General features: G+C 30.6%; 53 protein-coding genes, 2 tRNA genes and 1 pseudogene. 18 read left to right on the top strand and 38 right to left on the bottom strand.

Annotated elements, in window-relative coordinates; genetic code table 11:
* Positions 1-121: 121 nt before the first annotated feature.
* From hypA to AJ887_RS01375, 13 genes are all read right to left on the bottom strand, one after another.
* The gene (hypA, locus tag AJ887_RS01435) at positions 122-466 is read right to left on the bottom strand and encodes a hydrogenase maturation nickel metallochaperone HypA (protein ID WP_070239688.1); all 345 of its coding nucleotides are present in this window, start codon (positions 464-466) and stop codon (positions 122-124) included.
* Positions 466-1440: a hydrogenase expression/formation protein HypE gene (gene hypE / locus AJ887_RS01430; protein ID WP_070239690.1), complete on the bottom strand. Its 975-nt coding sequence runs from the start codon at positions 1438-1440 to the stop codon at positions 466-468. Before hypE ends, hypA begins: the two co-directional genes overlap by 1 nt.
* Positions 1437-2528, bottom strand: coding sequence for a hydrogenase formation protein HypD (gene hypD, locus AJ887_RS01425; RefSeq protein ID WP_070239692.1), 1092 nt, complete (start codon positions 2526-2528; stop codon positions 1437-1439). Before hypD ends, hypE begins: the two co-directional genes overlap by 4 nt.
* The gene (locus AJ887_RS01420) at positions 2512-2793 is read right to left on the bottom strand and encodes a HypC/HybG/HupF family hydrogenase formation chaperone (protein WP_002776342.1); all 282 of its coding nucleotides are present in this window, start codon (positions 2791-2793) and stop codon (positions 2512-2514) included. Before AJ887_RS01420 ends, hypD begins: the two co-directional genes overlap by 17 nt.
* Complete coding sequence (gene hypB, locus AJ887_RS01415; RefSeq protein ID WP_070239694.1) at positions 2793-3536, bottom strand: hydrogenase nickel incorporation protein HypB; 744 nt, start codon at positions 3534-3536, stop codon at positions 2793-2795. The genes AJ887_RS01420 and hypB overlap by 1 nt, the downstream gene beginning before the upstream one ends.
* A 77-nt stretch (positions 3537-3613) precedes the next feature.
* Positions 3614-5803, bottom strand: coding sequence for a carbamoyltransferase HypF (hypF, locus tag AJ887_RS01410; protein WP_070239696.1), 2190 nt, complete (start codon positions 5801-5803; stop codon positions 3614-3616).
* Complete coding sequence (locus tag AJ887_RS01405; protein WP_070239697.1) at positions 5784-7304, bottom strand: hypothetical protein; 1521 nt, start codon at positions 7302-7304, stop codon at positions 5784-5786. Before AJ887_RS01405 ends, hypF begins: the two co-directional genes overlap by 20 nt.
* A gap of 41 nt (positions 7305-7345) precedes the next feature.
* On the bottom strand, positions 7346-7993 hold the full coding sequence (locus AJ887_RS01400) for a M48 family metallopeptidase (RefSeq protein ID WP_070210813.1): 648 nt from the start codon (positions 7991-7993) through the stop codon (positions 7346-7348).
* Positions 7969-9285, bottom strand: coding sequence for an MATE family efflux transporter (locus AJ887_RS01395; RefSeq protein ID WP_070284714.1), 1317 nt, complete (start codon positions 9283-9285; stop codon positions 7969-7971). The genes AJ887_RS01400 and AJ887_RS01395 overlap by 25 nt, the downstream gene beginning before the upstream one ends.
* Positions 9286-9362: 77 nt before the next feature.
* A complete protein-coding gene (pstB, locus tag AJ887_RS01390; RefSeq protein ID WP_044779313.1) occupies positions 9363-10103 on the bottom strand; it encodes a phosphate ABC transporter ATP-binding protein PstB in 741 nt (246 codons plus the stop codon).
* Complete coding sequence (gene pstA / locus AJ887_RS01385; protein ID WP_070239699.1) at positions 10100-11188, bottom strand: phosphate ABC transporter permease PstA; 1089 nt, start codon at positions 11186-11188, stop codon at positions 10100-10102. Before pstA ends, pstB begins: the two co-directional genes overlap by 4 nt.
* On the bottom strand, positions 11185-12099 hold the full coding sequence (gene pstC, locus AJ887_RS01380; RefSeq protein ID WP_002784291.1) for a phosphate ABC transporter permease subunit PstC: 915 nt from the start codon (positions 12097-12099) through the stop codon (positions 11185-11187). The genes pstA and pstC overlap by 4 nt, the downstream gene beginning before the upstream one ends.
* Before the next feature lie 9 nt (positions 12100-12108).
* On the bottom strand, positions 12109-13104 hold the full coding sequence (locus tag AJ887_RS01375; RefSeq protein ID WP_070239701.1) for a substrate-binding domain-containing protein: 996 nt from the start codon (positions 13102-13104) through the stop codon (positions 12109-12111).
* Positions 13105-13284: 180 nt separating this feature from the next.
* On the opposite strand from AJ887_RS01375, the gene ctf reads away from it, so the two are divergent.
* The 4 genes from ctf to AJ887_RS01355 are packed head-to-tail and all read left to right on the top strand — an operon-like array spanning position 13285 to position 17384.
* Positions 13285-13788: a non-heme ferritin gene (gene ctf, locus AJ887_RS01370; RefSeq protein ID WP_002852256.1), complete on the top strand. Its 504-nt coding sequence runs from the start codon at positions 13285-13287 to the stop codon at positions 13786-13788.
* 43 nt (positions 13789-13831) lie between these two features.
* Complete coding sequence (locus AJ887_RS01365) at positions 13832-15208, top strand: MBOAT family O-acyltransferase (protein ID WP_070239703.1); 1377 nt, start codon at positions 13832-13834, stop codon at positions 15206-15208.
* Positions 15209-16219: a DUF459 domain-containing protein gene (locus tag AJ887_RS01360; protein ID WP_070239705.1), complete on the top strand. Its 1011-nt coding sequence runs from the start codon at positions 15209-15211 to the stop codon at positions 16217-16219.
* Positions 16206-17384, top strand: coding sequence for an SGNH/GDSL hydrolase family protein (locus AJ887_RS01355; protein WP_070239707.1), 1179 nt, complete (start codon positions 16206-16208; stop codon positions 17382-17384). The genes AJ887_RS01360 and AJ887_RS01355 overlap by 14 nt, the downstream gene beginning before the upstream one ends.
* 2 nt (positions 17385-17386) lie before the next feature.
* Here the strand turns inward: AJ887_RS01355 and AJ887_RS01350 are convergent, their stop codons facing one another.
* The 5 genes from AJ887_RS01350 to ppk2 all read right to left on the bottom strand — a co-directional run bounded on the left by AJ887_RS01350 (position 17387) and on the right by ppk2 (position 24015).
* On the bottom strand, positions 17387-18757 hold the full coding sequence (locus AJ887_RS01350) for a TolC family protein (RefSeq protein WP_070284713.1): 1371 nt from the start codon (positions 18755-18757) through the stop codon (positions 17387-17389).
* Position 18758: 1 nt separating this feature from the next.
* On the bottom strand, positions 18759-20684 hold the full coding sequence (locus AJ887_RS01345; RefSeq protein ID WP_070284712.1) for an ABC transporter permease: 1926 nt from the start codon (positions 20682-20684) through the stop codon (positions 18759-18761).
* On the bottom strand, positions 20684-21856 hold the full coding sequence (locus AJ887_RS01340) for an efflux RND transporter periplasmic adaptor subunit (protein ID WP_070284711.1): 1173 nt from the start codon (positions 21854-21856) through the stop codon (positions 20684-20686). The genes AJ887_RS01345 and AJ887_RS01340 overlap by 1 nt, the downstream gene beginning before the upstream one ends.
* Before the next feature lie 78 nt (positions 21857-21934).
* Positions 21935-23125, bottom strand: coding sequence for a M20 family metallopeptidase (locus AJ887_RS01335; protein WP_070284710.1), 1191 nt, complete (start codon positions 23123-23125; stop codon positions 21935-21937).
* Between the two features lie 8 nt (positions 23126-23133).
* Positions 23134-24015, bottom strand: a complete 882-nt coding sequence (gene ppk2, locus AJ887_RS01330) for a polyphosphate kinase 2 (RefSeq protein WP_070284707.1) — start codon at positions 24013-24015, stop codon at positions 23134-23136.
* A gap of 93 nt (positions 24016-24108) precedes the next feature.
* Between ppk2 and dsbD the strand changes: the two genes are divergently transcribed.
* The 3 genes and pseudogenes from dsbD (at position 24109) to AJ887_RS01315 (ending at position 27873) form a co-directional block, all read left to right on the top strand.
* Positions 24109-25812 (top strand): protein-disulfide reductase DsbD, encoded by a 1704-nt coding sequence (gene dsbD / locus AJ887_RS01325; RefSeq protein WP_070233267.1) that lies wholly within the window; start codon positions 24109-24111, stop codon positions 25810-25812.
* Positions 25809-26479, top strand: a pseudogene (locus AJ887_RS01320) (MOSC domain-containing protein). Before dsbD ends, AJ887_RS01320 begins: the two are co-directional and overlap by 4 nt.
* 50 nt (positions 26480-26529) lie before the next feature.
* Positions 26530-27873 carry a sodium-dependent transporter gene (locus AJ887_RS01315; RefSeq protein WP_070274919.1) on the top strand — a complete coding sequence of 448 codons (1344 nt, stop codon included), beginning with the start codon at positions 26530-26532 and terminating at the stop codon, positions 27871-27873.
* Here AJ887_RS01315 and AJ887_RS01310 read toward each other — a convergent pair.
* From AJ887_RS01310 to peb4, 5 genes are all read right to left on the bottom strand, one after another.
* Positions 27865-28743, bottom strand: a complete 879-nt coding sequence (locus AJ887_RS01310; protein ID WP_070274918.1) for a 1-aminocyclopropane-1-carboxylate deaminase/D-cysteine desulfhydrase — start codon at positions 28741-28743, stop codon at positions 27865-27867. The genes AJ887_RS01315 and AJ887_RS01310 overlap by 9 nt on opposite strands.
* Positions 28730-29683 (bottom strand): OmpA family protein, encoded by a 954-nt coding sequence (locus AJ887_RS01305; protein ID WP_070284705.1) that lies wholly within the window; start codon positions 29681-29683, stop codon positions 28730-28732. The genes AJ887_RS01310 and AJ887_RS01305 overlap by 14 nt, the downstream gene beginning before the upstream one ends.
* Positions 29680-31122, bottom strand: coding sequence for a MotA/TolQ/ExbB proton channel family protein (locus tag AJ887_RS01300; RefSeq protein ID WP_070284703.1), 1443 nt, complete (start codon positions 31120-31122; stop codon positions 29680-29682). Before AJ887_RS01300 ends, AJ887_RS01305 begins: the two co-directional genes overlap by 4 nt.
* Before the next feature lie 94 nt (positions 31123-31216).
* Positions 31217-32281 (bottom strand): class II fructose-bisphosphate aldolase, encoded by a 1065-nt coding sequence (gene fbaA / locus AJ887_RS01295; RefSeq protein ID WP_070284701.1) that lies wholly within the window; start codon positions 32279-32281, stop codon positions 31217-31219.
* Positions 32281-33102 (bottom strand): peptidylprolyl isomerase PEB4, encoded by an 822-nt coding sequence (gene peb4 / locus AJ887_RS01290; protein ID WP_070284699.1) that lies wholly within the window; start codon positions 33100-33102, stop codon positions 32281-32283. Before peb4 ends, fbaA begins: the two co-directional genes overlap by 1 nt.
* A gap of 80 nt (positions 33103-33182) precedes the next feature.
* On the opposite strand from peb4, the gene nth reads away from it, so the two are divergent.
* From nth to AJ887_RS01265, 5 genes are read left to right on the top strand one after another with little or no spacing between them, the layout of a single operon-like run.
* Positions 33183-33809, top strand: a complete 627-nt coding sequence (gene nth / locus AJ887_RS01285) for an endonuclease III (protein WP_052949600.1) — start codon at positions 33183-33185, stop codon at positions 33807-33809.
* Positions 33806-34456, top strand: coding sequence for a DNA/RNA non-specific endonuclease (locus AJ887_RS01280; RefSeq protein WP_070284698.1), 651 nt, complete (start codon positions 33806-33808; stop codon positions 34454-34456). The genes nth and AJ887_RS01280 overlap by 4 nt, the downstream gene beginning before the upstream one ends.
* A gap of 10 nt (positions 34457-34466) precedes the next feature.
* Positions 34467-35099: a trimeric intracellular cation channel family protein gene (locus AJ887_RS01275; RefSeq protein WP_044261250.1), complete on the top strand. Its 633-nt coding sequence runs from the start codon at positions 34467-34469 to the stop codon at positions 35097-35099.
* 57 nt (positions 35100-35156) lie between these two features.
* A complete protein-coding gene (locus AJ887_RS01270; protein WP_070284696.1) occupies positions 35157-35597 on the top strand; it encodes an EexN family lipoprotein in 441 nt (146 codons plus the stop codon).
* Positions 35588-35809 carry an EexN family lipoprotein gene (locus AJ887_RS01265; RefSeq protein WP_079860866.1) on the top strand — a complete coding sequence of 74 codons (222 nt, stop codon included), beginning with the start codon at positions 35588-35590 and terminating at the stop codon, positions 35807-35809. The genes AJ887_RS01270 and AJ887_RS01265 overlap by 10 nt, the downstream gene beginning before the upstream one ends.
* Here the strand turns inward: AJ887_RS01265 and cmoA are convergent.
* Genes cmoA through AJ887_RS01215 form a run of 10 tightly spaced genes read right to left on the bottom strand, consistent with a single transcriptional unit; the run spans position 35799 to position 44963 of the window.
* Positions 35799-36509, bottom strand: coding sequence for a carboxy-S-adenosyl-L-methionine synthase CmoA (gene cmoA, locus AJ887_RS01260; RefSeq protein ID WP_083262100.1), 711 nt, complete (start codon positions 36507-36509; stop codon positions 35799-35801). The two genes, AJ887_RS01265 and cmoA, sit on opposite strands and share 11 nt — an antisense overlap.
* Positions 36496-37350, bottom strand: coding sequence for a bifunctional riboflavin kinase/FAD synthetase (locus AJ887_RS01255; protein WP_070284691.1), 855 nt, complete (start codon positions 37348-37350; stop codon positions 36496-36498). The genes cmoA and AJ887_RS01255 overlap by 14 nt, the downstream gene beginning before the upstream one ends.
* A complete protein-coding gene (locus AJ887_RS01250; RefSeq protein WP_070284690.1) occupies positions 37316-38077 on the bottom strand; it encodes a TlyA family RNA methyltransferase in 762 nt (253 codons plus the stop codon). The genes AJ887_RS01255 and AJ887_RS01250 overlap by 35 nt, the downstream gene beginning before the upstream one ends.
* A complete protein-coding gene (locus AJ887_RS01245; RefSeq protein WP_079860372.1) occupies positions 38074-39078 on the bottom strand; it encodes a hypothetical protein in 1005 nt (334 codons plus the stop codon). Before AJ887_RS01245 ends, AJ887_RS01250 begins: the two co-directional genes overlap by 4 nt.
* On the bottom strand, positions 39059-41002 hold the full coding sequence (gene ligA, locus AJ887_RS01240; protein WP_070284688.1) for an NAD-dependent DNA ligase LigA: 1944 nt from the start codon (positions 41000-41002) through the stop codon (positions 39059-39061). Before ligA ends, AJ887_RS01245 begins: the two co-directional genes overlap by 20 nt.
* On the bottom strand, positions 41003-42145 hold the full coding sequence (gene folP, locus AJ887_RS01235) for a dihydropteroate synthase (protein ID WP_070239727.1): 1143 nt from the start codon (positions 42143-42145) through the stop codon (positions 41003-41005).
* Position 42146: 1 nt separating this feature from the next.
* On the bottom strand, positions 42147-42746 hold the full coding sequence (locus AJ887_RS01230) for a DNA polymerase III subunit delta' (RefSeq protein ID WP_070239728.1): 600 nt from the start codon (positions 42744-42746) through the stop codon (positions 42147-42149).
* Positions 42747-42751: 5 nt separating this feature from the next.
* Positions 42752-43288, bottom strand: coding sequence for a HobA family DNA replication regulator (locus AJ887_RS01225; protein ID WP_002861289.1), 537 nt, complete (start codon positions 43286-43288; stop codon positions 42752-42754).
* Positions 43289-44491 (bottom strand): aspartate kinase, encoded by a 1203-nt coding sequence (locus AJ887_RS01220; protein ID WP_044779997.1) that lies wholly within the window; start codon positions 44489-44491, stop codon positions 43289-43291.
* A 1-nt stretch (position 44492) separates the two neighbouring features.
* Complete coding sequence (locus AJ887_RS01215; protein WP_002861288.1) at positions 44493-44963, bottom strand: RNA pyrophosphohydrolase; 471 nt, start codon at positions 44961-44963, stop codon at positions 44493-44495.
* A gap of 100 nt (positions 44964-45063) precedes the next feature.
* Here AJ887_RS01215 and hemW point away from each other — a divergent pair, with 100 nt between their 5' ends.
* The 4 genes from hemW to queA are packed head-to-tail and all read left to right on the top strand — an operon-like array spanning position 45064 to position 48357.
* Entirely contained in the window at positions 45064-46131 is a 1068-nt protein-coding gene (gene hemW / locus AJ887_RS01210) for a radical SAM family heme chaperone HemW (protein WP_070239730.1), read from the top strand.
* Positions 46132-46189: 58 nt separating this feature from the next.
* Positions 46190-46606, top strand: a complete 417-nt coding sequence (gene tatB, locus AJ887_RS01205; protein WP_053872438.1) for a Sec-independent protein translocase protein TatB — start codon at positions 46190-46192, stop codon at positions 46604-46606.
* Positions 46599-47336 carry a twin-arginine translocase subunit TatC gene (tatC, locus tag AJ887_RS01200; RefSeq protein WP_002872023.1) on the top strand — a complete coding sequence of 246 codons (738 nt, stop codon included), beginning with the start codon at positions 46599-46601 and terminating at the stop codon, positions 47334-47336. The genes tatB and tatC overlap by 8 nt, the downstream gene beginning before the upstream one ends.
* On the top strand, positions 47329-48357 hold the full coding sequence (queA, locus tag AJ887_RS01195) for a tRNA preQ1(34) S-adenosylmethionine ribosyltransferase-isomerase QueA (protein WP_044794066.1): 1029 nt from the start codon (positions 47329-47331) through the stop codon (positions 48355-48357). The genes tatC and queA overlap by 8 nt, the downstream gene beginning before the upstream one ends.
* Here the strand turns inward: queA and lpxD are convergent.
* Genes lpxD through AJ887_RS01170 form a run of 5 tightly spaced genes read right to left on the bottom strand, consistent with a single transcriptional unit; the run spans position 48346 to position 52961 of the window.
* The gene (gene lpxD / locus AJ887_RS01190; protein WP_002861284.1) at positions 48346-49311 is read right to left on the bottom strand and encodes a UDP-3-O-(3-hydroxymyristoyl)glucosamine N-acyltransferase; all 966 of its coding nucleotides are present in this window, start codon (positions 49309-49311) and stop codon (positions 48346-48348) included. The two genes, queA and lpxD, sit on opposite strands and share 12 nt — an antisense overlap.
* On the bottom strand, positions 49308-49772 hold the full coding sequence (gene ilvN, locus AJ887_RS01185; protein ID WP_002852211.1) for an acetolactate synthase small subunit: 465 nt from the start codon (positions 49770-49772) through the stop codon (positions 49308-49310). Before ilvN ends, lpxD begins: the two co-directional genes overlap by 4 nt.
* A complete protein-coding gene (locus tag AJ887_RS01180; protein WP_070283611.1) occupies positions 49769-51469 on the bottom strand; it encodes an acetolactate synthase large subunit in 1701 nt (566 codons plus the stop codon). Before AJ887_RS01180 ends, ilvN begins: the two co-directional genes overlap by 4 nt.
* Before the next feature lie 17 nt (positions 51470-51486).
* Positions 51487-51930, bottom strand: a complete 444-nt coding sequence (locus AJ887_RS01175; RefSeq protein ID WP_002881863.1) for a GatB/YqeY domain-containing protein — start codon at positions 51928-51930, stop codon at positions 51487-51489.
* Between the two features lie 11 nt (positions 51931-51941).
* Entirely contained in the window at positions 51942-52961 is a 1020-nt protein-coding gene (locus AJ887_RS01170) for a bifunctional 3,4-dihydroxy-2-butanone 4-phosphate synthase/GTP cyclohydrolase II (RefSeq protein ID WP_070233245.1), read from the bottom strand.
* Between the two features lie 92 nt (positions 52962-53053).
* On the opposite strand from AJ887_RS01170, the gene AJ887_RS01165 reads away from it, so the two are divergent.
* Both AJ887_RS01165 and AJ887_RS01160 read left to right on the top strand, forming a co-directional pair.
* Positions 53054-53128, top strand: a tRNA-Gln gene (locus AJ887_RS01165).
* 34 nt (positions 53129-53162) lie between these two features.
* A tRNA-Met gene (locus tag AJ887_RS01160) sits at positions 53163-53238 on the top strand.
* Positions 53239-53456: the final 218 nt, after the last annotated feature.

The following is a 53456-nucleotide window of genomic DNA, read 5'->3' as shown; positions in this document are numbered from 1 at the left end:
TTTTATTTAAAATTATCATCTTTAGTTTTTATATTCTAGATAAAATTTAAAATTTTTGATTTTATATTTTTTAGATATTTTATCTATAAATTAGCTATACTTAACCAAGTATCACAATGTATTATTTCATCACAAGTCGCATAAGATGCAAGTCCTCACCTTGTGTGATTTTATATTCTATACTTTCACATTTAGGACACTTAAAAACATTTTCTTCTAAAATGCTTATTTGATCGCATTTTAAGCATAAAATTTCAAGCGGAGCAAGCTCTATAAAAAGTTTAGCATTTTTGCAAATATTTGAGTTTTCTTTAAAAGTTTCAAAACAACGCTTAAAAAGATCCACTTCTATACCGCTTAAACGTCCGATTTTTACATAAATTTCTTGCACATTACAAGCCTTATTGTTTAAGGCATTTTCTTCGCAAAGTTCGATTAAAGATTCTACTATACTTAATTCGTGCATTAGCAAATTCTTGGTAAAAGTTCGCCTTTAGGGCTTTCTAAAAAGCGTTTTGCCCCATAAGCGTTTTGTAAAATCACGCGTGCTTTTTTCTCTTCTAAAACTTCTCCTATAATACTCGCATTTACATTGTATTTTTTTAGAATTTCCAAGGCTTTTAATTCATCTTCTTTTTCCACGCAAAGTATGAAAGTGCCCTCATTTGCAAGCTCATAAGCTTCATAACCAAAAAGCTCACAAAGTCCTAAAACCTCATCTTGAACGATGATTTTTTCTTCAAAGATTAAAAGATCATTTCCGCTTTGCTTTGCCCACTCATTTAAAACCGCACTAAGCCCTCCGCGAGTAGCATCTCTCATAGCTACAACCTTTATATCTTTTTCTAAAAGCTCTAAAACCTCTTTATCCAAAGCCTTACAATCACTTTTAATATCAGCTTCTAACTCATTTCTTTTGATTAAAACACTAGCCCCATGCCTTCCTATATCGCCTGAAAGAAGTATGCTAAACCCTGCTTTGATATTTTTACTTTCTTTTTTGGAAATAATTTCACCTAAGGCTGTAGTGTTGATATAAATTTCATCTGCTTTACCCTTAGGAACGACTTTAGTATCGCCACAAACTAACATAACTCCACATTTTTCACATTCTTCTTTAATGCTTTTTAAAATACGTTCTAGTTTCTCTAACTCAAAACCTTCTTCTAGGATAAGTCCTAAGCTTAGATATTTTGGCTTAGCACCCACCATCAAAACATCGTTAATAGAACCACAAACACAAAGTTTGCCTATATTAACCTCTTCATCTAAAAAAATCGGACTTAAAACAAAAGAATCCGTGCTTAAAGCCAAATTTCCCAAAATCGCCGCATCATTATTTGCGTTTAAAATTTCATTATCAAAGATCTTAAAAAGCTTAGTTAAAAGCTCATTCATCTCTTCTCCACCACCTCCGTGAGCTAAGGAAATATTTTTCATACATTCACCTTTGAGTATTTATAATACGCCGCACAAGCACCCTCGCCAGAAACCATGCAACTTCCTATAGGACTTCTTGGCGTACAAGCCTTACCAAAAACTTTACAATCATAAGGCTTAGCCAAACCTCTTAAAATTTGTCCGCAAATACAGGCTTTGCTTTCATTTTTACTTTGCACCGTGCAATCAAATTTTTTACTTGCATCATAGGCGCTAAATTCTTCTTTTAGCTCCAAACCTCCATCTTTAATAAGTCCTAAGCCACGAAATTCAAAATCACACACTCTAAAGTATTTTTTTACCAAATTTTGCGCTTTAATATTGCCTTCTTTGCTTACGGCTCTTTTGTATTGATTATACACTTTAAAAGTGCCTTCATTGCTTTGTTTTATGATATTTAATACACTTTCTAAAATATCAACTGGCTCAAAACCACTCACTGCTATAGGGGTTTTAAACTTTGCTGCTAAAGGCTCATAAATACCATAACCTGTAATCACACTCACATGAGAAGGACCTAAAAAAGCATTGATTTTTACATTTTCATCATTCATAATCGCTTCTATAGGTGCTGGAACTGTGATATGATTGATATGAAAAAAGACATTATTTATTTTCTCTTCTATAACCTTTTGAAGAAGTAAAGCACTCATAGGCGTAGTGGTTTCAAAGCCTATAGCAAAAAAGATGATATTTTTATTTAAATTTTGCTTAGCGATTTCTAAAACCTCAAGCGGAGAATAAAGTGCTCTAACATCAGCCCCTTTAGCTCTTAAATCCAGTAAAGAAATTTCACTTCCAGGCACTCTTAAAAGATCTCCTAAAGTACAAAAAATCGTATCTTTCATAGAGGCTAGTTTAATGGCTGTATCAATGCGAACTCTTGGCATAACACAAACAGGACATCCTGGCCCATGGATGAAGTTAATTTCCTTTGGCAAAATAGAAGGCAGGGCATATTTCATAATACTATGCGTATGCCCACCGCAAATTTCCATGATGTTAATAGGATTTTTAAGTTCTTGTTCTATGAGTTTTTTTAAAGCTAAAATACTTTCTTTATCTCTAAATTCATCGATGAAATTCATTTAAACCCAAATCTCCCTCATCGCTTTTTATCTCTCCGCTATTCATTTTTTCTACTATTTCTTGATAGGTTTTAATGCTTTCTAGTGCAGCTTCTTTGTCGATTTTTTCCATAGCAACGCCTACATGGATTAAGACATAATCGCCTTGTTTTAAAGGCTCATCAATCAAATCCAAATTAACTTTTCTTTTCACACCTAAAGTTTGCACTAAAGCATTGTTTAACTCATCGATTTCTAAAATTTCAGAAGGTATGGATAAACACATTAAAAAAGCTCCTTTTTAAGTTTAAGCACCTTATACCAAAGCTCCATATTGGTGCCATTTTTTGCATCAAGAGTGATAATATCTGCTCTAGGATTTAATTCTTTAATCAACCTAGTCGCCTCTTTAACATCAAAATCAAAATGATGAGCCAAATCTGCCTTTGTGATTAAAACTATATCAGCCTTTTTGAACATCACAGGATATTTTTGCGGTTTATCACTTCCTTCGGTTACCGAAAGCAAAACCACATTTAAATGCTCTCCTAAATCATAGCTTGCAGGACAAACTAAATTTCCAACATTTTCTATAAAAAGCAAATCCACATCATCAATTGCCAAATGATGCAAAGCCTCATGCACCATAAAAGCATCCAAATGGCAGCTTTGCCCTGTAGTGATTTGATATGCCAAAGCTCCGGCATTTTTTACTCTTAGAGCGTCATTATTGGTTTCTAAATCCCCTTCAATCACAGCGATTTTAAGCTCATTTTTCAAAGCCTTGATCGTACTTTCTAAAAGCGTGGTTTTTCCACTACCTGGAGAACTCATTAAATTAATACAAAGCGTGTTAGCTTCATTAAAATGCGCTCTATTGTGCTTAGCTTCTTCGTCGTTTTTGCTTAAAATTTTAGAAATCACTTCTATGGTTTTACTCTCTTTTAAGCTTGGATTTTCATGATGGTGATCGCGATGATGATCGTGCGTATGGCTTGAATTTATAGAACAGCCGCAATCTTTACACATTTTCTTTCCTTTTATAATTTTTGCTTCATTTTAACCTTAAAAGCATTAAAAAATTATGAGTTTTTAGAATATTTGCTTTATTTTTCTAAATTTAAAAAATGTACCATTTGTCCTAAGGCTATGGAGCTATCATTGCAAGGGTATTTTAAAGGTACAAAAAAATCAAAATTTTTAGCTTTTAAAATTTCAAGCAAGGTTTTGTTTTGAAAAACTCCTCCACTTAAAAGCACTTTTAAATCATAATCTTTGCTAAAATCTATGATAAAATTTGCCAAGGCATTAAACATACCTGTAATTGCTTTAGTTTTTTCATCTTGCAAAGCCCCTAAAATTAAATTTTTAAAATTAACCTGCCCTTTTTCTACAAAAAGCTTATAAGAAAAATCAAGATTTTTATCATAAAAAGCTTCACACATCAAGCCAACTTGAGCCTCATAAGAGCTTTTTTCTAAGTTAAAAACAATACTTCCAAAAGCATCGATAATGCGTCCTAAGGAACTTGTTTGTAAGTTAGAATGTGAATAAATTTTTTTAAGATTTTCAAGTTTGATTTTTGGAATTTTTGCTAAAAAATCCTTAGCCTTATCTTCTAAATCATAATGAAAAATAAGACTTAGAGCCAAATTTTGTATATTTTTAATATCGCTATTTATAAGAGTGAAATTTTCAAAATGTGTAATTCTTTCATATTCTTTTAAATTTCCTATAAAAACTTCTCCGCCCCAAATTTTGCCATCTTCGCCATAACCTGTTCCATCACAAATAAAAGCTAAAGCCTTTTCATCTTTTGCAAAATTTTCTTCGTATTCAAAATAAACCGCACAAAAATGCGCATAATGATGAGAAATTTTAATCCTTTCTTCAAATTCTTTTGCATAGCTAAAATGCGGGTGTTTATCGCACAAAATCGCATCAAATTTCAAATCATAATTTTTTTTAAAAAATTCTAAAAGTTTAAAAAATCTCTCATGCACATCAAGACTTTTCAAATCCCCTATATAAGGAGAAATTAAAAGTTTATTTTCATAAAAAATCACAAATTCATTTTTAAGCTCCGCGCCCAAAGCTAAAAAAGTGCCTTTTTTATTAAAATTTCTTTCCAAATAAAAAGGATTTAAACCCCTTGAAGTACGCAAAAACATAGTTTTACCATTTACCACTTGAGCTATGCTATCATCGCTTGCGTTGATAATTTCTCTATCATAATCCAAATAAAAATCAAAAACTTTATCAAGTTTTTGACACAAATTAAACTCATCTTTAATGATACTTTCTCCGCTTAAATTCGCACTTGTTGCCACAAGACTTCCTTTAAAATACTCAAAAAGCAAAAGATGTAAAGGCGTATAAGCTAGCATAATACCGATTTTATCAACATCAGGTGCGATTAAAGAAAAGGCTTTTTTTGCCTTTAAAATCACAATAGGAGCTAAAACCCCGCCAAGCAAAGCTTCTTCTTTTTCATCTATAAAGGCAAGTTCTTTAGCACTTTGTAAATCTTTACACATCAAAGCAAAGGGTTTTTTGGGGCGATTTTTTCTAAGTCTTAGAGTTTTTAAAGCTTCTTCATTAAAAGCATCGCACATGAGATGAAAACCGCCCATGCCTTTTATGGCTAAAATTTTACCTTCCTTTAAAAACTTCGAACTTTGCATAAAAGCTTCTTGATCTTTGGCTAAAATTTCACCCTTTGGATTTTTAAGAAAAACATTGATTTTACACTTAGGACAACTAATAGGCTGGGCATGAAAACGCCTATTTTTAGGATCTTCGTATTCGCTTTTGCAAAACTCACACATCAATAATTCTTGCATGGAAGTATTAATCCTATCATAAGGAAGACTTTTTATAATACTAAAGCGTGGCCCACAATGTGTGCAAGTGATAAAAGGGTATAAAAAGCGTGGATTTTTTTCATCAAAAAATTCTTTTTTACATTCCTTACAAAGCGCAAAATCACTTAACATAGGTGTGCTTTTTGTGTTCTTTAAAGAAGGAGTGATACTAAAATTTTCATAGTTTGAAATAGAAATTTGCGTGATTATAAGCCTGTCTATTCTTGCTAAAGGTGGGGGATGATTTTTTAAATTTTCTATGAAATTTTCACATTCTTTTTGAGTACAAGCAAGGATGATTTCTACCCCAAAACCATCATTTCTTACCTCTCCAAAAAGCTTTGATTTCAAAGCTAGTTCATAAACTAAAGGGCGAAAACCCACCCCTTGAACTAGACCTGAAATTTTGATCTTATATCCTAAACGGCACATCGCTTAACTGACAATTTTTAAGATGTTTTAAAGTATTTTTAAGTAAAGATTTATGTTCAAACAAAGATCCACTTATAAGTGCTAAATCACTTTGCTTTTTCTCTCTTAATTCATCATAAGTATCACGCAAGAAATAAGCCAAACTCTCAACCGCTCCATAAGCGATATTAGTATTATCTACACCTGCTAACATAAAACTCATAGTAGATCTTAAGGTTCTTGTATAATCAAAACTTTTATCTTCTTTCAAGCGATAATCAATCTTTACTCCGCGAGGCATTTTTGACTCATCAGCAATTTTTAAAAGCTCACTAGCACTCTCTTGTAAATTTTTACCCAAATTTAGCACTCTACCTACCAAGCCAAGCAAGGAATAAAAATTGTTTTGAAGCTCAAAATTTTCATCTAAAAGAGGAAATTCCTTGCTAAAATTTTCTAAAAGCCTTGCACCAATTTCATCTTTTTTAATCTCTTCATAAAGTTCTTTGCTGTGCTTTGGTAAAGAAAGTTTAAGCAAATTAAGCTCTTTGTTGATAAGCAAAATATCTTCATCATCTTTGCTAAGCTCTAAAATAAAAGCTTTTTCTTTATAACGGCTTACAAGATAAGAAATTCTTGCCATATTTTTATCTTCTTTAGAAAAAATAAGCTCTCTTGCCTTAGCATTGATAAATTCAAAACCCTCTAAAACTACTACTTGCTCATCTAAAGCACTGATATAAAAATCTTTTTGGTATTCTTCTATTTTTTTTACGCTTAAAAATTTATATTCATTTTCAAAAAGTTTTAAACCTAAAGCAAAGCAAAACAAATCTCTAGCAAGTCTGATTTTAAAATCATTAAAATCAAGATTGTGATTTTTTCTAAACATGGCATTAAGTCTTAACTTCATCAAAGGTTTTTCTAAACTTGCAAGAAGTTTTAAATTTTCATTTGAACAAACAAAAACTGAATTTATAGCCTTAATATCACAAGGAAGTAAAAAATCTCCTATAAATTCGTTCTTAAATAAAGAAAATTCATAAATGCCATTTTTATCTTTTAAATAAATCTTTTTTTCTTGACTTAACAAATCAAAGGCAAGATTTAAAAAAGTATTGAAATTTTCTTCATTGATTTTTTCAAATTCTGATAAATTGCTTGAAAATTCACACTCACAAAACACGCCCCATTCGTTTTTTTTTAAAAGTTTTTTTTCTTGATAGGCATTAGAATTTAAATGAGTAATATAAGAAAATTTTGAAAATTCTTTATCTTCTGGCATACAAGGGCTAAAATCCTGCCCCACTTTTACATCAAATTTTTTCAAAAAAACACTATGACTCATAAAATTTAAAGAATCACAAAAAGTCTTTAAATTTTCTTCATCTGCATTAATAGAAAAATGATAAATATTTTCTTCTTTACTAAGGGTGTAGTTATAATTTTTCGCATAAAAACGCAATAAATATTCAAAAATATCATTATCCGCATTATAAATAAAATCAAAATCCAAAGTCATATTATGCCTTTTTTGAAAAATAAACTATAAATATAACATTTTTAACTTAAAAATTCTTTCTCTCTTTGTCTAAAATCGCTCATAAAATGCTCCATAAAAGCGTAAAATTCTTTGCTGTGATTAGGGAATTTTAAGTGGCTGATTTCATGCAAAATCACATATTCAATAGCCTTTAAACTCTTTTGAATGAGTTTTAAATTTAAATTAATATAAGCTTTATTATGATTACATGAACCCCAACGCGTTTTCATATTTTTAATGCTTAAATGCGTATAAAATAAACCTGTTTTTTGGCTCCATTTTTTAAGATAAAAAGCAAAAATCTTTTTGGCATTTTGTCTTAAAAATAAATCTAATTTTGCTTCATTTTGACAAAGAATTTTATCTTTATCAAAATAAGTTTTTTTGGCATTTTCATCAAATATAATTTTATATTTTTTAGCTAAAAAGATTAATTCATCATCTTTTAAAACTTTTTTTTCAAATCTTTTTTTTGCCTCATTTATCCAAGAACTTGATTTATCTAAAAACTCATAAACGCTTTTAAAGGTGCAAAAATAAGGAATGCTAAGAACAAATTCACCCCTTTCATTGAGCCTTAATCTTAAAGTTTTTATGCGTTTTTTAGAATAAAAATAGCACTCATCTTTATAAATAAATGATTTTAAACTAGAGCTTTGCCTTGCCATTTTTTGCTTTTCCATCTGTATGAATTTACCATTCCACGTAAAAATTCATCCGCACAAAATCCTATCCAAATCCCTAAAATTCCAAGATTAAAATGAAAACAAAACACATAACCCACAGGCAAAGATACTCCCATCATAAAAACAAGTCCGCTAAAAAATGGAAACTTAGCATCGCCACTTGCACGCAAGGAATTAACCATGACTATATTGAAAGTTCGCGAAATTTCAAGAAAGATTGAAAGGGCAAATAAAGGTATCATTAAATTTTTTAACTCTTCTTTAAGTCCTAAAATTTGCATTGTAAAATCTTGACAAAGATAATTCAAAAGTGCCACTAAAGCACTTGCCACCACACTAAAATATAAAGCACGCCAAGCATGTTTATAAGCGATATTTTCATATCTAGCACCGACTAATTTACCTACTATGATTTCATTAGCTATGCTTGTAGCTTGTCCTATAAGCATAATAAGCATTGAAATTTGAAAATAAATCGTTTGCACACTCAAACTTGCTTCGCCTAAGCTTGCTACAAAAGCAAAAGCTATAGTGTATTGGACTATCCACAAAAGATTTTCCCCTGCTGAAAACCCACCTATATTTAAAACCTTTTTTAAAACTTCTTTTTCAAGTTTTATCATTTCTTTGATTTTAAGATGAATTTTAAGTTTATAAAAAAGTATCACAAGTAAAGCCACTATAGCAACAATACGGGCAAAAATATTACTAAGCCCTACTCCAAAAAGTTCTGATTTTGTATAATGCAAAACATAATAATTTCCACAAATCACCACTATATCCATCAAAAAGCCTATAAGCATAACCCAATAAGCCATATTATAAACCCTTACAATAGCCGCTAAAACAATACCTATGGCATCAAAAAACAAACAAATTGCAAGCATATGCAAGTAAATTTCGCTGTCTTTAAGCAATTCTTGTGGGATTTTTAAAAGATAAAGCAAATACTCCCCATGCCATAAAATAAGCGCACCACATACAAAGCCTAAAAGTGCATTTAAAAACAAACTTTGATGGATTACTTTTCTTGCTAAAACATGATCTTTTGCACCAATAGCCTGAGCTATCACCACACTACAACCCACACTTAAAAATGAAAAAATAGTGATAAAAAGATCTAAAATTTGATTTCCAGCCCCCATAGCACCGACAAGAAAATTAGAATAATGCGACACCATAGCGGTATTGATAATCACAGTTAAATACTTAGAAAGCAAGTCCCAAAATATAGGAAAACTAAGTCTTGTTAAAGAGAGTTGTTTTTTTGCCATAATTAATACCTTACAAAGATAAAAGGCAAATTTTAACAAATTTTTCTTAAAATAAAAACCGCTAAAAAGCGGCTTTATTATCCAAAAGTACCGCTTAGATAAGCCTTGGTTTTTTCTTGTTTTGGATTTTCAAAAAATTCTTTACTTTCACCAAATTCTATAAGCTCTCCAAGGTGAAAAAATGCTGTATAATCAGCCACGCGTTTGCCTTGTTGCATGTTGTGCGTTACCATAATCATAGAAAGATTATGACTTAATTCTTTTAAAAGCTCTTCTATAACACCTGAGCTAATAGGATCAAGTGCGGAAGTTGGCTCATCTAAAAGCAAGAGCTTAGGTTTTATTGCTAAAGCTCTTGCGATACAAAGGCGTTGTTGTTGTCCGCCTGAAAGAGCTAGGGCATTTTGCTTTAGTTTGTCTTTAACTTCTTCAAAAAGCCCTACTTTTTGCAAACAATCCACCACCAAAGCTTCTTCTTCATCTTTATTTTTAATCATACCGTGAAGTTTTGGTGCATAGGAGATGTTTTCATAAATGCTTTTTACAAAAACATTAGGTTGTTGAAAAACCATGCCTACATTTTTACGCAAGACTACTACATCTTGATTTTTAACATCCTTTCCTTCAATTTCTACTAAACCATCGATTTTTGCAATTTTATCATTCATTCTATTAAAACAACGCAAAAAAGTGGATTTACCGCATCCTGAAGCACCAATGAGTGCGGTAATTTTGTTTTGTTCTATTTGCATATTGATATCAAATAAAGCTTGTTTTTTTCCATAAAATAAATTTAAATTTGTTGTTTTTGCTATCACTTTAATTTTCCTTGAAAATATTTTCTTAATAATATCGCACTAAGATTTAACACGACCAAAAGTCCTAAAAGCACAATAATACCCGCTGCTGTTCTTTCTAAAAATGCACGCTCTGGCATAGCGGACCATGAGTAAATTTGAGCAGGCAAAACGCTAGTTGGATCAAAAATCGAACTAGCTACATCAGGGATAAATGCTATCATACCGATAATCATCAAAGGCGCAGTCTCGCCTATAGCCCCAGCTAAAGTCAAAATAGAACCTGTTAAAATCATAGGCATAGCCAAAGGCAACATAATACCTTTTACCATTTGAACCTTTGTCATGCCTAAGGCATAAGCGGCATTTTTCATGTTAATGTCCACACTTTTTAAAGCCGCTTTGGTTGAAACAATGATAATAGGTAAACTCATGATCGCCAAAGTAAGCCCACCCACTAAAGCACTTGATCGAGGCATTCCAAAAAGATTGATAAACACTCCAAGTCCTAAAAGTCCAAACAAGATGCTAGGAATACTTGCAAGGTTGTTAATACACACTTCTATAAAATGTGTAAATAAATTTTGCGGTGCAAATTCTTCTAAATAAATTGCTGCTGCAACGCCTATAGGAACACTCACAACCATACAAACAAGCATAACAAGCAAAGTCCCTACAACTGAAGATAAAATTCCTGAATTTTCAGGAGATTTTGAGTCCCCATTTAAAAAGAAATTGCTATTAAATTTAAGCTCTATCTCGCCTTTTTGCACAAGATCATCGACTAAAGCTCTTTGCTTTTCACTAAGACGATTATATTTTTGTTTCATGTATTGATCTACTTCTGAATTTGCTAAAAGCCAAGATTTTTCAGTAATTTGCCCTGTTCTTATCTTTCTTTGCTCAGCACGAGATAAAAGATCATAAACAGGAGAATTTCTATTAGCCTCTACAAAAATATAAGTTTGTTTAAAAGCTCCAATTCCAAGATAACCCACACTTCCTAAAAAGATACAAAGAAAAATTAAATTAATATAAAGCCCCATTTTACAAAGTCTTTTAAAAGACTTTGAAGCTTTTTGTCTTTTTTTAAAAAGTTTTTTCATAAATTTTTCCTTTTGTGAAAGCGATTGATAAGATAAACACTAAACATATTGATGATTAAAGTGATGATAAAAAGCACTAAACCTAAAGAAAAAGCACTTAAAGCCAAAGAGCTATCAAAAGCTTGATCTCCACTTAAAGCTTCTACAATTTTTACCGTTACTGTTGTCATATCTTCTAAAAAATTCATCGTTAAATTTGGACGCAAAGAAGCTGCCATTACCACTATCATGGTTTCACCTAAGGCTCTTGAAAGTCCTAAAAGACAAGCTGCAACTATACCAGGAATAGCCTCAGGTAAAATCACAGCAAAAACCACTTCTTTTTTTGTCATGCCTAAAGCATAAGCACCATTAATCCTTTTCTCGCTTACTGCTTCAATGCAATCTTGAGATAAAGAAGCTACTATAGGCACTATCATGATCCCCATGATAAAACCTGCGCCTAAAGCACTTTGAAAACTTGCTTGTATGCCAAATAAAGAAAAAAACCACACTATAAAAGGCGCTACAACTATAGCCGCAAAAAATCCAAAAACAACAGTAGGAATCCCTGCAATGATTTCTAAAATAGGTTTTAAGTAATTTTTAGATTTTTTGCCAGCAAAAACACCTAAATATATAGCACACATAACCCCTAAAGGTAAAGCCGTTAGCATAGCAATCAATGAAATATAAAAAGTTCCCCAAAAAAGCGATAGTGCCCCAAAAACACCTTGTTTGCTCGTGCCATCTGCATTCATAAAAGCTGCATCAGCTGCCCACTGACTTGAGAATAAAAAGGTAACAACACTTTCTTTTTGAAAGAATTTTAAAGCTTCAATTAAAATTGTAAGCATGATAGCAAAGCTTACTATCACGCTTACAAAAGCACATAAAAAAAGTGCAAATTTGATTATTTTTTCTTTTAGCAAAGTTTTTCCTTAAAAAACTTTTCCAGCTTTTACAAGCTCATCATTTAAAATTTTTCTATCTTCTATATGTTTTTGAGAAGCTTTTAATTTATCATCGCTTAAAGGAACAAGTCCTATTTTTTCAAGTTCTCCGCCACTTTTTGCCAAATCATCACTCATGTAAATTTTTGCAAATTCAAAGGCTTCTTTTGGATTTTTCTTAGCATTGATATAAATAAACAAACTTCTTGCAAGTTCGTATTTTTCATCCGCAATATTTTCTTCACTTGGTGCAACACCATCAATAGTAGCGACATTGATTTTATCTGAGTTACTCACTAAAAAGCTATAACCAAAAATTCCAAAAGCATCTTTATCAATAGTAAGTTTTGAAACGATTAGATTATCATTTTCACCGCTTGGGATATAAGCACCATCTTGACGCAAAGTTTTATACTCGCCTTTATACTCAGGAATTTTTTTAGACACATCACTCATAACAAGCTCTTCTATAGTATCTCTTGTTCCCGAACTTGATGGTGGACCATAAACACTAATTTTACGATTTGGTAAATTTTTATTGATTTGATTCCAGTTTGTATAAGGATTTGGTATAAGTTTTCCATTTTGTGGAATTTCTTTTGCCAATGCTAAGAAAAGTTCTTTTTTTGTGATATTTAATGGAGCATTGGTTTTATTTTGAGCTAAAACTATACCATCATAACCTATCATAATCCCTACTATGTCAGTTACTCCTGCTTTTTTGCAAGTTTCAAATTCGCTTAATTTCATAGGTCTTGAAGCATTAGAAATATCAGTAGTTCCTTCACAAAATACCTTAAATCCACCCCCTGTTCCCAAGCTCTCTACTATAGGAGTTTTTGTATTTTTAATCGAAGCATATTCTTCAGCTACAAAAGAAGTAAAAGGATACACAGTCGATGAACCTGCGATTTTTAAATCTGCTGCATTTAAAGCACCACAAAGTACAAGACTTGCCACACTTAAAGATAGAATTTTTTTCATTTTTTCTCCTTAACTTTAAAAAAGTAATGGAAGTTTAAAAAAACTTGGAAACATTTTGGAAACATTTTTTATTTTATATTTTTCTCAAATATAATTTTTAACTATCAAAAATTTAGCTTGTTTTTAAAAAAATAATATATCATTATGAAACATTATTTAAATTTTAATAAGGAGATAGGAATGCTTTCTAAAGAAGTTGTAAAATTACTCAATGAACAAATAAACAAAGAAATGTATGCAGCGAACTTATATCTTAGTATGAGCTCTTGGTGCTATGAAAACAGTCTTGATGGAGCTGGAGCCTTCTTGTTTGCACATGCAAGCGAAGAAAGCGATCATGCTAAAAAGCTTATCACTTATCTTAATGAGACAGATTCTCATGTAGAACTTCAAGAAGTAAAACAGCCTGAACAAAATTTCAAATCCTTGCTTGATGTTTTTGAAAAAACCTATGAACATGAGCAATTTATCACAAAATCAATCAATACTTTAGTTGAACACATGCTAACACATAAAGACTATTCTACTTTTAATTTCTTACAATGGTATGTAAGCGAACAACACGAAGAAGAAGCACTTTTCCGTGGTATAGTTGACAAGATTAAATTAATCGGAGAACACGGAAATGGACTTTATTTAGCTGATCAATACATCAAAAATATTGCATTAAGCAGAAAAAAATAATCTTTGCCCTACTATGGGCAAATCTCGCTTTGGATTATAAGGTATGACTTATTTTTCTTTAGAATTTAGTATCTTAATGATAGCTTTTTTTGCTATTTATTGGACTTTTAAAAATGATTACAAAATACAAAATATTTTAATTTTAATTTTCTCTTATATTATTTATATTTTAATCAATCCTTATTTCGCCTTGGTTTTATTTATATACACCTTTTTTATACACTATTTTGCCTTGCTTATTTTTGTGCGTCGCAAGCGTTATATTTTCGCTACTTGTATGGCTTTTATTGTTTTAAATTTATGTTTTTTTAAATACTTTCCTAGCATCAAAGGAAGTATTGATGAGATATTAGATTTTTTCGGTTTAGAATTTTTAAATATTGATTTAGTATTTCCAATAGGAATTAGTTTTTATACCTTTACTTCTATCACTTATCTTGTAGAAGTTTACCAAAAACGCCGTTTAGAAAGCTTTTTAAATTTAGCAACCTTCTTATCATTTTTTCCAACACTACTTTCAGGGCCTATTATGCGAAGTTCTTTTTTCTTTGAACAAGCCTATCAAAAACGCGAATTTAAACATGCAAATTTAATCATCATCTTGCTTGTTTTTGGTATAGTTAAAAAAGTTTTAATAGCCAATTACCTTGGAATTTATGCTAAAAGTATTTTAGACTTTCCACAATCTTATAATTTCATACAACTTTTAAGCGCAATTTACGCCTATGCGATTCAAATATACTGCGATTTTAGCGGATATGTTGATTTAGTTTGTGCTTTTGCTTTAATGTTAGGTTTTACCCTTCCACCTAACTTTAACATGCCTTATCTTGCAAAAAACCTAAAAGATTTTTGGACTAGATGGCATATCAGTCTTTCAACCTTTATAAGAGATTATATCTATATACCTTTAGGGGGCAATAGAAAAGGAATGCCACGCACTATAGTTAACATACTCATCGCTTTTATACTTTCAGGTATGTGGCATGGTAATACACTTGCTTTTATTGTTTGGGGTTTATTGCATGGTATTGGCATAGTTTTTATACATTTGCTAGCTTTAAGCAAATTTAGTTTACAAAAAATTCCAGCTTTAGGAAGATTTTTAACCTTTCAATTTGTATGTTTTACTTGGATTTTCTTTTACTATAGCAAAAATCTAGAAGATGCAATAGAATATTTTAAAGCTTGTTATTATAATTTCTTCCAAATTCCATCTTATAATGATATTTATATGTTGGTTGCTTTTGGGGTTCTTTTTATGATCTATCCTTTATTTATTAATTTTAAAGAATATTGCATTAAGATTTTAAACCTTACTCCATTTTTACTAAAACCTTTTATTATAGCTTTTATTTTACTTTTGGTTTTTGCTTTTATGCCAGATGGAATTCCTGATTTTATTTATTCGAGTTTTTAGATGAGTGCAGTTAGATTTTTCTTCATTTTGATTATAGTGCTTGGCTTGGTTGTTGTAGTTATGAATCAGAGCATTAGCTCTTATATAGAACAAAAATATCATTTTGCATTCTATCCTCATAATGATCTTTTAAAAGAAGCCAATGGCTTCAAAATTAAATTGGAACAAATTCGTGCAATTTTAAGCAACGAACCCTTGCCTCAAACCAATGAAGAAGATACAAATCAAGAAAGTAAATCAACAGATGAAAACTTAAGTAAAATAGATAAAGTTTTAAACACTTTAGAAAATGATGAAAACACTTCTCATAAAGAAACAAATCTAACCTTAATCCAAGATGCAAATATTAGTTTTATCGACAATACCAAATTAGAGCTACAAAATGGAGATGAGTTTTTATTTATCGGAGATTCTTTAATGCAAGGTGTTGCAATAGCTTTAAATAGAGATTTAAGAAATTTAAGTCTTAAGGTAACCGATCTTAGTAAACAAAATACAGGCCTTTCTTATAAATCCTATTTTAACTGGTCAAAAGCCACCAATGAAGCTTTTATTAAAAACTCAAATATTAAATATCTTGTTGTTCTTCTTGGTGCTAATGATCCTTGGGATATTAAAAAAGGAGGAAATTACCATCGTTTTGGCTCTCCTTCTTGGATAGATATTTATACAAATCGTGTAGATGAAATCATTAAAATCGCTAAAAAACATAAAGCCAAAGTTTTTTGGTTTGAAATCCCTCCTGTAAAAAAAGAAGATTTGAACAAAAAAATACAAGTGCTCAATAAAATTTACAGCAATGAAATTCTTAAAAATAAAGAAATTTTTATCAACACTAAACTATTTTTTAGTGTCAATGATGAATACTCAGCTTATATAAAAGATGAAAACAATAGAAGTATAAAAGTAAGAACAGATGATGGGATTCACTTTACCCCAAGTGGTGCAAGAGAAATGTCTAAACTTTTATTAGAACACATAAAACTTAAGGAAGAAAATGCTAGTAAATAAATTTAAAATTATCTTATTGTTTTTTATTATTTTTACTAGCTCTTATGCACAAAATTTAAATACAAATGACACAATAGATTCCATACTCAATCAAAACAAAAATCACCCTGCTTTAACAAATTATGTATCAAAAAAAGATCTTAAAAATCTAGAAAAAAAATTAGAAAAAAATCAAAACATAGGAATTAGAATTTATGGGGATTCTCATATGGCAGCTGATTTCTTTCCGCGTGTCATAAGAGGATATTTAATCCGCTCTAACTCTATAGGTTTTGCCTATCCTCTACAGCCTAAATATCAACAAAATCTTAATCTTTTTTATTCTTATAAAAACTTTGAAATTTTAAACTCAAGAAATCCTGCTAATGCTGGACATAATTTTCCACTAGGTGGAATAATAGCCAAAGCAAAAACCAAAGGTGCAAAAATCAACCTTGATACAACCTTAGATAAAAAAAATTTCAAAATAGGATTTTTATTTAAAGCCAAGCAAAGCACCAATGCTTTTAGCATCAAAGATGCAAAAAATCAAAGCTATGAGTTAAGAACTACACAAATTAACAAATGGTCTTATAAAGAACTAGAACTTGATCTTCCTTTGCAAATTTCAGCCTTACAAAAGGATGCTGAGCTAGGAGGATATTTCATCACAAATAAAAATAATAATGTTTTCTTAGATACCATTGCAATCAATGGTGCCAAAAGTGATTTATGGCTCTCTTGGAATCAAGCAGTTGTAAAAAAAGAACTAGAACTTTTACACAATGATTTAATTATTCTTGCCTATGGTTCTAATGATGCACTCTTTAAAGGGTTTGAAAAACAAAAATTCAAAAATAATTTAAAAAAATGGATTAGCATTTTAAAAACTTACAATAAAAACGCTGTTATCATGCTAATCTCTCCACCAACCGTAGTTCAAAAACAGGGTAAAAACTATAAGCTTGCTCCTGATTTTTTTACCATACGCAAAGCATTATATGAAGTTGCTAAAGAAGAAAAAACTCTTATCTTTGATATGCATCAGTTTATGCAAGATAGTGGGGGAAAAAACAAATGGATAGAACAAAAGCTTTCGCTCAATGATGTACATCTTACTATAAAAGGCTATGAGCTGATGGCTAAAAAGTTACTCGAGGATTTAAAAAATATCATCGATTATTAAATTTAATACTTAGGAAATTCTAAGTTTTCATCATTAAAACTTAAAGCTGTGATTTGATAGTAAGAATTAATGGTTTTTAAAAGATTAAATCTAGCTCTTAAAAATTCTTGCTGGGTAGAATTTAAAGTATTATTTGCATCCAAATAATCTTTTAATTCGCTTTTTCCTAAAATATATTTTTCATAATACGCCTTAGCGATAAGCTCTTGTTTAATGTTAATATTTTGCAAATTTTGCAAAAGCAAGGTGTCGCTTTGATAGTCTTTATAATTCAATGCAAATTCATTCATCGCACTTTGTAAAGCTTGCTCATAAGAAATTAAAAGTTGTTCATAAGCAAATTGTGAAATTTTGATATTTTGCTTTACCCTACCATAATCCAAGAAAGGTAAAGAAATCTTAACATTGCCACCTAAAATTTCAAATTTAAAACTATCATCGATTTTTTTATCCCTTCCGCTTAATGCTCCACCTAAAGAAATGCTAGGCAAAATAGATTTTTGCATGGAAGAATAATCCTTAAAAGCTGATTTTAAGCTATTGAGTTTAGACCTCACATCTGCACGGTATGCTAAGGCTTTTAAAGGTATATTAAAATCAGGACTTAAGGTTTTAAAATCATTTAAAGATAAAGTTTTAAAATACTCTATATAGGCAAAACCTTCTTGCTTTGCCAATAAATCTTGTAAATTTTTTATGAGTAAATTACGATTTTTATCATTGCTTAATAAATTTTGTTTAGCTCTTAATAAGCTTTGTTCTATGTTTAAAAGATCTAATTCTTCTATTTTTCCAAGCTTGTATTTATAGCTATAAAGCTCTTTCATTTGTTCTAAATTTGAAAGATAGACTCGAAGCAATTTATCTACATCGTTAAAATAAGCCAGCTCAAACACATTATTTAAAGCTGTATTGATCATGCTTATTTTTAAATTTTCAAGATCATAAGCACTTGCTTTCGCACTAAATTCACTTGCACTTGCGCTATCTCTTAATTTGCCATAAATATCAAGCTCATAGCTTAAATTTAAAGAATTATTGAAATTTTTACTTTGTTTGCCTGAATTTAAATCTTTATCCGCACCAAAACCCAAATTTCCACTTAAAGTCGGATATAAATCATAATCAATCAAATCAGCTCTAGCCAAAGCTGAAAACAAAGTTTTTCTAGCAATATTAATATCACTATTATTCAATAAAACAAAATTTAGAAATTCATTTAATTTTGCATTATCGTAGGATTTATACCAATCATAAGTGAGATTTAAATCTTTCATTTGTTCTTGAGTTAAATCAACTTCTTTAGGCAAGCTAAGTTTTGCACCACAAGCACTCAAGAAAAATGCTAAAAAAATGCTGAATATTATTTTCATTTTATTCCTTTGATAATGCACTAATAGGATTTAAATTTGCTGCATTTCTTGCAGGGAAAAAACCAAAAATCACACCAATAAACATAGAACTTAAAAGTCCTAAAAGCACAGAATAGGCATTTAAAATCATAGGAAAATCCGTACTTAAAGTATTAAAAGCAAAAATAACAAAAATCGATAAAATCACACCTAAAATCGCCCCTATGGTACAAATCATAACCGCTTCGATTAAAAACTGCATCATAATATCTTCTCTTCTAGCCCCTATAGCCATGCGTATGCCAATTTCTCTCGTTCTTTCGCTTACAGAAACAAGCATGATATTCATCACTCCTATACCCCCAACAATCAAAGCAATCACAGCCACACAAGCGGTAAGTATGGTTGTAGTGCGTTTATTTGCTGTAATAGCTTGCTTAAAGGTATCAGAATTAAAAGTAAAAAAATCCTTTTGTCCGCGTTTAATTTCTAAAATTCTTATGATAGCATTTTCAGCCAAAGTTGAACTCACATCATCTTTAACCTTAACTATGATTTCACGCAAATTTCTATCTCCTGTAAGCTTATTCATCAGTGTTGTATAGGGTATATAAAGACGCACTACATTATCTTCTATAGGTTTGTCTGTATCTTTTTGTAAAACTCCTATAATCTTAAAAGGTTGAGAATTAAAAAGTACCACACGACCTAAAATATTTTCACTTTTTTCATCAGGAAAAAGATTTTTTTTAGCATTAAAATCCAATACAGCAACATTGGTGCTATTTTTTACATCATCATTATCTAAAATTCTTCCCGCATCTATCCTTAAGCCTTCTATAGCAAAATTATTTACCCCCACTCCTTCAGCTCTTGCGCTTAAAGAAATATTAGTATAAGTTGCTACTCCTGAAGTATTTGAATGAGCATCCACTGCTTCTAAGTATTCTAGGGATCTTAGCGTTTCTAAATCGCTAAAATTAAGCCTTGTTTTACCCGAACGCAAATCTCCAAAACCCCTTCCAGGACGAATTTCAATAGTATTTGTCCCGAGTCTCGCAATAGACTCAAGCACCTTAGCTTGAGAGCCCAATCCCAAAGCTACAACACAAACTACAGAAGCAATACCTATGATGATTCCAAGCATAGTTAAAATAGAACGAAGTTTGTGTGCAAGTATGGAAGAATAAGCTATCTTAAAACACTCAAAGGCTTGATTTTTAAGAAAAGTAAGTGTTTTTTTCTCTTTGGGCATTGTTTTTAAAATAAGTTTTTCTTGAGCTTTTTCCTTTTTAGTATCGCTTAAAATTTCTCCATCTTTAATCTCTATAACCCTTTTAGCTTGTGCTGCAATTTTTGGATCGTGAGTTACTAAGACTATAGTATGACCTTGTGCGTTAAGTTTTTGTAAAATTTCAAGCACCATAATACCGCTTTTACTATCCAAAGCTCCCGTTGGCTCATCAGCCAAAATAAGCTCTCCACCATTGATTAAAGCTCTTGCTATAGAAACGCGTTGTTGCTGCCCTCCGCTTAATTCATTCGGTTTAGAATCTAACTTGTGAACTAATTCTAAATCATTTAAGAGTTTTTTAGCATTTTGACTTCTTTCTTGTAAATTTTTTCCCGCATAAACTGCAGGTAAAGAAACATTTTCTTTAGCACTAAGCAAGCTTAAAAGATTATATCTTTGAAATATAAAGCCTATTTTTTCACGCCTTAATCTTGCTTTTTCGTCGTTATTAAGTTTAGTGACTTCATACTCATCAAAAACATAAGTTCCGCTACTTGGCGCATCTAATGTTCCTATGATATTTAAAAGTGAAGTTTTACCACTTCCACTTTGTCCTATAATAGCAACAAATTCACCTTTTTCTATACTTAAACTTACATTTTTTAAAATGGCATTTTCGCCTATATTCTTGCAAATATTTTTAAGAAAAATCATTAAAATCTCAACTTCATTTTAGGAGCTAAGCCATCAGCACTTGAACTTACTATCAATTCTTCATTTTCATTTACACCTTCTAAAATTTGAGTGTTGATAGAATCTTTAATGCCAAGTTTGACATATTTTTTAACAGCTTTTTGATTTTCTAAAATTTCAACATAATAGCCTTTTGGATCGCTTTTAATTGCATAAGTTGGCACTGCTAAAACAGCCTTTGCACTCGCTACGACAATTTCATTTTGTATACTCATACCAATGCGCAAAAAATCATCTTTATTGGCTACATAAAATTTTGCGTAATAATAAATAGCATTTGATGAGCTTGAGCTTGAAGAACTCGAACTTGATGAGCTTGAGCTTGTACTAGAATCACTCACTTCAGTATCAGCTGGATCTATACTTGCAATAGTAGCATGATAAGTTTTTTGAGGATCATTAAGCAAAGAAAAATCAAGCTCTGTTCCTACTTTTATCTTACTCACATCAGCCTCTGCTATTTCCATTCTTACTTCCATTTCGTCTAAATTAGCTATACGGACTATAGTAGGAGTGTTTTGATTAGCATTAACTGTTTGTCCTTCATCTACAGCTACATTAATCACAACACCATCCATAGGAGCAGTAATGGTTGTATAACCTAAATCTTTTTGTGCATTTTTAAGAGTGATTTCAAGCTGAACTACTTGAGCATTAAGCTCTGTAACATTGGCTTTTAAAGTATAATAATTATTTTTTTGAGTTTCTAAATTTTCAAGAGAACTTGCTTTAGCTGCATAAAGTTTTTGCTCTCTTTGATACTGCTTATTCGCAATCTCAAGAGCAACTTTTTTACTCTCTAAATTAGCCTTAGCGCTTTCAAGCTGAGCTTTTGTAATATCTAAATCGTTTTGTTGTTTATCTTTGTCAATTTGAGCGATCAAATCACCTTGCTTTACATGAGCCCCCACATCCACATAAAGTTTTATAATTTGTCCGCTAACTTGAGCACCCACATCGACTTGATCTTTGGCATATACCTTTCCTACTGCCTCTATGGTTTGAGATATATCTTTTTTTTGTATTTTTTGAGTTAAATAGCTGATTTTTTCATCATTATTAAAAAAAATAAAATAAGCCCCAACACTTCCAAGTATTGCAATTAAAATGATTAAAACAATCTTCTTTTTCATAATAACAAATCCTAAAGAAAAATCAAGATTAAATTTTACTCATTTTTTGTGAATTTTTTGTGAATTTTTAATTCTATTTTATAAATTTAAAAATTCTAAAGCCATCATCACATCACCCTGCATTAAAACTTTTAAATTTTCATCATCCCAACAAAAAGTAGAACTATGGTGCAAAGCTGGGTGATTTAAATCCTTTGAAATTCCAACAAATACATAAGCTCCCATTCTTTCTCGTGTTAAAAAAGCAAAATCTTCAGCCCCCATGTCAGGTTTAGAAGAAACAATGATATTTTCTTCTCCTAAGACCTTTGCAAAAGCTTTTCTTGCTATTAAAGCAGCTTTTTCATCATTAATCAATGGAGGAAATTCTTTAGTATATTTAAGTTTATAATCTCCACCATTAGATTTTGCTGTAGCAGCAACCACTTCTTCTAGAGAACTTTTTAAAATATCTTGTGTTTTATCATTTAAAAAACGCACAGTTCCTTTTAAATAAGCATTTGTAGGAATAACATTATAAGTAGTTCCTGCACAAATTTGACCTACGGTAATCACCCCTGCTTCATAAGGGGCTAAACGCCTAGAAACAACACTTTGTATATTATTTACAAATTGCGTTGCCATAATTATAGGATCTATACAAGTGTGCGGATGAGCTCCATGTCCTCCTCTGCCAATAAATTCCAAATCAAAAATATCCGTTCCAGCCATCATTTCACCACTTACAATTTGAGCAGTATTTTCAAGCAAAGGCCCCCATAAATGACAACCAAAAACTGCATCAACATAAGGATTTTCCAATACACCTGATTCTATCATAGGTTTAGCTCCACCGCTTCCCTCTTCTGCGGGCTGAAACATAAATTTAATCGTGCCACAAAATTCATCTTTGAGCTCATTTAATATCAAAGCAGCTCCCAAAAGTCCTGCTGTATGTCCATCATGTCCACATGCGTGCATCTTACCATCAATTTTTGAAGCATAACTTAGATTAGTTTTTTCTTGTACAGGCAAAGCATCCATATCCGCTCTTAAAAGAACGCATTTTGGTTTTTTCTGACTCTTCTTTTTTCCTTCTATAATAGCTAAAATTCCTGTTTTTGCAATATTTTTTTGATATTTAATGCCAAACTCATCTAAAATTTTACACACTAAATGAGCTGTATTTTCTTCTTCAAATTCAAGCTCAGGATGCATATGAATTTGATGTCTTAAATCAACTACTTTATCATAGTACTTTAGTGCTAAATTTTCAACCAGCTTATGCATTCTTTTCCTTAATCTAAATCTTTTATTTTTTCATCTGCTTTTTTACTGTCAAGTTTTTCCAAATTCGCCTCCATTTTTCGTATTTCTTCTTCTCCACTACGCACTAATTTTGCATCAATTTTGGAAAAATCTCCAGTTTTTTTATTTGGATATTCTACCTTAGAAAGTATAAAACGCAATAAATTTAATCTTGCTTTTTTCTTATCATCAGAAGAAATAATAGTCCAAGGACAAGCTGGGGTATTAGATGCTAAAAGCATAGAGTATTTAGCTAAAGTATATTTATCCCATAATTCTTGCGATTTTTGATCTACAGGAGATAATTTATATTGTTTAAGTGGATCACTTCGGCGTTTTTCAAAACGTTTTTTTTGCTCATCTTTTGATACCGAAAAATAAAATTTAAAAAAAGTAATATCACTATTTGAAATCATATTTTCAAACAAAGGCACTTCTCTTAAAAAATCTTTATGTTGTTGCGGTGTGCAAAAACCCATCACCGGTTCTACTCCTGCACGATTATACCAAGATCTGTCAAAAATCACAATCTCACCGGCTGAGGGCAAATGTGCTATATAACGCTGAAAATACCACTGTGTTTTTTCCACATCGCTAGGTTTTTCAAGAGCCACAACGCGGCAACCACGCGGGTTTAAATGCTCAATCAAACGTTTAATCGCCCCACCTTTTCCAGCTGCATCGCGTCCTTCTATAAGTATAAGAACCTTTAAACCCTTGGCTTTAACATGATTTTGAAATTTCAAAAGTTCAATTTGCAAATTCTTTAAATCTTTTTCATATTCTATTGTACTTTTCTTTCTTTTAACGGAAATATAAATTTCATTCTTTTTAACAGCCCCTTGTGTTTTTAGAGAATTATTTTCTTGCATTTTCAAACCTTTATAAAGTATTTAAAGCAAATTTACCATAATAAATTATAATTGAAGCTAAAGATAAAGGAAAAATAAGTTTTTAGGAAATTTATGCGTATTTTTGGTATTATTTTATTAAGTTTTTGTTTATGTTTTGCTTCTATATTGTCTTTAAATGAAGCTTTTAATGTAAAATCAAACTCTTATAATAACTCTATCTCAATTGATATTGAACTTGGAAAAGATATTTATCTTTATTCTAATAAACTTAAATTATATATAAATGAAAAAGATATAAGTTCTTTGATTAATTTACCTCAAAGCTCTACAAGAGGCAATGAAAATGTTTATTATCAAAAATTAAATTTAGCTTTGCCAAATTTACTACTAGAGCGCTTTGCAAAAAATACTACAAATTTAATCAAACTCGAATTTCAAGGTTGTTCTGAACAAGGCTTGTGTTATAATCCTCAAACTTGGTACTTTGATCTCATTTCTAAAAAAGATACTTTTGAAATTTCAAAACCTTATAAAGCTCAAAAAACAGATAAAAAAACTAAAATTGAATCTGAAGAAAGCTCTATAGCAAATTTTTTAGCAACAGATAACTTTTTTTGGATTTTGCTAAGTTTTTTTGGCTATGGACTTTTACTCTCCTTAACGCCTTGTATTTTACCTATGATTCCGATTTTATCTTCTCTTATCGTAGCAAAAAGTAATGCTAAATTTTCAAAAAAATATAGTTTTTTTCTCTCTTTTATCTATGTTTTTTTCATGTCTTTAGCCTATGCTATTGCTGGAGTTATAGCAAGTTTTCTAGGAGCAAGTATTCAAGGAATTTTACAAAAACCTATTATTTTAATTCTTTTTGCTCTAATTTTCATAGCTTTTGCTTTTGCTATGTTTGGAGCTTTTCGTTTCGAATTACCATTAAGATTTCAAACCTTTATACATAAAAAAAGCGAAAAAGGAAAGGGAGTTGTAGGTATAGCTATTATGGGATTTTTATCTGCTTTAATAGTAGGTCCTTGCGTAGCAGCCCCTTTAGCAGGTGCTTTAATTTATATAGCCAATACAGGCAATGCTTTATTAGGTGGTAGTGCACTTTTTATCATGAGTTTTGGCATGGGTATACCTTTGCTTTTCATAGGCTTAGGATTAGGTTTTATTAAGCCTGGTTTTTGGATGGAAAAAGTAAAAATTTTCTTTGCTTTTGTTATGTTGGCTATGGCTATTTGGATACTTTCTAGAATTATTGAAGAAAATTACATTTTAATTGCCTATGGAATTTTAGGTGTATTTTTTAGTGTTTTTATGGGAATTTTTGAAAAAAGTTTTACGATAATTTCTAAAATTAAAAAAAGTATTTTAATTCTTATTTTAGCTTATTCTCTAAGCATTTTCCTAGGGGGAATTTTTGGGGTTAAAAATTTCTTAAATCCTTTAAATTTCAATACTACATCTACCTCAAAACCTGCTCTAAGCTATGATTATATCAGTAATTTTGAACAATTAAAGCAAGAAATACAAACAAATACAAAGCCCATAATGCTTGATTTTACTGCATCTTGGTGTGAAAATTGCAAACTTTTAGATGAATTAACCTTTAGCGATGAAAGAATCATACAAAAAATGCAAAATTACAAACTTATCAAAGTTGATGTAAGCGAAAATAATAATGAACAAATTAAAACCATGAAAGAATTTAATGTTTTTGGCCCACCTGTTTTAATTTTCTTTGAAAATGGAAAAGAAAAATTAAAAATCACGGGTTTTATCAGTGCTGATGATTTATTAAAAAAACTAGAACCATGAAAATTCAAAGTTTGCAAATAGGGAAAATTAAAAAAACCATAAAAATTTCCAAAACGCATTTATTAAAGATATTTACCTAGAAAAAACATAGATTGATTTTCTGGGTATTTTAGATGATCAAATAGCTAATAAAATTCATCACGGAGGCTACCATAAGGTATTTTTGCCAACTCTTGTCAAAACTATCCTATATGAGAAAGATTTCTTAATAAAAAGCTAAATTTTGGCTCAATGAGTGAAAATTTGAGCATCGATGGGCTTTATGAACAAAATGTTTGCATAGATGATATACATCAAATTTCAAATGCAAAACTGCAAGTAAGCGAACCTAGAAAACCTTGTGTAAAAATTTCTAAAATTCACAATAATTCAAATTTTACACATGAAATTTTTAAAATGGGCTTGAGTGGATGGTATTATAAAGTTTTACAAGTTGAACAAATACGAAAGTATGAAAACATTAAAATTTTAGAAAAAAAATCTACTTCACTTAGTATATTTAAACTCAATCAACTTTTTTACTCCCCACATCAAATTCTTAAGAAAAATCCAAATTTAATTAGATAAATTAGAAAAATTAAACTCTCTCATATCTCAAAATTGGCACGAAACGATACACAAACGCTTAAAAAATACTTACGATACAAGCTATATGGATAGCTTATAAGTTTTTAAAGTTATTTTTAGATAAAATAATCCTTTTTTGAAAGGATAATCATGCAAAGACAAACATGGAGTAGCACACTAACTTATATTCTAACAGTTGCTGGAGCAACCATAGGATTTGGAGCAACTTGGCGTTTTCCCTATCTTGTAGGAGAAAATGGTGGCGGCGCTTATGTATTAGTTTTTTGTATAGCCATGATTATCATAGGCATTCCTGTTATTTTAGTTGAAAATGTCATAGGCAGAAAAGCGATGACAAATAGCGTAGATGCTTTTAAACAAAAATGGCAAAGTATTGGATACATGGGACTTTTAGGAAGCTTTGGCATAATGGCTTACTACATGGTACTTGGAGGATGGGTTTTAGTTTATATTTGGGAATTAACCCTAGGGAATTTTAGCCTTGCCAATGTAGTAAGCAAAGAATTTACTCATCAGTTTTTTAACGACAAGATAGCCTTCAATCCTTTGGGGGTCGGTATTTTTACCACTGTTTTTGTAATTATTAATTACATTATTTTAAAAAGAGGCATTATAGATGGTATAGAAAAATCTGTAAAATTTTTAATGCCCTTATTATTTATCTGTCTTATTATTGTTGTAGGACGCAATTTAACCCTTGATGGAGCTATAGCTGGAGTTAAATTTTATCTTGAACCTGATTTTAGTAAAATTTTATCACCAAAACTTTTAATCGATGTTTTAGGGCAAGTTTTTTTTGCTTTATCCCTAGGTTTTGGGGTGATGATAACACTTTCATCTCATCTTAATAAAAATGAAAATATGGCAAAAACCGCTATTTATACAGGGGTTTTAAATACTATCATAGCTGTTTTGGCTGGTTTTATGATTTTTCCAGCACTTTTCTCAGCGGGACTTGCTCCAGATAGCGGGCCTTCTTTGGTTTTTGAAACTTTACCTATAGCATTTTCTCATATCCATTTTGGCACCATTGTGTGTATTTTATTTTTTATCTTACTCTTGATTGCAGCTTTAACCACAAGCTTGCCAATTTATCAAGTTATTATTAGCGTATTAGAAGAAAAATTTAAATATTCTAAAAATCTTTCTATTAACCTAACTCTAGGGTTTATCTTCATACTTGGCAATCTTCCTTGTATTCTAACTTATGGGCCTTGGCGTGATATTGTTATCATCAAAGGAAAAAACATTTTTGATAGTTTTGATTTCATTAGTGGAAATATTTTGTTTGTTTTAACTGCATTTTTTTGCTGCATTTATGTAGGTTGGATTTTAGGCAAACAAGAAAGTCTAAAAGAACTTAGCAATAACAATACACTTAAAAGTTCATGGTTTGGAATTTGGTTTTATTATGTAAAATATATAGTACCTTTGATTATTTTAATCATTTTTATCTATGGAATTTTAAACTAATTTTTTAAATTTATATCTCTCTAACATAGTGGAATTTCCTAAAATTCCACCTTGATGTATATAAAGCAATGGTTTTTTCCACTCTTGTTTTAATGCTATACTTAATCCTAAAATATCATACAACAAGTCAAATTCTATATTGCACTTTAACTTTAAATCCATATAAAGCTCATAAAATTCTTTATACGGCTTAGCAAAGTGATATTTTTTATCACTTGTTAAAAATTCTAAATTTGAAAAATCATAGCTTGGATCTAATGTTAAAATTTGTTTTTTAAGATATTTAATATCACCTACACAAGCACAAGTAAATACTTTAAATTTAGAATACTTTGCCAAAAAAGCTGCCGAAGTGCCTGTACCCGAAGGTAAAAAAATATCAAAATCAAGCTTTAAACTTTGACTTTGCATTTGAATTTCTTGAGCAAGCTCCATATAGCCATATTGAGCTTCTAAATTAGCCATGCCTTGTTCTATAAAAATATCATCTTTTTTACACAAAGACAAGGCAAATTGCTTTAAGGAGGATAAAGAATGGATATTTTCTACAAAATTAACACCATTTTCTAAAGCTAAAGCATAGTTTCCACAAGGATTATTCTTAAGAAAAGTAGAAATTTTTTCACAAGCAAAAACAAGCTTATATGATCTTTGTTTAGCAAAAATACTTAATGCCGCCAAAGCATTACTTTGGCTTCCTCCATAACTTACAAAAGATTGATTTTTAGGATATCTTTGATGGATATAAAAAGCAAGTTTCCTAGCTTTATTTCCATTAATTTCTCCTAATAAATCATCTCTTTTAATATAAAATTCAAATCCGTTAAAATTGATTTTTTGTATAGGACTAATTGTTTTAATGAAATTCAAAGAATTTTTCTACATCCTTTAAAGCATTATCATTTTTAATGCTAAATTTTATTTCTATGCGACGACTCTTATCCTTATCTTCAACTCCGTTGACAAACACAGGATCTGAAAAAGAACGTCCACTTGCCATTAAAAGCTTTTGAAGCTTATCACTCTTATAAAAAGTATAGATAAAATTCATCACCTCATAAGCTCTTTTTTGCGACAAATCTAAATTATAAATATAAGATCCATCACTATCAGTATGTCCTTCAATAATGATATTTTCAATGTTGGAAAAAATTTTTGGATCTTCAAGAATAGCATCAAAATATTCGCTTAAGATTTTTCTCAAACTTGCCTTTGCCTCATTTTTTAACACATAAGAATCTTTATCAAAAAGTACTTCAGCAGGCAAAGAAATAGATCCTGTCTTTTCATCTATAGTGATATTATTATCAAGTTTGCTTTGTAATTCCTTGCTTAAATTTTCACGAATCAAACCAAGATTTTGCACCTTTTCTTTAGCTTTTTGAAAATCTTCTTGTAAATTTTTAAGCTCTTCATCTTTTTTCTCTAGTTGACCTAGTAAAATCAAAATTTGCTTATCTTTATTATCTAAAGTTGAGTTTAAATCTTTGCTTAACTGCTTGTAATTTGTAATATTAGCCTCTAATTCTGCTTTTTGAAAATTAGCAAGATTTAAAGCACTAGAAGCATTGTTTAAATCAGAACTTAGTTTAAACACTATGGCTTCTTTATTTCTAAGCTCTTCTTTACTCTCCTCTAAGCGTGCCTCTTGTTTATTGAGATTGTCTTTAATTTCTTTTAAATCACTTTGAGTTAAAACATATTTTACAACAATAGCACCTATTAGCAAAATAAAAACAAACAGCAATCCTGCCATTAAATCAGCATAAGCTATCCAAAAATTGCTATCTTCTTTTGTCTCATTTTTCATTTATTTTCTTTATCTTCATTTTTTAGCTCATCATTGCTTTCTTGCTTAGATATTTTTGCTTGAATTTCATCTTGATTTTCTTCAGTCTTAGACTCTGAAAAATCTTCTATTTGTTTGGTTTCATTTTCTTTATTTTGATTTCCATCCCCAGAAAGCTTACTCATCATTTGACTTGTTTCTTCATCAAGTGCTTTCATTTCTTTTTTAAGCTCATCCATCATTTTGATTTTAGCATCGATACTTTTTTCTTCTTCATATACTTCCTTAAATTTATGCATACCTTCAAACAAGCTTGCTTTAAATCCCTCAAAAACCTTTTCTTGACTTTCCAACATTGCTTTTTCATAAAGTTCAAAATTTTTACCAAAACGCTCTACTTTTTCATCGAATGCACTTAGCGTCTTATCAAGATGATGAATTTTATCACTACTGATATCGAGCAAGCGATTATATTGTTCTGATATTCTTGTATTGATTTCTTTCAAATTTTGATTGAGCAAACCTATGCCATTTAACATTTCACTATAAAGCTTTCCAAGATCGCGTTGATCTCTTTGTGCTTTACTAAGCTCACCCATGGTTTGTTTGATGTGTTCACTACTTAATCTAATAGCCTTTTCTTCTACATTTAGCATATCTTGAAAAATACCAAATTTTCTATCAATAGCATGATCAAGCTCTGCAAAAAAATCATCATTACTAACTTGTTTAAAAATTGCTCCCATTTTTTCAAAATGCTGCAAACTCTCAGTTAAATACCTTTGATCAAGCTCTTCTTTTGTCCAAAAAAATCCACTTGTAGCATTTTTTTGACGATTTAGCAAACGATCTATTTTACTTTTACCATATTTTTCAAAAAACATCCACCATAATGCAAGAAAAATTCCATAAATTGAAACATAAAAAGCAGTTCCCACTCCACTTAACAAATCTGCAATTTCTTGTTCTAAAGCGGCTGTATCACTAGAGCTAAAATTTGGCATTGAAAAAGCTATACTGATAAAAGTCCCTAAAATTCCCATCATTGGAAAAATTGCCGAACCTATACTAGCAAAGTTCTCATTTCTTGCACCTTTAATATATGCATAAGCAAAGTCATCAAAATTGGCATTTGATTTTGTGTCTTTCCCTATGGCAAGAAAATGCCTCATAATATGTCTTTTTAAAGCCTGTTTAAATTCATCTTTTTGTTGTTCAAAAATACTATACGCATACTCAGCACTATGTCTAGCAAAAATCAATGCTGTAAAAAAAATCACACCTGTCATAATAACCGTATGTAATTCAACCTTAAAGTCAATTACATTAAAATAACCCAATAAAATCAAAATATAAAGAAAAGCCGGAATAAAAATAATTTTAAAATAAACCAAAGAACCTCTTGCATCTTTGCCTTCAGGCAAAACAAGTTCTGAAATTTCATCTGATTTAATATCCATGAAACCAATACCTCATTAAAAATTTTATTTTAAAGATTGCTACTTAATTTGATAAAAATTTTTAAAACAAAATAAAACTAAGCCTTTAAAATGCTTAGTTTTTGTTTATACAGTTTAAATCTTCAAAAGCAACTTCAAGACGCTTTATCATGCTTTCTTCACCACTTCTTAACCAAACACGCGGATCATAGTATTTTTTATTTGGCTTGTCATCACCTTCTGGATTTCCAATTTGTCCTTGCAAATAAGCCCTATTTTTAAGTTCATATTCACGCACCCCATCCCAAAAAGCCCACTGGGTATCTGTGTCAATATTCATCTTAATTACGCCATAACTTACTGCATTTTTAATATCTTTTAGCTCGCTACCGCTACCACCATGAAATACAAAATTTATAGGCTTATCACTATTTAAAGCAAATTTATCTTTAACGAATTTTTGCGAATTTTTTAAAATTTCAGGTTGTAAGCTAACATTTCCTGGTTTGTAAACTCCATGTACATTTCCAAAGCTTGCTGCAATTGAAAATTTATCACTAATCTTTCCAAGTCTTTCATATGCAAGTGCTACATCTTCTGGTTGGGTATAAAGCTTAGAATTATCAATACCTGTATTATCCACTCCATCTTCTTCGCCACCTGTACAACCTAGTTCTATTTCAAGCGCGACACCTAAAGCATCAAGTTTTTGAAGATAAACTTCACATGTGTTAAGATTTTCTTCTAAACTTTCTTCGCTAAGATCAAGCATATGAGAACTAAATAAAGCTTGTCCATGGGTTTTTTTATATTGTGCATTTGCCTCAATAAGCCCATCAATCCAAGGCAAAAGTTTTCTTGCGGCATGATCAGTGTGTAAAATCACAGGTACACCATAAGCTTTAGCAAGTAAATGTACATGTTTAGCCCCACTAATTGCACCTAAAACTTCTCCATTAGGACAATTCTTCCCTGCATAAAATTTTGCCCCACCATTTGAAAACTGGATAATAACTGGAGAGTTAACTTTTTTTGCAGCTTCTAAAACTGCATTAATAGAATCAGTTCCTACAACATTAACAGCAGGGATAGCAAAACCCTCTGCTTTAGCATAGTCATAAACTTTATTAAGCTCATCTCCGCTAATCACTCCTGCTTTTACAATGTCTAAAACACCCATTATTTATATTCCACTTTAGCACTATTTAAAAGATCTTGACCTTTTTGATTGATAACTTTTTTAAATTCTTCAAATTTAAGTCCGTTTTCAATACCTTGTTTTACTTCATCAAATTTGATTTGACCTTTAGCCTGCGAATTTTCTTTTAAGATTACATGATAACCAAAATTCGTTTTTACCGGAGTTGTAGTAATAGTACCATTTTTAAGTGCGAAAGCAGCATCTGTAAAAGGCTTTACCATAGTTGATTGATCAAACCAACCAAGCTCACCACCTTGGTTTTTTGAACCTGGATCAATTGATTTCTCTTTAGCAAGCTCACTAAATTTAGCATCTAGCTCTTTACCTTTTAAACCTTTAAGTTCGTTAATAATATCCTTAGCTTCTTTTTCTGTCGCTACTAAGATATGTTTTGCTTGCACTCTTGCAGGTTTTACATATTTGTCTTTATTTTGTTCATAAAAAGCTTTAACTTTAGCAGCATCAATTTTAATTGTATTTAAAATTTTCTCTTGATAAACATTAACAAGTATTGCATCTTTTGCACGATCAAGTTCTTTTGTGTATAAAAGATCTTTTTCTAAATTTTGTTTTTTAGCATCTTGCAAAATTAAGTCTTGCATAATATACTGCTGAATAAGAGCTTTTTTTTGATTATCTGGCAGAGTTTTAAAATCCTGTCCTCTAAGCATAGGGGCAAAAAATTCACTTACTTCTGTATCACTAATGCTCTTGCCATTAACAGTGGCTACTGTAGCTGCATTTACATTTAAAGCTACACCTGCAATCAAAGCTGCTGCAACTAAAGAAATTTTTTTCATTGAGTTTCCTTTTTAATAAAATGTATATAAAATCGATTATATCTAAACTTGGTTTAAAGCTAATTAACTAAAATTAAAAAATGAAAAGAAATTTAGAAATCAAAGAGCTTTTTTTAAAACATTTTGAAAAACCTGTAACAGAACTTAAATTTTCAAATTTATACGAACTATTAGTCTGCGTGATGCTTTCAGCCCAATGCACTGATAAAAGAGTTAATATCATCACTCCTGATCTTTTTAAAGCTTATCCTGATATCAAATCCCTTGCAAATGCAAATTTATCAAGCCTTAAAACCTACATACAAACTTGTTCATTTTTTAATAATAAAGCACAAAATCTTATAAAAATGGCAAAATCAGTTTGTGAAAATTTTGACGGAGAAATTCCCCTTGAAGAAGAGAAATTAAAATCCTTAGCAGGTGTGGGACAAAAAACCGCCCATGTGGTTTTAATAGAATGGTGTGGAGCAAATTTCATGGCTGTAGATACTCATGTTTTTAGAGTTTCTCACCGCTTAGGACTTAGTAAAGCAAAAACTCCAGAAGCCACAGAAGAAGATTTAACACGCATATTTAAAGATAATCTTAACTATCTCCATCAAGCCATGGTTCTTTTTGGACGCTACACCTGTAAAGCTAAAAAACCTTTATGTAAAGAATGTTTTTTAAATCATCTTTGCAAAAGTAAAGATAAGGAACTTAAATGAAAATTTTCATCTTTTTACTCGCTATATCTCTTAATATTTTCGCCTTAGAATCTTACAAGCCTAGTGCTGATTTTTCTTCTTATTTTAACAACACAAATTGCTCGCAAATCTTAGATAAGTTTTTTTATCTAAATTGCTATGATTATAAACTCAAAGGTACAAAAGCCGTTGCTTATAAAGCAGAAGCTTCAAATTTAAAAAATAAACAAATTAAAAAACGCCCTCGCTTTGAAGATGATACAAATATTCCTAAAAAATACCGCACTACTTGGAGTGATTATAAAAACAGCGGCTACACGCGAGGACACACTGCACCCAATGCTTCTTTTAGCTTTAGTAAAGCTGCTCAAAATTCAGTATTTTTAATGAGCAATATTACCCCACAAATTGCACAAATAAATAATAAAATTTGGAATGAAATCGAGCAAAGAGAAAGAAATTTGGCTTTCAAATTTCAAAGTATCGAGGTTTTAAATTTGGTACTTTACGATAAAGAACCACAATACATTAAAAACCGTATTGCTATACCAAGTTTTTATGTAAAAATTATTAAAACTCCGAAATTTAAAGAATGCTATCAAGTACCAAACCACGAAGTAAATGATGAAAATATTAAACAGTATCAAATAAATTGTGATAAATTTTAAGGTATAAATTATGGAGATAAATGCTCTTACGATAACTACTCTTTATATCATAGGTATTTCCGCAGAAGGAATGACAGGAGCTTTAGCTGCAGGACGCCATAAAATGGACCTTTTTGGAGTTATTTTTATTGCACTCGTAACAGCAATTGGAGGCGGAAGCATACGAGATGTGCTTTTAGGGCATTATCCTTTAACTTGGGTTAAACATCCTGAATATATTATTTTAATCTGTTTTTGCGCCCTTGTAGCAACAAAAATTCCACGTGTAGTAACCAAGCTTGAAACTTTATTTCTAACTCTTGATGCTATAGGACTTGTTGTTTTTAGCATACTTGGAGCTCAAATAGCCATAGATCAAAATCATGGTTTTATCATCGCTGTTGCTGCTGCTGTAATCACTGGTGTCTTTGGTGGAATTTTAAGAGATATTTTATGTATGAGAATTCCCTTAGTGTTTCAAAAAGAAATTTATGCAGGAATTGCCATAATTGCAGGAGCAATCTACTATTCACTTATAGTTTGGTTCGAACTTAATGCCCTAGTTTGCACGCTTTTAACTCTTTTTGTAGGAGTTATTGCAAGGCTTTTGGCTATCAAATATCAATGGTCTTTGCCTATTTTTTCCTACAACGAGGAAAAATAATTTATCGTTGCTTTATACAAGTTTGCTAAGATATTAAAAATTTTAGGAGATTGATAAATGCAAAGACTAAGTATTTTACTTACGATTTTAATAGTTATTAATATAACAGCTTGCGATAGCAAAACAGAAAATTACTACAAAAATCATCCTAGTGAAGCAAAAGAAAAAGCAAAAGAATGCAAAGAAAGCGAAACTCTTAGCGAAGATTGTATTAATGCATTAAAAGTTGGTGTTAAACCAACAAATGAAGAGAGTAAATACAGTCCAAACACACCAAAAAAATCTGATAATCAGATATCAGAAGCTTTAAAGCAAAATGATTTAAAAAAAGAAAAAATCACAAAAGATATTAACCAAAGTTCAGAAAATAATGAAAGTATTATAATGCCACCCATAGCAGAAACACCTTCTGAAATTTATCCTTCCAAAACAACAGAAAACAATCAAAGTTCTATCTTTAGTGATGATATTAATATAACACAGGAAAAATTACCATGAAAATAACTCTTTTTTTAAGCCTTGTTGGTATATTTTTTGTAGCATGCGAACAAACCAAAAGTGTAGAATATTATCAAAATCACCCCGAAGAAGCAAAAAAAAGAAGTTTAGAATGCAGGCACAAAGCTATCATCAGTCAAGATTGTATTAATGCGTATAAGGTAGGTTTTCCAAAAGATGAATGGGAAGATGAAAATATCTCTAATCCTTAAAAGCTATAAAAGTTTCAAAATTTGCCCATTTAAAAATACTTTCTATTTTCTTAAAACCTGCCTTTTCTAGCATGTTTAAATTTTCTTTTTGACTATAAGGAATTAAAACATTTTCTAAGGCTTCTCTTTTAGCTGCAATTTCAAACTTAGAATAGCCTTGTTTTTCTTTGTAGTCTGCATAAAGCTCTATGATATTTTTAGACAAAAAAGCATCTTCATAAAGGATTTTTTCACTCATAATCAAAATGCCTTTAGAGTTTAAATTTTTATAAATTTTATCAAGCAATTCCTGTCTTTTAGGAGGGCGAATAAACTGCATGGTATAATTTGCCACAAAAACATCGCAAGTAAAAAAATCAAATTCGCATAAATTAGCTTCAAAAAAACTTATATCAAGCCCATAAGCTTTAGTTTTTGACTTTGCAACTTCAAGCATAGAAACAGAATTATCCACGCCAAAAAGTTTAAAATCCTTTCTTAGATTTGCCAACAAAATCAAAAAATTAGCACTTGAACAGCCCAAATCACAAACACTTGCATTTGCAAGTAAAATTTTAGCCAATAAATTAGCACAAAGTTCTAAATTTTCTCTATAAAATGGCACAGAACGATTGATCATATCATCAAAAACACTAGCCACGTTTTTATCAAATTCAAATTGTTTTTTAGGGCTTTGTTTAAAAAGTTCATCTTTCATCATTTTTCCTTAATAATTCTCTAGCTTGCTCTATGTCTTTGGCAATTTGATTTTTAAGTTTTTTTAGATCTTGAAATTTTTGTTTCTCTCTTAGAAAAGATATAAACTCGAGTTCGAAAAACTCCCCTTGTGTGAAATTTTCACCCAATTCTTCTAAAATATGACTTTCTATGGCAAAATTTTCATCGCTTGACCTTATACCTAAAAAACTCACACTTTTATAAATTTTTCTTTGACTTTTTAACAAAGTAGCATAAACACCATTTTGAGGCAAAAAATAACCTTCACAATCTAAATTTATAGTCGCAAAAAGTTCTTTAGAGCCCAAACCTTGTCCTTTAATCATCTTCCCTTTGATACTATAATCTCTTCCTAAAAATTCTTTTGCTTTTTGTAAATTTGCTTTTGATAAAAAATCCTTAATTAAACTTGCATGAACACCTACTCCGCCTATACTAAATTCATCAACTATTATAGTTTTTATCCCACTTAAAGACTCAATATCTTTAGCACTATAAGCCCTATTTTTCCCGAAAGAAAAATCATATCCCACTACTATAAATTTCAAATTGATAAATTCTTTTTTCAAAAAGCTTAAAAAATCTTTACCATCTAAAGATTTTATACTTTCAAAATCCACTTCTATAACTTTTTTTCCTGAAATTTCTTCTTTTTGACGATTTGAACAAAGAAATTGACCCTTAAATTTATTAATAACCAACAAAGCCCCATTCTCATCTAAACATTTTACAAGTTTTAGATGCCCTAAATGTATACCATCAAAACAACCTATAGCTAAAGAAGTAATATTAATTTTTGATATAGTAGTAAAAATATTCAACATTACCTTCCTTTCCTTTAATGCTTGATTTTTGCGTATTTTTTAAAAGCCAACCTAACTTAGCACATGCTTTTTCAAAATCCATTCTTGCCTTTAAGATTGCCTTGTCATCTTTTAAAACACCTTTTTTATCTCTTTTGATATTTTTTCCCACTTCAAACTGAGGTTTAAAAAGTAAAATAATTTCCTTTAAAGCTAAATTATCGATATAATAAAGTAAATTAATAAGAGAAATAAAACTCACATCACAAGTAACAAGTTCAAATTTTTCTTCACTTTTAAAGGCTCTAAGATCTGTATTTTCATGCAAGATAATTTTTTCATTTGCTCTTAAACTTGGATGGAGTTGATTACTACCCACATCAAGAGCAGTGATTTTTAAAGCCTGATTTTCAAGTAAAATTTGCACAAAACCGCCCGTGCTAGATCCTATATCAAGACAATTTTTATGTTTTATTTCAATATCATTTTCTTCTAAAAAATTTTTTAATTTCAAAGCTGCTCTTGAAACATAAATTTCACTTAAAAGATCCAATTTTAACTCATTGGCTAAAAGTATATCTTCAAGATTTAAATCTTGCGTTTTTTTTAAATTTTCTAAAAAATTTTTCACATCAAAAGAAGCTTTAAAACTTTTACCATTAAGTAAAATCTCTTCATTTTCTATAAGCTCTAAAGCTTTATTTCTACTGATATTTAAACGCTTTGAAACAAAAAAATCAAATCTCATTTTAAACTCTCATTTATTCTTTTTTCCAAGTCTTCTTTTTCTTTAGAAAACCACCAAATTCCTATTTCAAAAGCATTTTTTTTAAAAATTTCTCTAAGATCTTTAAGATCTTTTTCAAAAAGATCTTTTTCTTTTTGAATTAAACTTAAGTTATTATCTTTTAAAAAATTAAAATTATTCATCCATAAAAGTATTTGTTCTTGTTCAGATTTTAAGGCATTATTTCTTTGCTCTTTTAAAAAATAACTTCCTAAAACCATGATAAAACATAAAAATAAAACAATTATTTTTATGTTTATTTTCAAAACAAAATTAAAAACAAAAGCCAAAAGAGAGCAAAACATAAAAAAATTAAAAAAATCAAAAATAAAATTTAAAGCTCTAAAGCTCAAATATCCAAAATGAGAAAAAATAAAAAGTTTTAAATTTGAAACAAAATACAAAAATTCAGATAAAAAATCAAAATAAACAAAAGAAGCACTCTTATAAGCAATGATTTTCCTAGAAAAAAGTTCTAAATTTAAAAGCTCATTGTAAGTAAAAAAAAGCCCATAAAATGCATAAAATAAAGCAGTAAAAAAACTAGCGATAACAACTATTCTAAAGTCATTATAAGCATTATCTACAAATTGCAAATGTAATTCTTTTTTTAAAAATATCATCAATAAAGGCAAAATTATAAATATAAAAACAAAATCAATTTTTTCAAGATTTAAAAAATTTAAAAATAAAGAAATAAGTCCAAAAATCGCCAAGAAAAAACTAAAAATATAAAGATAAAAATCCCCCATACTAACACGATAAAACAAACTTCCCTTAATCAAAGTAGCTTCTTTTATAATATTTTTTCTAAGCTTTAAAAATAAAAAGAATTCCCAAAAAAGTGTTAAAAAAATAGGAATTAAAAAAAATAAAGAAAAAGCACTCCTTTGCCAAGTTAGCAAAAAGCCAAAAAGGCTTAAAAGCGTTAAAATATAAGAACTATTCTTTAACAAGCTCATTAAAAGCACTTTCATCTATACATTTTACTTCAAGCTCTTTAGCCTTACTAAGCTTAGAACCTGCCTCTTCTCCAAAAAGCACATAGTCAGTCTTTTTAGAAACCGAGCCGCTTACCTTACCCCCAAGCTTTTCTATCAAAGCCTTAAACTCATCTCTTGGACGCGAAAGAGTACCTGTAATCACAAAAGTTTTACCAAAAATCACACCATCGCTTTTGATTTCAAGTTTTTCTATTTTCAAATTTAAAAGCTTGTAAAACTCATCAATTCTTGTATGATTAACGCGCGTAAATTCGCAAAGACTTAAAGCCATTTGCTCTCCAAAACCTTCCAAATTAGCATAAGCTTCAAAGCTTTGCTTGTGCCACTCTTTACCAAAACTTAAGCTTAATTTTTTAGCCGCAACCTCGCCAATATGCTCTATCCCTAAAGCTGTGATAAAACGAAAAAGCTCACATTCTCTTGCATGTTCTATGGCGTTTAAAAGATTGTTGATTTTCTTTTCCTTAAAGCCTTCCAAACCTTCAAAATCACTAAATTTTAAATGAAAAATACTCTCAAGTGTAGTGATTTTTTTGTGCTTGTATAAAAGTTCTACTATATTTTCTCCAAGTCCATCGATATTAAGACATTTTTTAGAAACAAAATGAATGATAGAATTTACAAGTCTATCTTCACAATCTATATTTTGACATTTTATTAAAGTTCCTTCATCCAAAAGCTCACTTTGGCAAGTAGGACAAAGTTTAGGGCGTAAAATTTCCATCTCTAAACCTTCTCTACGCTCTTTAAAAACCTTAGTAATTTTAGGGATAACATCGCCACTTCTTATCACGCTTACAAAATCATTGATTTTAACATCAAGTCTTGCAATCTCATCAAAATTATGAAGGGTGGCTGATTTTACTACAACCCCATCTAAATTTACAGGCTCTAAAACCGCCACAGGAGTGATCACCCCACTTCTTCCTACTTGTAAATTTACCCCTATTAAACGCGTGGTTTTTTCAAGTGCAGGAAATTTAAAAGCTGCCATAAATTTTGGAAATTTTACCGTATAGCCTAATTCTTCACAAAGCGCAAGATCATCAACTCTTACCACCATTCCATCCATCATCATAGGCTTTTTTTCTCTTAAAGCTAAAAGCTCATCATAAGCTTTTAAAACCTCATCTAAATTAGTGCAAAGTCTTACAAAATCATCTTTTAAAAAACCAAGCTCTCTGATAAATTGCATCACCTCACTGTGTTTAGTAAAATTTAAGGTATTTTCCCCTATTCCCCAAGGATAAAATTTCAAATTTCTTTCTTTAGTGATGCTTGTATCAAGCTGCCTCAAACTCCCGCTTGCAGCATTGCGTGGATTAGCAAATAAACTTTGATTTAAAAGAGCTCTTTTTTCGTTGATTTTCTCAAAATCATCTTTTAAAATCACCACTTCTCCACGAATTTCTATCCTTTCTTTATAGGCTATATTTTTAGGTATATTTTCTATCTCAAAAACATTAAGTGTTATATCCTCGCCCACTTCGCCATCACCTCTAGTGGCACCGCTTACTAATTTACCATTTTCATAAAGCAAATTTAGACTCGCTCCATCAAATTTAGGCTCTATAAAAAAGTTTGTTTCACATTTTGCACGTTTTGCCCAAGCCCTAAGCTCACTCTCATCAAACACATCTTCCATCGACCACATACGCTTTAAGTGAGCTATTTTTTTAAACTCGCTTTGTATGGCAGGAGCTATTTTTTGCGTTGGAGAGTCTTTTGAAATTTCATCTTTGTTTTGTTCTTCAAAAACTCTTAATTCTCTGATTAAAGCATCGTATTCTTCATCGCTAGCCAAGGGTTCATCTTTTTCATAATATGCCCTCATCCACAAATTTGCTAAAGCAACTTTTTCTAAATACTCTTCTTTTTTCATCTAAACTCCTATATTGTCCATTGCCTGTGCTAAAGCAAAAAGTTGTTTGTGCTCGTATAAATCATGCACTCTTATAATACTAGCACCATTTTCAAAAGCCTTTAAATGCAAATACAAAGTTCCTGCTAAACGATCTTTAATCTCGCTTTGAAAATACGCATTAATCACACTTTTGCGACTCGCACCTATGAGTAAAGGTTTATTAAATTGCAAAAAATGTTCTAAGTGTTTGATTAAAATCATATTATGCTCCGCACTCTTTCCAAAACCAATACCTACATCTAAAATACTTTCTTTTACTCCAAAACTTTCTAAAAGTTCAAGTTTTTCTTTAAAAAACAAAGTCATCTCATCGAGCAAATCTTCATAAAAAGGATTATCTTGCATGTTATTTGGATTGTTTTGCATGTGCATTAAGCAATATTTTGCCTCATATTTACTTGCAAGTTTAGCCAAATTAAGATTTCTTAAACTTGTAATATCATTTATAAGTTTAAAACCCTTATTTAAAGCATATTCTAGACAATATTCATCAAAACTATCTAAACTAAAAATCGCTTTTTCATGATAATTTTTCTCATAAATTAAGTCAAGTACTTTTTTTAGTCTTTTAAATTCCTCTTCCTTGCCGCAATACTCACTCCCAGGTCTTGAACTAACCGCACCTATATCGATATACTCAGGCTTTAAAGCAAGAAAGTCATTAAGCCTTTTTTCAAAGTCTTCTTCACTCACACGACTTTTTGCATTAAAACTGTCTTCATTAACATTAATCACTGCCATAAGCTCAGCTTTTTTTGGTTTTAAAAAATCTTTTTGCAAAAAAAGAGCCAAATTTTTAAGTCCAAAATCTTGAAGTTTTTCTTTAGTAATAAGTTTTTGAATTTGTTCTTTACTTGCCATTAAAAGTGCATTTGAATGAGTGATTTTTGCGGTAATTATTTCTTTATGGGTGATGAGCTCAGCTCCTACTCTTAAGGCATCTTGTTTTAAAATATTTGCTGCAGGAGTAGAAATATCTTTGATAAAAATAAAATGAATTTTTGTTTTTTGACTCATAATCTTTTGTCCCATTTTATGAGGGTTTATAAAAGAACAAAGTAAATTAAAATCGGTATTTGGATTGATTTTAAAAAATTTCATTTTATTTCTTTGTATAATAATTTAATAAAAGAGTAGTCAAAAGCACTCCACTTTTAGAATTTAATCTTGCAAGCTCATAGCTTTCATAAAAGAACTCTAATTCTTCAGCATTAAAATCTTTATATTTCACACATTCTTTAGCAAGCAATGCGATTTGATCCATAAGTTCATTTTTATCCAAATTTTCATTTTTTTGCAAAAAATCAAAAAGCATTCTTAAATCCATTCTTTTAAGATCTAAATCAAGTTTTTTAACTTCCTTTTCAACTTTTCTTTTTTCACAAATAAGACGTGATTTTATAGTAGGTAAAAGTAAATTTTTAGAAGGTACCACAATAAGAAATTTAATATTTTTTGGAGGTTCTTCAAGAAGTTTAAGTAAAAAATTTTGTGCTTCTATCCTATAAGAATCCGCCATTAAAACAATAATTTTTTCTTCGGTTTCTGCGATATAGCTTTCTTTTTCAACTGCTCTTGCATCATCAAGTAAAAATTCATTTTGTGGCATAAAAAATCTTAATTTTTTAATACCAAAATTATTAATCATTTCTTCTTTAATACCTAAAAAATCTTCGCTGATAATAATCTTACTAATAAACAAAATATTTATCCTAATTGCACCTTGGAAAATAATATTGCATCCAAACTTACATCAAAAAGTTGATATAAACTAATAAGCTTGATATCCAAGTCTTTATCTTTAGAATTTAAATAAAAACTATCTTGTAACTGCTCATCAAAAAGCCACAATAAACTATCATCTCTTGATTTAGCGATTAAAGATTTATTATCAGAAGCACTTCCTATATAAAAATACACATAACCATTAGGAAAAGAAATGTCAAGCAAGTCATTAAGTAAAGCTATATCTTCTGAACTTTGTACTTTCTTCTTGCATAAAGAATTTAACGACACAAAAGGAAGCATAGGACGAGCGGCTTTTGAATTTATATTTTTTAAAAAATACTCTTCATACCAAGATCTTTGCTCATCGCACATTAAGACAAAAGTGCGTCCTTCTAAAAGATATTTAAGTCTTGCAGCCATCAAAGGAGCCCATTCTAAACGACGCGACTCCAACCATGCCATAAAAGCTCCGCCATTACGAATATTTTCAAGAGTAAAGCTTAAAAAATCACTCATTTATTTATCAAGCCCATAGCACTCATGTAGTGCTCTAACTGCAAGTTCTCCGTATTTTTCATGAACTATCATCGAAATTTTTATTTCACTAGTAGAAATCATACCGATATTAATCCCCTCATCAGCTAAAGCTTTAAAAGCCTTGCTTGCCACCCCTGAATGCGACTTCATACCTACACCCACTATGGAAACTTTTACCACAGCACTATCGCTTTCTATGGTTGTTTTTGGACTTAAAATTTTTTGCATAGCATTTTTGACTAATTCAAGTTCATTTTGAGGAACTGTAAAACCTAAATTTGTAGCACCATCAACTCCAACATTTTGTATAATCATATCTACATTAATATTTTCATTTGCTAAAACAGAAAAAATTTCAGCTGCGATTCCAGGTTTATCTTCTACATTTCTTAAAGTCACTCTTGCTTGATTTTTATCTAAAGCAATACCACTTACTAAAGCTTGTTCCATTCCATCTTCCTTTGTTATCATTGTTCCTTCGTTATTGTTAAAACTACTTCTAGTTACTAAGTTAACATTTAATTTTTTTGCAAGCTCTACAGAGCGATTTTGCAAAACTTTTGCACCCAAACTTGCAAGTTCAAGCATTTCTTCATAAGAAATTTTATCCAATTTCTTTGCCTTTGGTTCAATTCTTGGATCTGTTGTATAAACCCCATCAACATCGGTATAAATTTCACACAAATCCGCATTTAAGGCACCTGCTACTGCTACAGCACTTAAATCGCTTCCGCCACGCCCTAAAGTAGTTACATTACCTTCTTCATCTACACCTTGAAAACCCGCTATAACGACTATTTTACCATTTTGAAGTTCTGATTTTATCGCTTTTGTATCAATATGATGAATTCTTGCCTTTGTAAAAACACTATCTGTAATAATTCCTGCTTTTCTCCCAGAAAATGATATAGCAGGATAACCCTTTTCATTTAAAGCAATAGAAACTAAAGCGCTCGTTACACGCTCTCCGCTACTTAAAAGCATATCCATATCTTTACCATTAGGAGTTTTACTAAAATATTCAGCTTGCTCGATAAGAGTATTTGTCACCCCACTCATTGCAGATACTACAACAACAAGTTGATTGCCCTGTTGCGCACTCTGAATAACCCTATTGGCTACTGCTTCGATACGCTCAAGTGTTCCAACGCTTGTTCCACCATATTTTTGAACTATAAGCATTTTAGATATAACCTTTCTCTTCAAAATATTTGATCACTTTAACATAAATATTTTTTTTGAAATGATTAATCATTTCAAAAATTTGTTTAACACTCACAAATTGATAATCATCAAATTCAGGATGCTTGGTGTTGATATTGATTGTAGCACCGTGTTTTAAACGCACTAAAAAATATTTTTGAATCTGTCCATCATAAGGATACATTTTTTTAACAATTTTACTTGGAAAATCATAACTCAACCATTCTGGATACTCAGCAATGATTTCAACCTCATCGGTGCCTATTTCTTCTTTTAGTTCTCTAAATAAAGCGTTTTTGACACTTTCACCTTTATCAATACCTCCTTGTGGAAATTGCCAAATATTATCCATATCACTTCTTCTAGCTATAAAAATCTTACACTCAAAAGGATAAGAACTTGACAAAATAACAGCTGCAACATTTGGTCTATAATTTTTCTCGTTTTCCACAATATTTTTCCTTAATTTAAAGGAAATAATTTTAACCTAAATCAAATCAAATTTTTATTAAAATACATTAAAAAATTTAATAAAATATTTTAGGGTTTTTATGCATTTTTATATCCATATTCCATTTTGTGAAAGCAAATGTAATTATTGTGCTTTTACAAGTTTGAAAAAAAATGATTATGAAAAAGCCTATTTTAAGGCTTTAAAAGAAGATATTATTTTTCAATTAAAACAATTTAACATTCAATCAAATCAAATTAAAACCTTATTCATAGGCGGAGGAACACCAAGTTGTGTTGATGCGTATAATTATGAAGATATTTTTAAAATTTTATATCCTTTGCTAGATAAAAATGTAGAAATTTCATGCGAAGCTAATCCCAACTCAGCAACATTAAATTGGCTTAAAAATATGAAAAATCTAGGAGTTAATCGCATTTCTTTTGGAGCTCAAAGTTTTCATCCTAAAAAACTTCACTTTCTTGGAAGAATTCATAATCAAGAAATGATTATCAAAGCATTAGAAAACGCAAATAAAGTAGGTTTTAAAAATATCAATTTAGATCTTATTTATGATACAAAATTAGACAATAAAAAAATGCTTGAATTTGAACTCTTATACTTAAAACAAATCAAGGCTTTAATCACACACCTTAGTGCTTATAATTTAACCATAGAATCAAACACAGCCTTTGCCAAAAAAGAACATTTCAAAAAAAATGCTCCTAATTTAATGAAATTTTTCATCAAACAACTCCTAGAACTTGACTTTTTTCAATATGAAATCAGTAATTTTTCAAAAACCAAAGCCCAAATTTGCAAACATAATCTTGCTTATTGGCAAGGAAAAAACTACCTAGCTTGTGGATTAAGTGCGGTAGGATTTTATGAAAATAAGCGTTTTTATACAGCAAAAAATTTAAAAAATTACATAGAAAATCCCACTTTTAGATCTATAGAGAAACTAAGTTCTAAAGACTTGAATTTAGAACACCTATTTTTAGGACTTAGAAGTATAGTAGGGATTGATGAAACAAAACTCAATCAATGGCAAAAAGACAAAATAAATATATTATTAAAAGAAAAAAAACTTTTTTACAAAAATAAAAGATATTTTAATCCTAATTTTCTCATTAGCGACGAACTTGCTTTATATCTCTCATCTTAAATTTAAGTTTTTTAAGTAAAATATTTATTTAAAATATCAAATCAAAGAGTAACGATTAATGAGTTTTGGTGAAATTATAGTTATTTTAGTTGTAGCGATTTTAGTCTTAGGGCCTGATAAACTTCCAGAAGCTATAGTACAAATAGCAAAAATTCTAAAGGCTGTAAAACGCAACATAGATGATGCAAAATCAAGCATAGAAAAAGAAATACGCATCAATGACTTAAAAGAAGAAGCTAAGAAATACAAAGATGAATTTTCAAGCACTAATGAAAACATACGCAAAAAACTCAGTTTTGAAGAATTTGATGACCTTAAAAGAGATATTTTAGATAAAACAAAGGTAGATTTAACCTTTGATAGCAGAGATGATAACACAAAAAATAACCTTAGCGGACAAAATTTAAATACAGAAGAAAAACCAAATCTTAGCAAATTAGAAACACAAGATAAAAACGGAAAAATAAATGTTTGAAGAATTAAAACCTCATTTAATAGAACTTAGAAAACGCCTTTTTATAAGCGTTGCTTGCATTGTAGTTATGTTTATTGTATGTTTTGCTCTACGAAGCTATATCTTAGATATTCTAAAAGCTCCACTTATAGCTGTTTTGCCCGAAGTAGCCAAACATGTGAATGTAATTGAAGTACAAGAAGCCTTATTTACTGCAATGAAAGTTAGTTTTTTTGCAGCCTTTATCTTTTCTTTACCTGTAATTTTTTGGCAATTTTGGAAATTTGTAGCTCCAGGACTTTATGATAATGAAAAACGCCTTGTGGTGCCTTTTGTTAGCTTTGCAAGCATTATGTTCGCCTTAGGGGCTTGTTTTTGCTATTTTGTTGTAGTGCCTTTGGCTTTTAAATTTTTGATTAATTTTGGTTTAAATGAAGATTTTAATCCTGTGATTACCATAGGAACTTATGTAGATTTCTTTACAAAAGTTGTTGTGGCTTTTGGTTTAGCTTTTGAAATGCCTGTAATTGCCTTTTTCTTTGCTAAAATCGGGCTTATAGATGATAGTTTTTTAAAACGCCATTTTCGCATAGCTGTTTTAGTTATTTTTGTTTTTTCAGCCTTTATGACTCCACCTGATGTTTTATCTCAATTTTTAATGGCAGGACCACTTTGCGGACTTTATGGACTTTCTATTTTAATTGTTCAAAAGGTAAATCCTGCCCCAAAAGATAAAGAAAGTGATGAATAAAGACTTACTTCTTTCAAGCTATGATTACACTCTAGCTAATGAACTCATAGCTAACTATCCTGCAAATCCAAAAGAAAATGCTAGGCTTTTGGTTTTTGATCGCAAAAACAAAGAAATTTTTCACACTACTTTTAAAAATTTACAAGACTTTTTACCCAACTGCGCGATTTTTTTCAATGATACTAAAGTTATTAAAGCAAGAATTTATGGCAATAAAGCAAGCGGAGGAAAAATAGAGCTTTTCTTGCATCAACCTTTTTTAAATTCTCACAATCCACTTTTTCTAGCTCAAATTAAAGGGCGTGTTAAAAAAGATGAAATCTTATATTTTAGGGAGGATTTAAAAGCACGCGTTGTAGAACTTTTAGATGATGGTCTTCGAAAAGTTCAATTTTTTCAAAATGATAAAACCTTAGACACCTCAAATCTTTACAACCTGCTTGACAAGATAGGACATATACCCTTGCCTCCTTATATTAAAAGGGAGGATGAAAAAAGTGATTTGAAAGATTATCAAAGTATCTTTGCAAAAAATTTAGGCGCGGTAGCTGCTCCAACTGCAAGTTTACATTTTAGTGAGACTATGCTTGAAAATTTAAGAAAAAAACACGAAATTTATCATTTAACCTTACATGTAGGAGCTGGAACCTTTAAAAGCGTGGAATGTGAAAATATACAAAAGCATAAAATGCATAGCGAATTTTTTAATATTCCGCAGCAAGCATGTGAAATTATAGATTCAAAACAAGCTATTTTAGGCGTAGGAACAACGGTAACAAGAACTATAGAATATTACGCAAGAACTAAAACAAAAAATGGTTTTTGTGATCTTTTTTTACACCCGCAAAATCCACCTATAAGACAAAATCATCTTTTGACCAATTTTCATTTACCAAAATCTACTCTTATCATGCTAGTTTCAGCTTTTATCGGTAGAGAACAGTGTTTAAAGCTTTATGAACTCGCCATAAAAGAAAAATATCGCTTTTACTCTTATGGCGATGCGATGCTAATCTTGTGATTTTTCTTTAAAATTTATTGCTATTTTAGCTTGAAGTTTTAGCCAATCTTTTTGAAGCATGATAGGAAAACCACCATAAACGCGCCCGCCTTCTAAATTTTTACTCACACCGCCTCTTGCAGCTATAGTACTAAAATCGCCTATTTTTAAATGTCCACTCGTTGCGCTTTGGCCACCCATAATAACATTGCGTCCTAACTCACTTGAACCTGAAATTCCAGTTTGTGCTACAATGATACAATTTTGACCTATATTGCAATTATGTCCGATTTGAACTAGATTGTCTACCTTAGTACCTGCTTTGATAATAGTACTATCAAAAACTGCTCTATCTATAGTTGTACAAGCCCCCACTTCTACAAAATCTTCTAAAATCACATTGCCATTATGATAAATTTTATAATGTTCGCCGTTTTTATTGTGCGCATAACCAAAACCATCGCTTCCTATTACACAATTGGCAAGCAAATGACATTTTTTACCTATTTTAGTGTCATTATAAATCACTACATTAGGATGGATAATACTCTCATCACCAATGCTGACATTATCGCCTATATAAGCTCCTGCCATAATGATTACATTATCACCTATATTTACATTATCACCTATATAGACATTAGGCATAATTCTTGCGCTTTTTGCGATATTTTGCACTTTTTCTTTAGCTGTGCTTATCAAAGGCTTAGCAAAAAGCTTGCTTAAAAAAGCAAAATTCAAATGTGGATTTTGAGTAATCAAAGCTTTAGTGTCCTTAGGTACTAAATTTTCATATTCTTTAGATACTAAAATAGCAGCAGCTCCTGTGTGAGGTATATCTTTAGTATTTTTCTCACCATCACAATAAGTAAGCTCTGTAAAATTTGCTTTCAATAAAGAATTTAAAGCACTGATTTCTATATCCTCACCTTTATACTCTAAGCTTAAAAATTCTGCTATTTCACTTAATTTCATTTAATCTCCATCAAAACAGATCCACTGCGAACTATATCACTAGGATTGTATTTTTTAATTGTTTTTAAAAAATTATCAATGCGATTTGCATCATCAGCAACCATTAAAAACAAAAAATTCTCATTACTATTTGCAATAGTACCATTATAAGCTTTCAAAACGGCATCAAGTCCACCTAAATTTTCATTTAAAGGAATTTTCACTAAAGCCATTTCTTTGTCAATAAATTCTTCACTTTCTATCACTTTATAAGTAGGAATAAGCTTATGAAGTTGTTTGACTATCTGCTCAAAAGTTCTTTCATTTCCTGAAGTGACTATATTAATACGCGAAAATTCTTTATTTTCCAAAGGTGCTACTGTAAGCGAGTCAATATTATAACCTCTTCCTGAAAAAAGTCCTACTATACGAGATAAAACCCCATGCTCATTTAGAACAATTACCGATAAAACCCTTCTCATTGTCTATCCTTTGCCTTTGGTAAAATCATATTATAAATCGCACCTCCTGCAGGCACCATAGGTAAAACATCTTCAAAGCGATCAATTTTTACATTTAAAAGAGAGGTTTTATCACTTTTTAAAGCTTGACTAAAAGCTTGAATGAATTCTTCTTTGTTTGAAATTTCATAACCTTCACAACCAAAACCTTGAGCAATTTTGATAAAATCAGGCTGAGTACTTAAATCTGTTTGTGAAAAATGCTCTTTATAAAACATACTTTGCCATTGCCTTACCATACCTAAAAAGGCATTATTTAAAATAATATTTATAGTTTTTATACTATACTCATAAGCAGTCATAAGCTCTTGGATATTCATTAAAACCGATCCATCGCCTACGAAATTAATCACCACTTCTTCGCCCACAGCAAGCTTTGCACCCAAAGCAGCAGGCAAAGAATATCCCATAGTTCCTTGCCCTCCACTTGTTGCAAGTTGTCTTGGATAATTAAAAGGATAAAACTGTGCTACCCACATTTGATGCTGACCCACATCGGTAATAATCCTTGCATCTGGAGCCATTTTTGCACATTTTTCAATCACCCATTGCGGTTTTAAAACCTCATTGCTATCTTCATAAGAAAGCGGATAAAGTTCATTATAACGCTTTAAAGTTTCGTGCCATTCTTTAAAAGTTGTGTTGAAATTTTCCTTTTTAAGCTCTTCTAAAAGCTCTTTAAGAACTTCTTTAATATCTCCTACTATAGGATAATGCGCATTGATAATCTTTGAAATAGAACTAGGATCAATATCAACATGAGCTATAGTCGCATGTTTAGCAAATTCACTTGTTTTACCTGTAATCCTATCATCAAATCTCGCTCCTACACTCACAAGCAAATCACACTCACTTAAAGCCATATTAGCGACATAGCTTCCATGCATGCCTGCCATTTTGAGATTAAAAACATCATCACTTCTTAAAGTTCCAAGCGCCATTAAGGTTTCAACTGCTGGAATTTTTGTAAATTTTACAAGCTCTCTGATTTGCTCGCTTGCATTAGAACTGATACAACCTCCACCCAAGTAAAATAAAGGTCTTTTTGCTTCTTTTAAAAGCTCTGCAAATTTTTTAATTTGCTTTGAGTTACCCTTATAAACAGGCTTATAAGTTTTCATAGAAATTTCTTTAGGATATTCCCAAAGTCCCAAAGTTGCACTTACATCTTTTGGCACATCTATATGCACAGGCCCAGGTCTACCGCTTCTTGCTATATAAAAAGCCTCTTTTAAAATGCGTGGAAACTCTTCTATACAAGTAACTAAATAATTATGCTTTACACAAGGTCTTGAAATACCTACTGCATCAATTTCTTGAAAAGCATCTGTGCCAATAAGAGAATTTGCTACCTGTCCCGAAATCAACACCAAAGGGATAGAATCACTATAAGCCGTAGCCAAGCCTGTAATAGTATTTGTAAAACCCGGCCCGCTTGTAACTATGGCTACGCCCACTTCTCCGCTCATTCTTGCGTAAGCATCAGCAGCATGCAAAGCCGCTTGTTCATGACGCACTAAAATATGTTTAAAATACTTTTGATTGTAAATTTCATCATAAATATTAAGCGCAGCGCCTCCAGGATAGCCAAAAACAATTTTAACATTTTCTTCTTTTAAAGCCTCGCAAATCATTGCTGAACCGCTTAACTCTTTCATAATAACACTCCAAAAAATTATTGTAAAAGCTCTTTAAGCGCCAAATTAAGTCTTTTGCCATCAACACTCGCACCTAATTTTATTTTAGCTTCTTTCATTACCAAACCTTGTTCTTTTAGTGAACTTACACCCAATTCTTCTATAAGTTGTTTTAAAACTAAAGTTAACTCCTCATCACTTAGTTGTTTAGGCAGATAAATTTCAAAAAGACTTATTTCATTTTGTTCTTTTTGTGCTAAATCTTCACGATTTGCCTTAAGATAAAGTTCGATTGCGTCTTTGCGTTTTTTGATTTCACTTGCAATGATTTTATAAATTCTTTCATTATCTAATTCTATTCTTTCATCCACTTCTATTTGCTTAAAAGCTGCATTTAGAGTTCTTAAACTATCTCTTTTAAAATCATCTTTTTGCTTCATTGCCTCTTTGATATCGTTTAAAATTTGTTCTTTTAAAGTCATTTTTTTCCTTTTTAGTTAAAATTACAAGCTTTAAGGTTTAAACCAAAACCTTCTAAGCCTATATAGTCTTTATCACAACTTTGAGATAAAAGTTTAATTTCTTCTATACCAAAATATCTTAAAATCTGTGCTCCTATACCATAGTTTTTGTATTGAGTGGTACTGGATTTTTCTCCTTGCATGAAAACTATAACGCCACCATTTTCACTAAGAAATTTGATTTGCTCTAAAAGTTTTGAAAATTTATCTGAAGTTAAAAGCTCAAAATCACTACCACTGATATGAAATTTAACATTTTCACATTTTTTTATATCTTTAAAGCAAAAAGCTATATGTTGGGTTTGATTATGATCGCTAAAGATAAATTTTTCTGCTTTAAAGCCTGCTAAAACACTTTGACTTTTTTCTTCAAGCTTAATAAGGCTTTCATGTTTTAGGCGATATTCTATAAGATCACTTACGGCTATCATGTTTAAATCATGCTTTTGGCAAAAAAATTCTAGATCTTCTCTTCTTGCCATATCTCCATCATCTTTTACGATTTCACAAATCACACAAGCACCTTTTAATCCTGCTAATTTACAAAGATCAACCGTACCTTCTGTATGACCTGTGCGTTCTAAAACTCCGCCTTTTTTTGCGATTAAAGGATTGATATGTCCTGGTCTTACAAAATCACTCGCTTTAGCATTATCATCAGCAAAAATTTGTATAGTCATATTTCTTTCATAAGCACTAACTCCCGTTGTAGCATCTTTTGCATCTACGGTTATGGTAAAAGCGGTTTCGTGGTTTGAAGTATTTTTAGGCACCATTAAAGGAAGTTCAAATTTTTTTGCCAAAGTTTCATCTAAAGCTACGCAAACCACACCACGAGCTTCTTTTATCATGAAATTTACTTTTTCTTGAGTGCTAAATTGCGCAGGAAAGATTAAATCGCCTTCATTTTCTCTATCTTCTGCATCTACCATTACAAGCATTTTCCCTGCTTGTAAATCCCTAATCGCTTGTTCTACGTTAACAAATTTCATCTTTATTTCCTTAAAATTTTTAAAATTATAACTTAAATTGCTTGACAAATAAATTAAAATTCACTATAATTACACTTTTAAAAAATATTTATTGGGGTATCGCCAAGCGGTAAGGCAACAGGTTTTGGTCCTGTCATTCAGGGGTTCGAATCCCTTTACCCCATCCACTTCTTATTTTATATTTCAAAGTATCTTATATGCCGCGAAGTAGAGCAGTGGTTAGCTCGTCGGGCTCATAACCCGAAGGTCGGGAGTTCAAATCTCCCCTTCGCAACCAAATGTATTAATCTTCAATCCTCTTCACTTCTTTTTAATTGTATTAAAATAATTTAAAATGATTGTATTGTTATAATCTTAGCTGAGTTTTTAAAATACTTTAAAAGAATGATTGCAATCTAAAAAGAGTTTAACAACCTTAAAAACATCCATCCTAATAATTTTAAAATTATCAGGATGAAATTTTAATAAGTAGGAGAGTAAACTAATTAAACTAAG

This window comes from Campylobacter sp. BCW_6466, from assembly GCF_001762835.1.
In the GTDB taxonomy this organism is placed as follows: domain Bacteria; phylum Campylobacterota; class Campylobacteria; order Campylobacterales; family Campylobacteraceae; genus Campylobacter_D; species Campylobacter_D jejuni.
This window is presented reverse-complemented; position numbering and strand designations above follow the sequence as displayed.

Bases quoted from the DNA above. Each gene is read 5' to 3' on its own strand.
- hypF (WP_070239696.1), bottom strand. From the start codon at position 5,803: ATGTGCCGTTTAGGATATAAGATCAAAATTTCAGGTCTAGTTCAAGGG.
- hemW (WP_070239730.1), top strand. From the start codon at position 45,064: ATGCATTTTTATATCCATATTCCATTTTGTGAAAGCAAATGTAATTAT.
- AJ887_RS01420 (WP_002776342.1), bottom strand. From the start codon at position 2,793: ATGTGTTTATCCATACCTTCTGAAATTTTAGAAATCGATGAGTTAAAC.
- fbaA (WP_070284701.1), bottom strand. From the start codon at position 32,281: ATGGGTGTTTTAGACATTGTAAAAGCAGGAGTGATTAGCGGAGATGAG.
- dsbD (WP_070233267.1), top strand. From the start codon at position 24,109: ATGCGTATTTTTGGTATTATTTTATTAAGTTTTTGTTTATGTTTTGCT.
- hypA (WP_070239688.1), bottom strand. From the start codon at position 466: ATGCACGAATTAAGTATAGTAGAATCTTTAATCGAACTTTGCGAAGAA.
- nth (WP_052949600.1), top strand. From the start codon at position 33,183: ATGAAAAGAAATTTAGAAATCAAAGAGCTTTTTTTAAAACATTTTGAA.
- hypD (WP_070239692.1), bottom strand. From the start codon at position 2,528: ATGAATTTCATCGATGAATTTAGAGATAAAGAAAGTATTTTAGCTTTA.
- AJ887_RS01275 (WP_044261250.1), top strand. From the start codon at position 34,467: ATGGAGATAAATGCTCTTACGATAACTACTCTTTATATCATAGGTATT.
- tatB (WP_053872438.1), top strand. From the start codon at position 46,190: ATGAGTTTTGGTGAAATTATAGTTATTTTAGTTGTAGCGATTTTAGTC.
- folP (WP_070239727.1), bottom strand. From the start codon at position 42,145: ATGAAATTTTTTAAAATCAATCCAAATACCGATTTTAATTTACTTTGT.
- hypB (WP_070239694.1), bottom strand. From the start codon at position 3,536: ATGTGTAAAGATTGCGGCTGTTCTATAAATTCAAGCCATACGCACGAT.
- peb4 (WP_070284699.1), bottom strand. From the start codon at position 33,102: ATGAAAAAAATTTCTTTAGTTGCAGCAGCTTTGATTGCAGGTGTAGCT.
- AJ887_RS01400 (WP_070210813.1), bottom strand. From the start codon at position 7,993: ATGGCAAGGCAAAGCTCTAGTTTAAAATCATTTATTTATAAAGATGAG.
- AJ887_RS01280 (WP_070284698.1), top strand. From the start codon at position 33,806: ATGAAAATTTTCATCTTTTTACTCGCTATATCTCTTAATATTTTCGCC.
- AJ887_RS01180 (WP_070283611.1), bottom strand. From the start codon at position 51,469: ATGAAAGAGTTAAGCGGTTCAGCAATGATTTGCGAGGCTTTAAAAGAA.
- cmoA (WP_083262100.1), bottom strand. From the start codon at position 36,509: ATGATGAAAGATGAACTTTTTAAACAAAGCCCTAAAAAACAATTTGAA.
- AJ887_RS01360 (WP_070239705.1), top strand. From the start codon at position 15,209: ATGAGTGCAGTTAGATTTTTCTTCATTTTGATTATAGTGCTTGGCTTG.
- pstA (WP_070239699.1), bottom strand. From the start codon at position 11,188: ATGAAAAAACTTTTTAAAAAAAGACAAAAAGCTTCAAAGTCTTTTAAA.
- AJ887_RS01175 (WP_002881863.1), bottom strand. From the start codon at position 51,930: ATGACTTTAAAAGAACAAATTTTAAACGATATCAAAGAGGCAATGAAG.
- AJ887_RS01340 (WP_070284711.1), bottom strand. From the start codon at position 21,856: ATGAAAAAGAAGATTGTTTTAATCATTTTAATTGCAATACTTGGAAGT.
- AJ887_RS01335 (WP_070284710.1), bottom strand. From the start codon at position 23,125: ATGCATAAGCTGGTTGAAAATTTAGCACTAAAGTACTATGATAAAGTA.
- AJ887_RS01270 (WP_070284696.1), top strand. From the start codon at position 35,157: ATGCAAAGACTAAGTATTTTACTTACGATTTTAATAGTTATTAATATA.
- ctf (WP_002852256.1), top strand. From the start codon at position 13,285: ATGCTTTCTAAAGAAGTTGTAAAATTACTCAATGAACAAATAAACAAA.
- AJ887_RS01345 (WP_070284712.1), bottom strand. From the start codon at position 20,684: ATGATTTTTCTTAAAAATATTTGCAAGAATATAGGCGAAAATGCCATT.
- AJ887_RS01300 (WP_070284703.1), bottom strand. From the start codon at position 31,122: ATGGATATTAAATCAGATGAAATTTCAGAACTTGTTTTGCCTGAAGGC.
- AJ887_RS01220 (WP_044779997.1), bottom strand. From the start codon at position 44,491: ATGCTTATAGTTCAAAAATATGGTGGAACAAGCGTTGGAACACTTGAG.
- AJ887_RS01350 (WP_070284713.1), bottom strand. From the start codon at position 18,757: ATGAAAATAATATTCAGCATTTTTTTAGCATTTTTCTTGAGTGCTTGT.
- AJ887_RS01250 (WP_070284690.1), bottom strand. From the start codon at position 38,077: ATGAGATTTGATTTTTTTGTTTCAAAGCGTTTAAATATCAGTAGAAAT.
- ilvN (WP_002852211.1), bottom strand. From the start codon at position 49,772: ATGAGAAGGGTTTTATCGGTAATTGTTCTAAATGAGCATGGGGTTTTA.
- AJ887_RS01305 (WP_070284705.1), bottom strand. From the start codon at position 29,683: ATGAAAAATGAGACAAAAGAAGATAGCAATTTTTGGATAGCTTATGCT.
- AJ887_RS01355 (WP_070239707.1), top strand. From the start codon at position 16,206: ATGCTAGTAAATAAATTTAAAATTATCTTATTGTTTTTTATTATTTTT.
- lpxD (WP_002861284.1), bottom strand. From the start codon at position 49,311: ATGAAATTAAGTGAAATAGCAGAATTTTTAAGCTTAGAGTATAAAGGT.
- AJ887_RS01315 (WP_070274919.1), top strand. From the start codon at position 26,530: ATGCAAAGACAAACATGGAGTAGCACACTAACTTATATTCTAACAGTT.
- hypE (WP_070239690.1), bottom strand. From the start codon at position 1,440: ATGAAAAATATTTCCTTAGCTCACGGAGGTGGTGGAGAAGAGATGAAT.
- AJ887_RS01170 (WP_070233245.1), bottom strand. From the start codon at position 52,961: ATGAAATTTGTTAACGTAGAACAAGCGATTAGGGATTTACAAGCAGGG.
- AJ887_RS01395 (WP_070284714.1), bottom strand. From the start codon at position 9,285: ATGGCAAAAAAACAACTCTCTTTAACAAGACTTAGTTTTCCTATATTT.
- AJ887_RS01245 (WP_079860372.1), bottom strand. From the start codon at position 39,078: ATGAGCTTGTTAAAGAATAGTTCTTATATTTTAACGCTTTTAAGCCTT.
- queA (WP_044794066.1), top strand. From the start codon at position 47,329: ATGAATAAAGACTTACTTCTTTCAAGCTATGATTACACTCTAGCTAAT.
- ligA (WP_070284688.1), bottom strand. From the start codon at position 41,002: ATGAAAAAAGAAGAGTATTTAGAAAAAGTTGCTTTAGCAAATTTGTGG.
- AJ887_RS01365 (WP_070239703.1), top strand. From the start codon at position 13,832: ATGACTTATTTTTCTTTAGAATTTAGTATCTTAATGATAGCTTTTTTT.
- AJ887_RS01375 (WP_070239701.1), bottom strand. From the start codon at position 13,104: ATGAAAAAAATTCTATCTTTAAGTGTGGCAAGTCTTGTACTTTGTGGT.
- AJ887_RS01225 (WP_002861289.1), bottom strand. From the start codon at position 43,288: ATGAGTGATTTTTTAAGCTTTACTCTTGAAAATATTCGTAATGGCGGA.
- tatC (WP_002872023.1), top strand. From the start codon at position 46,599: ATGTTTGAAGAATTAAAACCTCATTTAATAGAACTTAGAAAACGCCTT.
- AJ887_RS01255 (WP_070284691.1), bottom strand. From the start codon at position 37,350: ATGTTGAATATTTTTACTACTATATCAAAAATTAATATTACTTCTTTA.
- ppk2 (WP_070284707.1), bottom strand. From the start codon at position 24,015: ATGCAAGAAAATAATTCTCTAAAAACACAAGGGGCTGTTAAAAAGAAT.
- AJ887_RS01405 (WP_070239697.1), bottom strand. From the start codon at position 7,304: ATGACTTTGGATTTTGATTTTATTTATAATGCGGATAATGATATTTTT.